Here is a 57,671-nt window from a genome sequence, read left to right on the forward strand (position 1 = left end):
TGATCGGGCTGAATGAGCAGGAATTTCCTGGCGGCAAACCCGATGATGTTTACAGCGTTCGCACATCGATGAACACCCCTCCGGCCGAAGAGGAAATCGAGGAGGAACGTCGGCTGTTTTATGTCGGTATCACTCGCACAAAACAGCAGCTAAATCTGGTGGTCCCTCTTGATGAAGGGCTTGCGCGGTGGCTCAAAAACCGCTGGGATAGCACCCCGAAGAAGTCACCGATAGCTACTCGCTTCGTCTATGAGGCTGGCTGGACTGCTTGTGCGGTTACCAGTGATGCGATCTATAACAGCACGGTAGAGAAACAGAAGGCTGACTTCAGCAAGTTTCACCAATGGTATCTAAGAGATCTTCAGCGGCTAAAAGTCTAGGGCTACCGATACTTTTCGATTTCAGACAGGTGCTCGTTATCCAGATCAATTGTGGCTTTTCTTTCAGAAGCGAGCTTCTTCGCTCGCTTTGCATACTGAAGCCCCTTGGCTGGCTGCTCTCCGCGTAGGATCTGTTCAGCCTGCTTGCTCGTGCTGTGCCCCAGAAAGCGTTCGTACTGCTCGTCAGATACCTCAGTGCCGATCAGTCGTTCGATCCAGCCGCTTTTCGGCGGGTAACTTACGCCCAGCGCAAGCAACTGCCTTTTCTGTACCCACTATTTCCGGCGCGGCCGGCTTCAATCAAGGCTTTGGTTAGAACTACAGCCATTTGGGGACTCTCATACACAAACCTGAACCATGCGGGTCTGATTGGCGGTCAAGATAGCAGCGCATCGAAATCAACACTGAACTCTGCTTCTAAGAACTCAATCGTGGCTGGTTGGCTATCGAGCGATGCTTCCCGTGTAGACTCCAGTGCGCACTCCAATCGACGCAGCAGAGTAAACGGCAAAATGATCTTGCCGAAGTCGGTATGCTTGAAATCCCCCCCCACAGGTCTTCCGCGTTCTTCCAAATGAAATCAGCTTGCGAAGCAGCCGAACCTACGAACTCTGCCATCTTGGCCTCCAACCAACTTTTGCACGAAACGGCACATCTTCCAAAAGAGGGTTGTCAACCAAGTTTTGCACAAAACGGACTTTGATCCATTTCTAACTAAAATCTACAATCCAACCTCAGATTGCAAATAGCCTATGTTTATTACAGATGGTATGGTTCGTGTTTTTGTTTATTCGATGGCAACTGTACTCTTTCTGCCGCTTGGCTTGTTGAAAAGCACGTGGTGGTTTTCACCATTGTTTGCGATAGCTGCTATTGATTACTTAATGTTTCTGCGTCGACAAGGCTAGTTGCTGAACCTCATACCTCAGAGCAATCTGTATGTTTTTTACACCACTGGTTAAAAGGTCAGGCTACGTTCCTGACGTTTTTTAAAAAACAGTTTTATGTTTGATGCGTTACTGGTCTGTCTGGTAACCCAGTGGTACATTACCATTATTAAGGCTGGCTGGCGGTGGTGCATCATGCTTAAACGACCCTCTCTGAGCGTACTTTCCGACAGTCCTGTGCACCGCACCACTTACCCGGCAGGCCTATGTCTTGGTTATTCTTCGTTGTACCTTTTTCTTCAGCTTTATCCCTGACATGTCTGTCTGAACAGTTCTAAGCAAACCGGAATGTTGTCATGGCCAAAGTACAAGGGCTCTTTGTTGGATACCGAAAATTCGCTGTTGATCGCGACTGGCTTCGTCAGCAGGAAGAACAACGTTATCGGGATCGCCAGCGACAATTTGATGAATGGTCCAGGAAATGGGTCACTGTAACCAGGCTCAAAGAGACTCGTTTATGGACTGACGGAGCCATCAGGCGATGGTTGGGTGAACCTCAGCAGCAGGGTAAATATAAAGTTTTCCCCGTTGAAGCGGTTTTGGCTGCTGAGAAGTTGAATGAGTTTCGGCTCTGGCTTAAACCCCGACTGGAAAAGAAACGTGCCCAGCACCACCACTTTTTAATTCCATTTCTGTAAAGTAGAAACAACGGCAGTTCCGGCCGCATTCAAGGCTTCGGCATCTGGTCAGAAATAAAGCGCCATTTTTCAGTATAAGGGAGGTTAGATAGTGGAAGGTATTGAGACACTGAGTTTGCAGCTTGATGAGAATGAAACTATGGCCCTTGCTCAATTAGTTAAACGTCTGAGCTGGAGCGATCTTCGTGGCTGTGCTGTGAGTGACGAAGAAGCCTGGGTAATGAAAAGCGCAATTGAAAAATTACAACAGGCGTTAAGGGAAGAAGGTTATGCGCCTCGATGAGGCTGGCTTCGTTCTTTATTCCGATAACAAATTTGCTTAAGGACTAACTATGAGCCAGCACTGGTATGAGGTGAAAAGCAATCAGGGAATTGTTCAGGTGATTGTTGGGAGAAGATATTAATGTAATGCGTTTCTGCATTACATCAAGCAGATTAGCTTTTTCTGGTCAAAATAGACGATGTGATTTTTCTTTAGCCGAAGTCCATCCGCTCCCCACGCAACCGGTAAAGGTTCGCAGGTTTAATAAAGATAGGTTTCGTATCTCCCTAAGGGTGGGATAGGTAAACTCATAATGGCATCTGTGTTTACTATGTAAGTATTCGGGTAAAATTCATCTAATACAGTAAAGTTTAGTTTCTTACAAAAGCTTAATAAATATGGGTTTTTCACGTCTTCTATTACAACATCGCACCAGGGATTCGATTCACAGCAAAGCTTCAGAAAAGACTTAAACCATCCCTTGTTTTGTATTTCTTCCGGAAGCCGTACCACATGTATGGTCAGACAATCTCCATGATAACGATTAGTACTTTGTCTAAGCCCTACAACAATCCCCTTTTCTTGAATCTGTACACCTGCCTGATGCTCTTTCATGTCGGGCGTATAGTGCCTTGCTCTGTTTAACCAGGCCACCAGCTGCTGAGCCGTACTTGGTGATTCTTCAGCTATCCATTTCAGGTACTTGATGCGGTCCATATGCGCCTCCCTGTACGATTTCCAATGAACAAAGGCTCTACAGTATTAAGCTGCTGTAGAGCTCATTCAACCAAGCTCAAACTGTGCGTATTAAAGGATGCCTAACCTTTTTGTTTCATCGATCCACGGTCTGAATTCTTCCAGTAGATTATCATATAACTTTTCATCGCTAATCGAACCGAAATCATCCATGGCAAAGAAGTGGGTGTTATCAACCCGGCGGTCAGTAAAGTCATCCAGATTTTTGAGGATACCGTAGCTTGAACCACCCAGGCCGACAAACTTCCAGAAGATGGGGTAGTTGGCAGAACGCCGGATTGCATCTTTAATCGCCCGGGTCTTGCTGATCCCGCCATCGGTAATAAATACAACATACACCGGGATTTTCGAGTCCTTAAAGTAGTCGACTATTTCTTCCATCACAGGAGGCTCGTTGTTTGTCCCTCCGAGGCCCGGCAGGTTCTCCCAGGCTGAACGCTTTCCAGCCCCGCGAATGGACTGAATATATGTGTCCAGGTTGTCCAGTGTGACGTTTGGATACTTCTTATGCTTCTCTCCAAATCCCCAGACATCCATTTCACCGTCGTCGTCGAACTGGGCGGCAAGAACGGCGATGCGGTCCAGCACAGACTGAACGTTACCCTTACTGAACTGGCCACTCATTGAGCCGGATGCGTCAAGTACAAATGCAACCGCTGCCTCAAGGGTGTCCAGTTTATTTTTAGTAAGACTGACCGAGGCTTTTTTAGCGAGGCTTACAAGGCGCGGAGATCTGGTTTCCAGTTTCTTTTCCAGACTGATACGAGCAGGCTTTGCTGGCTGCGGAGCTGGCTGTGCGACATCAACGCCATAGCTAATGGCCAGAGGCTCAAGACCACCGTTGAAACCCTGCCCGAGCGCACGAAGCTTCCAGGCGCCATTGTGCCGATATACTTCACCCAGGATAATTGCTTTCTCACTGCGGCCCTGAGTCTCAGCCTGGAACTCAGCGATTCCTTGAGCCTGCATGCTCAACGAACTGAGCCCACTGATGGTATCTTCACCATCAATGACAACTGTGATTGCAATTTTACTGATGTTCGCAGGAACACGATCCAGTGCTATCTCAATGCTGGACTGCTGAGAACCGGTAACGAGCTTTACTGCCCCTTCAGGAGAAGACAGATTATTGTAAAAGATAAAGTCAGAATCGCCGCTGACCTTTCCCTGAGCATTAAGCAGGAACAGGCAGGTATCGGGTTCGCCTTTAAAGCCGGATTTGGTAGGGTACTGAAGATTCAGCCTGATCGCAGATTGCTGAAGTGGTATGTTTTGTCCGGATTGTAGATTCACATTAACTCTCCTGATTTTTGATTATTTTAAAGCGCAGCGTTTATATAGGTTCCCCTGGCTTAGTTCAGGACGCTGGATTTCTGGTGAGGCGTATATATGGTGTGACACCATATTTCATCACGTTGAAGTTTCTATACCTGTTGAATTGGAATTTCCATTGGTCGGGTATTTTATCTTCCAGAACCCGTGCCTTCATAAGTCGCAAACGTAACATATATCAGAGGGGCATGCTGTTGATATAAGGCACGGAATACAGGCTTTAACCAGCAACCAGAGAAAAATCCGTTTCCTGCCTTTAAAAGGCTCACGTCAGAATTAACATCTCTCTGCTTTCTGAGATTCCCGAACCCTTTCTGCCCCCCCCCTCCTGATAGCGGATCGCAACCAAAAAAAACCCCGGCATTGCCGGGGTATGATTCAGCGTTATTTTAGATGTTAACGCCGTGCTGGGAGGCAAGAGCCGCCAGGCCACCGGCAAAGCCCTGACCGACAGCTTTAAACTTCCACTCAGCGCCATGACGATACAGTTCACCGAAGACCATAGCGGTTTCGGTTGAGGCATCTTCAGACAGATCGAAACGGGCAATTTCCGTGCCGTTGTCGTTGTTGTAAACGCGCATGAAGCTGTTGCTCACCATGCCGAAGTTTTGTTTACGCGCTTCTGCATCATAGATGGTAACGGCAAACACCAGTTTTTTGATATCTGCTGAGACTTTGGTCAGATCGATTTTGACCTGCTCATCGTCGCCGTCGCCTTCACCGGTACGGTTGTCGCCCTGGTGCTCTACCGCGCCATCAGGGCTGGTTTTGTTATTGAAGAAAATGAAATGCGCATCTGACAACACTTTACCGTCTTCGCCTACTGCGAACACGGAAGCGTCCAGGTCAAAACCCTGACCATCGGTTACACGGGCATCCCAGCCTAGGCCAACCATAGCAACATTCATGGTTGGTGCTTCTTTGGTCAGAGATACATTGCCGCCTTTTACGAGAGAAACTGCCATTTTTAGCTCCTGCAAACAGTTGAATGAGGGCTGCATTAACAGCCCCGGGTAGAAAAGTTACTTTTTGATCAGGACGCGTTAATGCCGTACTGAGCACATACAGATGCCAGACCACCAGCATAACCCTGACCTACTGCGCGGAATTTCCACTCACCATTGTGGCGATACAGCTCGCCGAACAGCATGGCAGTCTCAGTGGACGCATCTTCGGTCAGATCGTAGCGAGCAACTTCAGTCTGGTTATCGTCATTAACCAGACGAATAAACGCACCGGATACCTGACCAAAGCTCTGGCGACGAGCCTGAGCATCGTGGATGGTCACAACGAAGATGATCTTGTCAACTTCAGACGGGACGGCGTCCAGTTTAATTTTCAGCGATTCATCATCACCATCGCCCTCACCGGTGCGGTTATCGCCGGTGTGCGTTACGGAACCGTCGGATGACGTCAGGTTGTTATAGAAGATGAAATCTGAATCGCCGCGCACTTTGCCGTTTGAGGCCAGCAGGAATGCTGAAGCATCCAGGTCAAAGTCCTGACCGTCTGTTGAACGCGCATCCCAGCCAAGGCCCACCAGGACGTTTTTCATTGACGGAGCTGCTTTACTTAGGGAGACGTTCCCGCCTTTGGAAAGAGAAACACTCATAAAATAACCTCTTCGATTAGTAATTGTTCAGGTTAACACTTAAGGGGATTAACTCCCCTTTTCCTCAGATTCAGGTTTGCCCGGGAACATGACGCTTGCGAGAATGCCCAGCGCCAGTACACCCAGTACAACATACAGGCTGGTTGTTGCCGCGATGCTGTAACCATGATGCCAGATGTGATCGGTCGCATTCAGGCCGAGTTTTGCCGCGATGAAGAACAGCAGCACGATAACGGCCTTCTCCAGATGAACCAGGTACTGTTTCAGTGCCTCAAGGACAAAGTACAGAGTACGCAGGCCCAGGATAGCAAACATCATGGCACTATAGACGATAAGCGGTTCACGACTGACGGCAATGATTGCCGGTACCGAGTCAAACGCGAACATTACGTCCGAGAGTTCAACCACAGCCACACACAGGAACAGCGGGGTCGCATACAGCGCCGCTTTTTTACCACGGCCAATGGTGACATCGCTGTTTTCTGGTTTCGCCAGTTCAGCATCCACTTCCTTCTGGTTAAGCAGGAAGGCATGCCCTCTGAGCTTCGGCCAGATAGGGAAGAAGCGTTTAACCATGCGGTAAGCCAGATGCTGGGAGTAATCCTCAATTTCATCATCGTCATCACCGCTTTTAAGCATCATGACCGCTGTCCAGGCAACGATAATAGCGAAGACAACTTCAACATACGGCCCCAGACTCAGCAGGCTCGTACCGATGGCGACAAAGATGCCCCTGAAGACAATGGCACCAATGATCCCCCAGTAGAGAACACGGTGGCGATAACGATCCGGAACGGCGAACCAGGAGAAGATGGCCATCATGACGAACAGGTTATCGACCGACAGCACTTTCTCCAGCGCATAACCCGTGACAAACAGACTGGCAACCTCAGCACCGTGGTGGATATAGAGGAAACCGGCAAATGCCATCGCAACCACAACCCAGAATACGGACCAGAGCGCCGCACTCTTCAGCGAAATAGGCTTGTCATCACGGTGCATAAACAGGTCAATAAAGATGGCACCGACTGAAAGCGCAATAAAAACAATGACCGTTTCAGTCGGGAAGCCGATGTGTGTGGAAACCATATTTTACCCTTAGGGATGTGGATCAGAGGCCAAATTCAGCCGGGTCGAAGCCCAACGCGATAGCGATCTCGCGGGAGGCCAGTTTCTCGTCCTGATCGAAGTTACCGTCACTTTTCGCAACGGCAATACCAACACGTAAGGCCAGCTGAGCGGCCTCAGGCTGATCTTTCAGCGCCAGGATGTATTTCATGGTTTCGCCCTTGCCGATTTCAACATCGAAATCGAAGCTTGAAACCAGTTTATTGAAGAACTCAATCACCTCATTGGTATCGAAGACCTTCAGCTCTTCTGAAGAGCGCAGAAAGCCCATCATTTTCTGCTTTTCTTCCGAACTTACGCCGTCACTCGATACGGCAATACGGGCACATACAGCAACGGTGCCCTGCATGAATTTTTTGTTTTTGAAACGGCCAACCTGGCGGGTCAGTTCGTCACGGCCTGAGTTAATGGCACCTTTAACTTTGTCGAAAAAGCTCATACCTGTTTCCTTTGTTGCTGTGTTATTTAGAACCGGCGCTCCAGCGAAATCCCCAGCCAAATGCCCGGTCCATTTCGTCCTGGCCTTTGAAGTACTGGTTAATTCGCTCGACTTTAATTGCGCCGTTTTCGTTTACGAGTCTGGCAATGGCGCACAATGTGCGACGGTTTTCACCTTCGGTCAGGCGGGTCTCAATGGGCGGTTGATCCGGCACATGAATGGTGACCACACCATCAGTCTTGTCCCAGCTGGGAACACCTTCATAAATAAAGGCGTAAATCAGCACTTCGCGGATATGCTTCCATTCACGTCCATTGATATGCAGCCACTCGCCGTCTGATACATCACCCGTCCGGTCATCGCCCTTGAGCTGAACATACGGTTCATCGCGATAATCACCGAATGCATTACCGAGCGCCTGAATGACCGATTTATACCCGTCCTGAAGCTCAACAAAGGCCCCCAGATCCAGGTCGATTCCTTTGGAGCCGAACATGCCTGCAAAGCCTGATTTGCCGCTGCCCCGGTGCCAGTTCAGGTTGATCCGGATTTCACCGAAGTTATCCCGTTTGGTCAGGCTGATTGCAGGCTTCTCTTTTGTCAGCGATACCTTGCTCAGGCTGATTTTTGTCTCAACTGGCGGAGGGGTTACAACCGGAGGAGTCGGGGCTGCGGGAGCCGGTTCGTCGGCAATATTTACGCCGAAATGCTCTGCCAGCGGTTTAAGTCCACCGTTGAACCCCTGCGCAACGAAGCGGAATTTCCAGTCATTATTACGACGGTAAAATTCACCCAGAATTAAGGCTGCTTCCTGACGGCCGCTCAGTTCGACACTGCCGCTAACCAGGCCGGTAGCCCCTTGCTCCACGTCGATGGAAAGATTACGAAGACCGGACACCGTCTGCCCACCGTCACAGGTCACGGTGAACGCAATTTTCTGGACATCAGGTTTCAGCCGGTTGAGCGCGACAGTAAAGGTTGAGTACTGGCCTTCACTGACCAGGCTGACGGTACCATCATCGTTACGTGGCTGACCATAAAACACCATGTCCGCATCACCCTGCACCTTCCCGTCGGCATACAGGCGAAACGCCGAAGCATCCACCTGGCCGCCCGAGGTGATCCGGACCCGCAACTCCTGGGCTGGAACGGGGGCATTGCCCCCCGGCGTCAGGTTCATTAGCGAATAACCGCTGAAACGATATCGGAGTGCATATCGTCAATTGTGCGGCCGCGACAGGCATGGCCAAGGGCGGTAAAGTCCCAGTTGCCGTTATTACGGCGCAGCGAAGAAATAACGATCCCGGTATGTGAGCCCTGCTCAGTCAGCTTGTAGCGAGCCAGCTCTTTGCCGGTTTGATCGACAACGCGGCAGAACGCGTTTTCGACGTCATTGAACGACTGACCACGGAAGCTGTTTACCGTAAACGCCAGGTATTCAACGTTTGCAGGCAGTCGGGAGAGGTTGACATTAATCACCTCATCGTCACCGTCACCTTCACCGGTCAGGTTATCGCCACTGTGCACAACAGCGCCGCAGGTGGATTCCAGTTTGCGGAACCAGATGGTGTCAATTGTTTTACCGGTGCTGTCCATTAATACGCAGCCAGCATCGAGATCGATTGAGTCGTTGCCTCCAAACAATCCTCCAAGAAGACCTTTTTTCTTAACCGGATCCCAACCGAGACCGAAATGAAGCTGGCTTAATGCAGATGATTCTTTGCTGAGTGATACCGTCTGGTTCTTAACTAATGAAACCATGCTTTATTCCTTAAAATGGTAATGACCGAGACAATCAAAGGTATATTTAGTAACTGACGAAGAAAATCATATCATGATGAAGTTCTCTGACAAGGGAAATTTTGGTAGTTTTCTGTAAAAACACAAAAAGAAATCCTTTTCAGGGTGTTAATTTTCTAAGTTTAATTTAAATATCAATGTGTTATCAGGAATCCAAAAAACCTGACGCACTCCATAACCACAGGAGTTATAAATCATATTATGATTGACATGTAGCTTAGACACTCATAGACTCACTTCTCAATCATAAATTTGCATGGCGTTCCGGATAATTAAAAAAAATGAACAAGAAAATTTGGTTTATGGAAGGTTTATCCTCCCAGCGAGATATTATTCAGGGGGTAAAATCATTTGCAAAAAAAAATAATTTTGCCATTACCGTTTTTGCCTCCCACCGTAACGAAAGAAATGAAATCCTTTCCGTTGCCGACTATTCTTTGACTGAACCTGAAGATCCTCAAAAACGTCTTCAGTTTATCCAGGAAACCATTCAGTCCTACGGCATCCACCATATTCATACTGGCCGTAACAGCCAGTGGTTTGAAGAACACCGTTCAGCCATTGAATCGACCGGTGCCACCCTTACTACCGGTGCAACGGGCGTCGACTGGTTAACTCTGGCTGACGAAAAAGTTACTTTTGCTCAGTTTATGGAGCAAAAGGGTCTCCCGGTCGTACCATCCTGGCGGGTGAATACGCTGGCAGAATTAAAAACACACCTCGCGGCCCCGCCGTTCACTGACAGCCCGGTATGCGTGAAGCCGGTGACGGGTATCTATGGCATGGGATTCTGGCGCTTTGATGACAGTGCTTCGCCTATGGCCGTCTTTAATCATCCCGAACATCGTCTGGTCAGTCCGCAACAGTATATTGCAGCAGCATCAGCTGCTGAGTCGTTTAAACCCCTTGTTTTGATGCCGTACCTGCCAGGCCCGGAATTTTCCGTCGATATCCTCGCGGATAAGGGCGAAATACTCGCAGCCGTGGGACGCCGTAAGGAAGGGGTTATCCAGTATCTGGTAAACGAAGGAAGCGCCTGGGAACTGGCGTGTGACTGCGCCAGGGTTATGAAGGCCGACGGGCTGGTGAATGTTCAGACGCGAAACGATGTGAATGGCAACCCGGTGCTGCTTGAAACCAACATGCGTCCGTCAGGGGGGGTGGGTTATACCCTTCACAGCGGGGTGAACCTTCCTGGGTTATTTGCTGCCTTTAAGCTCGGTCTGATGTCTGAAGATATGGTGCGCCAGAGCGCTAAAAACACCTTTTCTCCGGTTGCGGTGAGATCCATTACGGATGTAATTGCATACCCGGAATCACTCTCTAACCTTCTGAATTAAGGCGTATTTATGTCTGATATCCTCGAAGATATGATTTATCGCCGTACCCTCTCATGCGGTACGATTCAGGTAACCCGCGACCAGGGTGAAGTTTCGCTCGATGACCTGTTTGACATCGCTGAAAGACGTAACCCGAAACGCGCCTTTCTGTTTGTCAGCAAAGTACTCGGCAGGCACATTCCCGTGCCACCCTCAGTCATGCGGCAGGCCTACAGACAGCTTGCCAGCCAGTTCCCCTCGACACTGACAGGACCCGTACTGTTTATCGGTATGGCTGAAACCGCCGTTGGGCTTGGGGCCGGTGTATTTGATGAAGTGCGCCACCAGCATCCTGAATCTGTCTATCTGACCTCTACCCGTCACCCGGTTGATGGCACGTTGCTTTGCGAGTTCAAGGAAGAACACAGCCACGCCACCGATCATCTGATCTATCTGCCAGATGATGAAGAGAAAAGACGTCGTGTTACCAACGCACGAACGCTGGTTTTGATTGATGACGAGGCAACCACCGGTAATACCTTTATTAACCTGCTTTCAGCCCTGCGTAATACCGGCAAGCTTCAACATATTGAACAGGTTATAGCCGTTACGCTTACCGACTGGAGTGGCAAAGCCTTGTCCGAGCGCAGCACCTTACCAGTCACTTCGGTTTCTCTTGTAAGCGGTAAGTGGGGATGGACCCCATTACCTGATGCACCTGTCCCGGACATGCCGAAAGTCAACGTAACTTCACGAGGAGAATGGGACATCCAGGGAAAACAGTCCTGGGGCCGACTGGGGATGCTCGCACCTGCGGCCGATCTCGGCCATGAGGTCTCCGTCCACAAGGGGGAACGTATTCTGGTTCTCGGGACCGGGGAATTCGTCTGGGAGCCGTTCCTGCTTGCTGAACGGCTCGAAGCTGCCGGAGCACAGGCATTTTATGGATCGACCACCCGCTCCCCTATCGCCGTTGGTTATGCCATTGAGTCCGCCATTTCCTTTACGGATAACTACGGGCTGGGCATCCCCAATTTTGTCTATAACGTCGCCCACCAGCAGTTTGACCGCATTCTTGTGTGTACTGAGACACCCGCAGAAAGTATTGACACGCAGCTTCTTAAAGCGCTGGCTGAGGTTGCGGCCGTCGTGGAGATTGTTACCTATGAATAAACCCGTTGTTCTGAGCGACCTTGACGACACGCTCTTTCAGACCCGTCGTAAAATGGTGGACGAGCTGGCCCTGGAGCCATTCCGTACCGGTGCCGTTGATCGCACCCTGAATCCACGAAGCTTTATGACGGAAGAACAGTCCATGTTGGTGGACTGGCTCCTGGAGCAGGCTGAACTCATACCCGTTACCGCACGGGGAACTGAAGAAATCAGCCGCGTACGGATCCCTTTCCACTCCTGGGCAATCACCACTCACGGGGCCGTCATTCTCACGCCAGAAGGCAAACCCGACGAGGAGTGGAAGGCCCATATGCTCGGCCAGCTGGCTCCCTATCAGGAAAAGCTGACATCGATGCAGCGTCTGATCACTGAAATGATGGACGCAAAAGGGATCAATGCCTGGGCAAGGCTGAACTTCGAATACGGTGAAACGGCGGTTTATATGGTGATGAAGCACCGCGACAGCACCCGCCTTGACGAGCTCAATGCCATTGCAGATGAGATAGAAACGGTGTTTCCGACCGAGGGCTTCTACATCCACCGCAACAGTAATAACGTGGCCTGGCTTCCCACCGCGGTTGAGAAAGGGCTGGCAGTCAGATGGCTTCTTGAAAAACTTCGGGCTGAACGCGGAGTCTTCCCCGTAATTGGTCTGGGCGACAGCCTGAGCGATCATCGTTTTATGAAACTGTGCAGCTGGTTTGGCATCCCGCGTCAGAGTCAGTTTGCAGATGCCATTTCACAGCGAATTTTTGGAGAAAATTAAAATGCAGCCACATGACACATTTACCGGCTCATACCAGCCCGGTGACGTGGAATTTCTGCTAAAGCCGGTAGTCATTGAGATGACGCCGGTTGAGCAAAAAGAAGAGCTGATTCAGTCAGGGAAGAAACATTATTCGGACATGCTCAGTCAGGAGCCAGCGCCAACACAATGGCATCTTGATTTGTTTCACCGGGCGCTGGATCGGGGCGCAGAGAGACTTGCAAAAGAAGTCACACAGCTCGCTATTGCTCTGGCCGAACGCTTCGGTGATGAGCCCATTGTACTGGCCAGTCTCGTCAGAGCTGGCGTGCCGCTCGGCGTTATGCTGCACCAGGCCCTGCGTGACATGGGGAAAACCTCATGGCATTACGGTATCAGCATTATCCGGGATCGTGGAATTGACGGTGCAGCCCTCGACGTCATTGAAGAGCGCCATGGTACCAGCGGTATTGTCTTTGTTGACGGATGGACAGGTAAAGGCGCAATTACCGGAGAGCTTGTACGCGCACTGAAAGATCGCCCGGGCTATCCTGAGCAGCCGCGACTGGTTGTCCTGGCCGATCCCTGTGGCTGCTCCTGGCTTGCAGCCAGTGATGATGACTGGCTCATTCCTTTTGGCATCATGGGTGCGCCGGTATCAGGCCTGATCTCCCGGTCAGTATGGTCCTCTGAAGGATTACATGGGTGCATGGTTTGCGAGCATCTCAGTGAATTCGAATGCAGCCGGATGCTTGTCGATACCGTCGCCCATTTCCGTAAGAAGTTAACCCCGTCATCCCTCGCTACCCTGAGCTGGAATATGGAGTCAGCCCGGGTCTTATGGCAGACAAGTCGCGACGTTATCGCGTTCCTGGCCGATGAATTTAAAGTGGACAGCGTCAATCGTATTAAACCCGGTATTGCTGAAGCAACCCGGGCTGTATTACGTCGGGTACCGGACCATGTATTTGTGCGTTCTATTGACGACCCGGACGTTGCCTTGCTTGTAGGGCTTGCTCGTGAAAAGGGAATAGTTGTTACAGAAATGGGGGGAACCCTCGGCCAGTATCGGGCTGTAACCATTATCAAGAAGGTACTCTGATGAAAAATCGTCTTTCTCCCTGGAATCTGGGAGCCACGCTATACATGCCTGCAACACGGGAAGATATTGCTGATGCCGTCCTGCACGGGAAAATCCCGGGTTTGCGCTCTCTGGTGATTTGCCTGGAGGATGCTGTCAGTGAAGCAGACATCCCCATCGCCCTCAAAAATCTGGAGCACCTGCTGCACGAGCTCAGTAACAGCATGCGTAGCCTGGGTAAAAATGACTGGCCTCTGGTGTTCATTCGCCCCCGGCATGCCGACATGGGCAGATGGTTAAAAGCGCATTATGATCTTTCCGCTGTCGATGGGTTTGTGTTGCCGAAATTTACCCTCAGTTCGTTAGCTGAATGGTGGGATATCATGGGCGGGACTCACCTGTGCATGATGCCAACGCTGGAAACAGAAGACGTCTTTGACGTGGTTCAGATGCGCGAGCTGGCCACTCGCCTGGTGGAACATCCCTGCCACGACCGCATTATTGCGCTTCGAATCGGCGGCAACGATCTTATGAACGTTGTGTCGCTTCGCCGCCCCCGGGACCTGACGCTGTATGACAGCCCGATGGGCTACGTCATCAAAATGCTCGTTTCAGTCTTCGGCCCGCGTGATTTTGCCCTGACCGCGCCCGTATGTGAGCATATTGACGATCATGCCGTTATGGCCAGAGAGCTGGCTCTTGATATGGCACATGGGCTTGTTGGGAAAACGGCCATTCACCCGGGTCAGATAGAGGTCATTCAAAACGCGCTGATGGTCACTCAGGGTGAGTATTCTGACGCTCTGCGGATCCTGAACTCTACCCAGGCCGTGTTTAAGTCGCAGGGAGCAATGTGTGAACCCGCCACACATCGCCGCTGGGCGGCTGGCATTCTGGACAGAGCTCGTTTTTATGGGTTACAGAACGAGCAAAGCGCTGATGGAATCAGATTACTTACCGTGACCCAGCATCATTAAGGAAATCATAATGGGGTTCAGGTTCAGAAAGTCGATCAACATTATTCCTGGCGTTCGCCTCAACCTGAGTAACGGTGCACCGAGCCTGAGTGTCGGGCCGAGAGGTGCTTCCGTTTCTTTTGGTAGCCGGGGGACCTATGCCAATCTGGGCTTGCCCGGTACCGGGCTGAGTTACCGTACCCGGCTTGACCGGGCCGCGCGTTCCGGAGGTGGAAACCGGACGGCAACCGACCCGGGGCTCAGACAGGCGCTTGAGCAGGAAGCCGCTGAACTCATGTCAGCGGTAACCGCAATCCGTAATATTCACGAGCTGACGCCGGATCCAAAAACAGGCATCAGCTGGGCAGAGCTGGAAGCAGTATACCTGCATAACAGAACGTCGCCTTTTCAGGTTCCGGCACCGGTGCGTCCAGAAAAGCCAGACTACCTTGCATTGCCGGAAAAGCCTGCCGAGAGCGAAGGCATTAGTTTTCTGGGTAAATGGTTTGAATCGGAATCAGCTAAAGCTGAGCGCCACGCCGAAAATCTTCGCCGGTGGCAGCAGGAGCTGATTGATGTGGAGCGTGAGAATACCCTTCGACAGCACCGGTACCAGCAACAACGGACGGCCTGGGCCGAACAGTATGCAAACTGGAAGTTTGAAGCAGAAGAACATGAAAAACGGCTCGCCACGGCTCAGGCAGATGCCCGGCAGCAGTTCCGGACAGACGCCGCGTTTTTCGAATCATACCTGGCGGGTGTGCTGGCAGAAACTGAATGGCCGCGTGAAACGATTGTTGCATTTGAAGTAAAGCCGGAGCTATCAGCAGTCCTGCTGGACGTTGATTTAGCTGAGATTGAAGATTTCCCTGATAAGATTTACGGCGTTAATGCCCGGGGCACGGAGCTGACGGAAAAAGCCATGACGCAAAAAGCCGTACGCGAAAACTATGCCCGCCACGTCCATGGCTGCTTGTTCCGCCTGGTCGGTATCGTTTTACATACGCTACCTTTCGACAACGTGATTGTGTCAGGCTTTACGCAACGGGTCAGTAAGCGGACCGGCTATCTGGAGGATGAGTATATCCTGTCCTGCAAATGCACTCGCAGCCAGATGTCGTCAGTAAATTTTGCAGGCATAGAACACATTGATCCGGTTGAAGCGTTAGGCGATCACCCGGTTATTCGAAAGATGAGCAGTACCTTCATTTTTCAGCCTATTGAACCACTAACCCTTTAAGCAGGCTAAATCTTACGATGCAATTAAATACCAGACAGGCCCGGATTTTTAAGCTTGCCAACTTACTGGGCACCGGCAAGCCCGTTTCCGCTGCCGACATTATAACCAGTCTGGAATGCTCAGAGCCGACATTAACCCGGGCCCTCAAAGAGCTACGCGAGTCATATTCTGCGGAGATCAAATACAGCAAGGCAGGTCATTCCTACCATCTCGTTAATCCGGGCCAGCTGGATAAAAAGACCCTTCGCCGGATGAATGAAGCGCTCGCACAGAATGCTGAACTGAAAACCGGTGAGTCTACAGGGAAGGTCGTACTCGATAAGGATAAAAAAACAGCCGTGTCCTTATCGCTACGCATGCGGATCTTAAGAAAAATTGACCGTCTGGCTGCGCTGAGTGGCTCGACCCGAAGTGAAGCGGTAGAGAAGCTGGCTCTGCACTCCGTTGACGAACTGATAAAAGAATACAGCGCTAAAAAGTCCTGACGCTAAATCTCAGACCGGGGTGAAAACCCCGGTTTTGTCATATTTTACCTCTGTATTGGCGTGACGTAGTTTTGATCTATTCTCCTCCCGCAATGCCAGCAGCGCCTTACTGACTACAAAACCTGGTGTCTTGACATCCTCTTGTGCTACACATCAATCTTTGGGCGTTTTACACTCCATTCATGCAGATCTGTGATGTATGATGAATTTCATACATAAGACAGTTTATTTGTCCGAGTTTTTTCAGAAATCTTATATTCCAGTCCGGTCTGAATTATTTTTCTGTTGATAAGAGGCCATTCACATGTCGGTAATTCTATGGTGGTTAACTTATTTCTTTAATGCCGCTTCTGAGTATTTAATCTCCACCCGACAGATGTCGTGCCGTTTTATCAAATCAACAAACCCTGGCCTCTTCCTGAAACTACTCTCCTCTTCCGATCTCTTAAGAAGGAATTACATTTGAGACGCTTACCCGTATATCTGCTACTCGACACGTCCGGCTCTATGCACGGAGAGCCTATCGAAGCGGTTAAAAATGGCGTTCAGACGCTGCTTACCACGCTGAAACAGGATCCGTATGCACTCGAAACGGCTCACGTGTCAGTGATCACCTTTGATTCTTCAGCCCGACAGGCAGTCCCCCTGACAGACCTCCTGAGTTTCCAGATGCCAGCACTAACAGCCAGCGGCACCACGTCTCTTGGCGAAGCGCTTTCCCTCACGGCCAGCTCCATTGCCAAAGAAGTACAGAAAACGACGGCTGACACTAAAGGTGACTGGCGTCCCCTTGTATTCCTGATGACGGATGGAAGTCCGAATGATGACTGGCGTAAAGGCCTGAATGACTTTAAAGCGGCCAGAACCGGCGTTGTTGTGGCATGTGCAGCCGGGCATGATGCCGATACCAGCGTCCTCAAAGAAATCACTGAAATCGTGGTTCAGCTCGATACAGCTGACAGTTCGACGATTAAAGCTTTCTTTAAATGGGTCAGTGCGAGCATTTCGGTAGGCAGTCAGAAAGTGGAGTCCAGCAAAAAAGAAGTGATCGGTCTTGAAGACCTGCCACCGCCGCCGCCAGAAGTAAATGTGGTCTTATAATTTTATTGATTAAGGGGATATCATGTCTGTCAGTCTGAGCAAAGGCCAGGGCGTAAGCCTGAAAAAAAATGAATACGATCTCTCGTCCGTTACTATCGGCCTCGGTTGGGATATTAATGAGGAAAAGAAAGGTTTTCTCGGCGGGATCTTTGGTAAAAAAGAAGAAGAATACGACCTTGATGTGATCGCTTTCCTGTGTAATTCAGCCGGAAAGGTGACCGATCTCGGCAATGTGGAAAATGGTAAACCAACGCTTGTGAATGGCGATATCATCTTTTTCAACAGCCTTCGCCATAAGTCAGGCAATATCTGGCTGACGGGCGATAACCGAACCGGAGCCGGTGACGGTGACGATGAGCAAATTATTGTGCGCCTGAATTCCCTTGACGCTCAGTACGAGAAAATTGTGTTCATCGTTCAGATCTACAATGGTGAAAAGCTCCAGCAGCACTTTGGTAAAGTTCAGAATGCCTTCATCCGGGCAGTAGATGCCCGTAATATTGAAATGGCACGATTCGATCTTTCTGGCGGACCCGCCTTCGCCAGCCAGCGCTCCATGGTCTTTGCCGAGCTGATACGCGAGGCTACAGGCTGGAAACTCAGGGCAATTGGTGAGCCTTCAGAATCAGATTCGTTTGTCTCGCACCTGAGGAATTACATGTGATGCGCCGCCTGCCTGTTTACCTTGTTATCGACACATCCGGCTCGATGCGCGGTGAGTCAATCCATTCCGTTAACGTTGGAATTCAGGCGATGCTTAGCGCTCTTCGCCAGGATCCCTACGCCCTCGAAAGCGTTCATATCTCCATTATCACCTATGACAATGAGGCGCGTGAGTTCATTCCTCTCACGCCGCTGGAAGACTTCCAGTTTTCTGACATCGTTGTGCCAAGCGCAGGCGGGACGTTCACCGGTGCTGCCCTTGAATGTCTGATGCAGTGTGTTGAACGGGATGTACGTCGCTCAGATGGTGATACCAAAGGAGACTGGCGTCCTCTGGTATTCCTGATGACTGATGGAACCCCTTCTGATGCCCTGGCGTACGGTGAAGCGGTAAAAGCGATTCGCGGCCGGGGATTCGGATCCATCATTGCCTGCGCCGTTGGTCCTAAAGCAGGCCATGAGCACTTAAAACAGCTCACCGATAAGGTTGTGTCTCTGGAGACGCTAGATTCAACCGCGTTTGCAGGTTTCTTTAAATGGGTATCGGCCAGCGTGTCTTCCGGCAGCACAAGCGCGGGGATTAATAACGGAACTGATACCCTTCCCCCTCCTCCACCAGAAATCCAGCTGGTGCTCTGACAGACAGAAAGGTGCTGTTTCCGGGCAGCACCTTTCTGTACAGCAACGTTTTCTGCTGGCCGTACCAGCCGTACGAGGAAAATTATGAGACGCCTTCCCGTGTTTTTTGTCCTGGACTGTTCAGAGTCCATGATTGGTGAAAACCTGAAAAAAATGACTGATGGTCTGCAAATGATCGTCGGAGATTTAAGAAAGGATCCACACGCACTTGAAACAGCCTGGGTCTCGGTAATCGCATTTGCCGGTGTAGCCCGTACGATTGTACCTCTTCACGAAATTGCCTCGTTCTACCCTCCCCGCCTTCCCGTTGGCGGCGGTACGAGCCTTGGAGCTGCATTGCGTGAGCTGACCGTGCAAATTGATACCCAGGTCAGAAAAACCACTCATGAGGCTAAAGGCGACTGGAAACCCGTCGTGTATCTCCTTACCGACGGACGTCCGACTGACGACACAACCGCAGAAGTGAAGCGCTGGAAGGATCACTACGCGAGTAAAGTGAATCTCATTGCCGTTGGCCTGGGGCCGTCAGCGGACCTGAATATCCTGCGGCAACTGACAGAGAATGTCATGCTGTTCACCGAATCTCAGGAAGGGGACTTTACCCGCTTCATCAAATGGATCACGGCCTCGGTTACGGCGCACAGCCGCAGCGTCGGGGACGACAAACAACCTGAGCTCAGCCAGACTGAATACATAGTCCGGCTGGCCAAGGACGAGCCAGTAAAAGCGTACGACGAAAACTGCGTTACGCTTACCGGCCGTTGCAGCAAGACCCGTCGTCCGTACCTGATGAAGTATGAACGGCCACCAGCAAGGGTTTCCGGGCTCGATTTCAGTCTGAACCTGAACAGCTTTAATATTGCCGGATGCTATCCCATCGATGAGGACTATTTTGCGTGGTCAGATGCCACCGCTACCGGTTTGCAGGTAAATACCAGCGAACTGCATGGCGTACCGGGTTGCCCCCACTGCGGTAATGCCAGTGCGTTTGCCCTGTGCTCATGCGGAAAGTTGCTGTGTATTGACGGCCCGGATGACGTGATCTGCCCGTGGTGTGAAACAGGCCTGTCATTCAGCAATGATGGCGGAAACACTAACTTCGACGTAAACAGAGGGAGAGGTTGATGTCGCAAAATGCTTTACTTGAAGAGAAGATTATCCGCTTAGTTCTGTCTGAGCTGGGCCACCCTGTTGAAGGTGAGCGGCTTTTACTTCTATCGCAGGACCCATCCCTTACCGAAGAAATTATGCGGCTTAAAGAGCGGATTGAGAGCCTTGCACAGGGTTTATCTGCGCGGGTTAGCGAAGGTGATAACGACGCAGAGATTGCCGCCTCGTCAGCATCCAGTCTTTCCGATCAGCAACAAACGGTCGTAAGTGTTGCTGATAACCCGGGCATTGACGCTACCGATACATCAGCACTGCAACCCCTGCCAGAAAATGAGCCTCATCCTCCGTTCTGGAAGCTGATGCCTTATTACGAATTTGATAAACCAGCACAGAGGGAAGACGAAAACCTGTCTTCCCTGGTATTAAAACCCGGGCAGATACCGACAGGCCAGCAGCGGGCCAGCTTAGCTGTGCCACCTGCCGTTCCCCCGAGAGCTAAAATAACGATCCCCAACGCCCGCGCAGGCGAACGTTTCTCTTCGCCGGTTGCTATCGTTCTGGGTGAGGGCCAGCAGGCTACTGTCAGGGACGTTGTCTTTCCCCGGAACATTGGCCTGTCTTTTGACAAAGAACAGGAGTTGCTGACAGGTACTCCCACCGAAAGCGGCGATATAGAGCTTTCAGTAATCTGGTCATGCACGTCGCACGACGAATGTGAAACAAAACAGCTATTTATAATCAATCCCGATCCGAGAAGCCTGTGGAAGGTGGTAGAGCCACCAGCAGACGCTCCCTACCCTAAGTCCCATCTGGACGCTGCTGGCCTGGTCAGGGGTGATATACGTATTGCTGCCGCCAGTCGCCGGGGACGCTCTCATGAGCATGCCGGAAGCTTCAGAGATGACGACTTCTACATCAACCACTGCCAGGAAACAGGATGGTCTGTCATGCTGGTCGCAGACGGAGCCGGTAGTGCGGTAAATTCCCGGGAAGGCTCCCGGATTGCAGTCAAAACGGCTGGCGATTACCTTTTAAATCAGCTCAGTGGTGTGAAAGGCGTCCATTTAAAGCAGCACATCACGGCGTGGGAAGGGAGCGATCAGCAGGCAACAATAAACGCCATGCTTCATCATTTTAAACAGGCAGCTACGCTCGCGGTCAACAGTATCCAGAACGAAGCCATTTGTGCAGAACAACCTGTGAAATCCTATTCAACAACCCTTCTGGCAACTGTAGCGCTACGAACTGATAACGAGCTGTTTGCGACTGCATTCTGGCTTGGTGATGGTGCGATAGGTGCATACAGCCCTTCCGGTAAAGTCAGGATACTGGGAAATCCCGATAGCGGAGAATACGCAGGACAAACCCGTTTCCTTGACCAGAGCATTATCGCAGACCCCTCGTTTAGCGGCCGCATCAGCGTGGGTAAATGGAATGATGTATCTCACTTGATCCTCATGACAGACGGCGTCTCAGACCCTCTGTTTGAGACGGATAATGGGCTTCGCAGTGACGAAAAATGGACCCGTCTCGTTGATGAGCTCAACCCTGTCCTTACAGACGCCAGTATTGCGCCTGAGAGGTTAGGCGACTGGCTTAACTTTTTCTCCACAGGGAACCATGATGACCGCACTATTGCGGTGTTGTGGTAAGGGATACGCTTTTTCGGTGATCAATATGGCAAATATCGTTACGTGCAAAACAAAGGACGGCGAAACAGTCCAGTATGTTGACGAGGTAATTGGTTCGGGCTCGATGAAGGATGTTTACTTTTCGCCTGATAAATCATACGTCGTCGCTTTTTATCATAAACCGCAGAACGAGCAGGCCCGGGATCGGATTGATATGATCACCGGACGCTACAGGCAAAACATTTTTGGCCAGTCCGGAGGTGAATACTGGAAGGACCTGTTTTGCTGGCCGACCCATGTTGTTGAGCATGGGCATAAAATCGGCATCGTGGTTCCAACCTACAAAAGCTACTTTTTCTTTAAATACGGCTCTAAAAACGATGATTTTCTTGGCATAAAAGGTCGTGAAAAGGAAGGCAAATGGTTTGCCAGCGCCAGCAACCAGAACAAATTTCTCGACCCACGTGAACGAGGCAATACGCTTACCTATCTCAAGGTCTGTCTGCTGCTGACAAGAGCCGTCAGAAGGATGCATGCGGCAGGTCTCTGTCACAGCGATCTAAGCTATAAAAACGTGCTTATCGATCCAGAAATGGGACATGCCTGCATCATTGACGTAGACGGCCTGGTTGTCCCTGGAAAGTATCCTCCCGACGTGGTGGGCACCCCGGATTTTATCGCTCCGGAAGTGGTGAAAACCAGTCATCTTTCCAAAGAGGATCCGAACCGCGTATTGCCAAGCATTACTACTGACCGTCATGCGCTGTCGGTGCTTATCTACATGTATCTGTTCTTCCGTCATCCGCTACGTGGCGGAAAAATACATGACATGTCGGATGAAGTACGTGATGAGACCTTATCTATGGGTGAGAAGGCACTCTTCATTGAACATCCGACAGACAAAAGCAATGCAGTCAAAGTCAGTCAGCTATCGTCCTTTTCACTGCCCTGGGCTGACCCGGAGAAAATTCCTTACACCATCATGGGCCCTTATCTGACACCTTTGTTTGAGCGCGCCTTTATAGATGGCTTACACGATGCCACTAAACGCCCGACCGCCGATGAGTGGGAAAGCGCCCTGGTTAAAACAGTCGATCTGATACAGCCCTGCCAGAACAAGGCGTGTGAACAGAAATGGTACGTTTTCTCGGGTAAGACAAAGCCGGTTTGTCCCTACTGCGGTACGCCATACAAGGGTAAATTACCGGTTCTAAATTTATATTCTTCCCGAAAGGAAGGCAGTTATCGTCCTGACGACCACCGGTTGATGGTGTGGAGCGGGCAGTCAATCTATGCGTGGCATGTGAATCGCCTCATTGCGCCAAATGAGCGTACAACCGATTTGCAAAGGAAACGAGTTGGGTATTTTGTTTTCCATAACGATCAGTGGTGGTTAGTAAATGAAGGCATAAATGGGCTTATGTCATTACCGGATAAACGACAGATTGCCATTGGGGAAAAAATTGAACTGACGAATAACGCTCAGTTTGTTCTGTCAAAGGAGGAAGGCGGCAGGCTGGTCGTCGTTCAGTTAGTAGAAAACTAACGGACGCCCATAACGACTAAAACGTTCTGGCAGCATACTGAACCTGTTTAATGAATCACTATATTAAGCTGTGTCAAATTTAAGCTGCCAGAAAAACTGACTGTCTGTGCCGGATATGCGGTACACCTCCTGCGGCAAGGGTTTAATGCGCAAAGCCCAATTTATTTATAAGAGTGAATAGTTTTGTGGCTCTACCCTGCCGCTCTCCTTTCCTGTGTCATGGTTTTTAACATCTGAAATACTGACATTGTTAAGCCGGTGATTGTATAAGGCGATGCGGACAATCTCATGAAGATATTCAAGTTCGTTTTGTGTCAAGGACTGGCCTTCCTGGGTTTTTGAAATCATTTCCTGCCAGCAGATCAGTCTTTCGTAACTGACATGTTCGCTGTTTTCCAGGCAGTGCAACCTGAAATAGCGAAGGAACAAAGGAAATTCATCGGTCTGAGCGATGTCATAAGCCCGAACCGTTAACCGACACAGACATACAATCGTATCCTGCTGTAACCTGACTAACGCGTTATGACTGCCCGGAAGGATATCAGGCAATTTCATCTTACAGTCAGCAAGGCGCTGAAGAAGAGGCCCTTCCTCTGAAGGCTCCCGTCCCCGATACTCCTGAAGAGGTTCAGATTCAAGTTCATGCATTAATGGATGATATAGCCATTCCCGGGAACTGGTCTCATCAATGATCAGGCTTTCAATGCACTCACTGTATGTTGTTTTACGTCGCCCGAGCTGCACCTGACTGATTTCATATTCAATATCTGGAAGATCGATACGCAATGCGGCAACTCTTTCGGAAGGATGAAGGTGGTCAAAGGTTAACTTCGCAGAAATGCTACGATCCCTGTCCAGAAAGACGGCCACACATAAATCATTAACCTTTACGAACAGATCAGCTGTGCCTCCGAACATACTGCCGCTTCCAATAACCTCATTCAGTGAAACCGGCCCACCATCGTCGCCAGCGAGAAGATTTGGGAAACCAAGAACCTGGTGCTCGTTGATGACTTCAATAATTTTTCCCCGGATGGCTTCCATCAGACCATCACAGTCACCGGCTACAGCAGTACTGTGTGAGAAATGCCAAAGCTTGACCTCCCCCTGCTTTGCTAACAGATCAGTTTTGCAAGCGGGGCAGATGCAGTTACAGTCGATACCCCGGCTGACCTCTGTAATATCTAAAAAGAGTCCTGATTCTCTCTGGAGTCCAAATGGAATACCAAATGTGTAACTCTTACGCATGGCTGCACCCCGTTTTTGATAATTATTCAAACTATATCCGAAATAACGGAGGAGGATTTCTGTAAAACGAATTAAAAGAAATGATTTTTTAGTTTTCCAGATTAATGTTTGACAAGAATCAAATGAGAGCCTTACAAATATGGAGAGAGAAGTTTAGGTAAAGTAACTTTTATCACAACTTCTAAAATTAAGGAGAATATCGGATGTATTTAGCAGTGGGCTTGGCTTATGATTAAAGTCTTTCTCCGAACTTAATAAGAAAGTTAAAAAGACAGGCTATTACAGTGCCTTTAGCCCCGAAAGGGGCATAAACTATTTTCAAATCCAGACACAGTCTTTTTGTTGTGCCAATATCAATAATTACTCGCGAACAAAGGTCCACACACTCGCAGGAACTTTGTCATATAACTTTTTCATTGTCAGTTCAGCTTTACGATGATCATAAGCACCAGAAATTTCAAGAGAGGCGACACCCGAGTTTTTTTCACATAACCTTTCAAATACTTTTTCGAGCGTTTCGAACGAACTACACTTACGGAATTTCATTAAATAAGACTGCTTTGTGTCAGACATAATCAACCTTCTTTAGACAGGCCTCAACTGGCCAGGGATAATCTTAATATCATTTTTCACTTAAGCCTAACGATTTCACAACCTTTTTCGTTGTTTCCACCCTGTTCATAACCAGGTACATGAGTGCTAAAATGACTGTAAATAAAACCAGTGTATCCCGGTGAGCAGGATGAAGAATCAATCAGTGATCAGACAGTTTTCGGAAAGCGAATTGCATCAGCAGCTGGAAACGTTCGGCAACCATGATAAACAGCTTTCACGCTTGATCCGTTACTTTTCCCATCTGAGATACAACACAGCTAAAACCTATCTGCACTGGCTACGAGTATGGAACGAATGGTATCAGGCGAATGCCCGGTTGCATACAGACTGGCCAGTAAGTTCGCTCCCCGTGTCTGAGGAAGCTCTGCTGGCGTTTATGGGGCATCTTGAAGGCAAATTGTCACGAAGCAGCATAAACAGCTGTCTTCAGGCCTTAAACAGTATCCATAAAAAAGGGCTTAACCTGCCCGGGATTATTACGTCTGAAGCATGGTACATGCTGGAAGCCTTAAAACAATCGGAAGCCCGGAAGCGAAAGACGACTAAACAGGCAACTCCCTTTCTTATTGGCGATCTCAAGGCTCTGATAAAGTTACGCAGTACTACAAACTCAGTTCGTAAGCTTCGTGACCTGTGCCTGATCTGGACAGGCTTTGAAACACTGCTCCGTTCATCCGAAATTCGCCGTATACGTCTGAAAGATCTGTCTCTGGATAGTATGACCGGTGAATTTAACCTGACGGTATACCGTACAAAAACGAACATCAGTACACTTCTTACCTACCGGCTGACACGTCAGTTAACTAACTGCCTCTTGAGATTGATGAACCTTGTGAAAATGGATCAGCACAGTCATCCGGATGAATACCTTTTCCAGGCCGTAAATTTCCATGATACAGGCTATATGCCACCCGGCTGGAAGCTTCGGAGTAAAGGGAATGAGCTATCTGAGCTTCTTAAACGGCATAACCTGCCCTACCGTGCTAAACAAAGTCTTCTGAACGATGAAGATGAGGAAGACACTGTGGACGATGCCGGTATGCTCAGCAAAAATTCCCTTTTACGGGCATTTAAAGAAATGTGGAATGAGCTTTATCCAAATGAGACTAAAACCCGTTACTGGACAGGGCACAGCGTTCGTGTAGGCGGTGCGATACAGCTGGATATTGAAGGTTACTCGCTACCACAGATTATGGAAATGGGGAACTGGTCGAATGAAGAAATGGTTATGCGCTACATTCGCAATATTGAAGCTGGTAAAAAAGCCATGATCAAGCTTATGCGAAATGCCTTTGATGAATAGCGCCCTCACGGGCGCATAACTTTATTTTTTCTTGAACGGGTTAAGTCTGGTGAGATTAGAGAGTGCCCCTCCCGGAGGCAAAATTCCCGTCCTTTTATATTTGTACACGCCATTTAATTTCATTGTCTGGATTCCAAGATTAATAAGCGTGACAAGTTTAAGGGTATACAGGAGTGTAAATTGGGGAGCAACCTGAATAAAAACTAATAACAAGCCTGCACACATTACACGTAGCCATGCCGCGTACTCCATGCTCAGCGGACGCTTGAAATAGAATCTTTCGAGCAAATCAACTGTCTTATTACTGATCCACGCCGCCGCCACTGAGAGTAACAACACGATGCACACCATAATGCCCAGTTCCATTTTCACTCCCTTCTCTTTTAGTCTGTTTAAGTTGAGGCTTAGCCACAGTAGTTTTGTTTTTTGCTTTTTTCTTAGGTTTGGTATGGTGAAACAGAAAACAATCCACCATTACCCAACCATTTTTATATCGAGCCACCAGCATCTTCTGGCTGGGGTAATGAGCATGAAACAGCATTTTCACGTCCATGGTGCCCATCAACGACTGTTTGCGCTTTAGCTCATCCTCAGCCATCTGAAATTCTTGTAAGAATTCTGAAGACAGACGCTGACGCAGAATTCTTATGGCACTGGAGTTTTCATCATTCTTTGCCAGGTGCCCGAAGCGTACAAGTGCCTTGTGGGTTATCTGGATGGGTCCCAGATGAGAGCTGAGCTGTTCGTACTGCCAGAAGTAGGTCAAATCCACCTTAACCCAGCTGATGCTGTCCAGCAGAGCCTCGTTCATGATGGTTCCGGACATAGGTACCATTGTCAGCCTGGCCAGACGCATATGTATGTAGTCCGTAAGCAACCTCAGCGACTCAGGAACGTTTTTATTGAGTAGGAGATGCTGAAGCACCGGGGTTGCGGTCTGCCAACACAGATTGCGCCCGTCAGGCAGGAAAGCAAACTTTTGATCGTCAGGCGCAGAGTTCGAAGCGTTTTCCTTACGAAGCAAAAAATAATGGCCGCACAGCAGCTCTGCTCTTACCTGGTCCTCGTCAGGGTCATGTCGGGCTTTACTTAGATCAACGGTTAGCACAACGCGGTTAATCGCATCAGCGTGATATTTTTTTACCCAGACGCAGACACGATAGAGACGCTCATCGATTTTCTGGCTGGCTGTGGAAATCCATTGCATTGTTGTTCCTTAATTTTCGGGGCTGACAATGAAAATGCCCAGCTCAGCCCCCGGCACGAGTTCTGTATATTTCAGGCTCAGCTTCCGTTGGTTGGACGGACCCTGGCTGTTTTCAGGAGCCCAGTCAGAGAGCGTTTTTAATTGAGGTATGTTGCCTGCTGCGAAAATGGGCAAGGATGCTTTTACTACTGAATAATCAGTCTCAGCATATTTATTCCCGTTTCGTTCCTGCCCTTCAGGCCTAAATGCAAAAATGTGAGCAATCGGAACAGGGAAAGAGTTAGTTCGACAAAGGCGATAAGATTCGCCCTGCTTCAGTGGGTGAAATTCAAGACGGTGTAAAGCCTTATCGATATTAGACACGACATTCAAATTGGTAGTTGCTACATTTTTTACTTCTGAGGCTCTCCTGCGCTCCAACAAACTCACAAGTTGCTCTGCTGTTTTAACTTCCTGGTTTCGGTTTAGCCGCCATGAAAAAGTAACTTTTTTAAGCTGGGACTTGATGAAAAGGATATTTCTTGTTGAGTGCATAGCGACAAGGCCCGGGAGCTTCTTGTGCACTTTATCAAAACGGACATTCTTTTTATTATCGATACGCCTCATTGCCGCAGCAAAATCATTTTTTGCTTCGTTTATAGAAGTGATCAAGCTTTCGAGAAGATCTGCTCTTTCGGGGACAATGATTAGACCCGGGTATTTAGTGGTTACTTTGGTGGAATCATGACTTAATGACTCTATGTCATCCACACAGATGTCAGTAAGTGCCTGAATAATTTCCTCAACCGAAGCATCGTCTTTAATACTAACCCTGATGGGTTTAACCTGCTTCAAGCGCTCTTCTGTTCTAGATACGGTGGAGACAGTCATCAGGTTTGCCATCATCGGGGGGGTGTTCGAAAGAAAACACTTGAGCGAGTCGATGCGTTCCAGAATCTGGTCACGAAAATAGGGCAAATCGTCATAACTCATACGTTTCTCCAGGCTCATGTTATTTCCAATCAATTTTGCTGCCCAGGCTGACCTTGCAGAACATAAATGTCATGTAAACCTCTAAAGAAGTCATTTTGAAACAGCTTTCACAGCATGCGATTTATGTTCGATAGGGCTCATGAACAAAGGATGATAATGGAGACGCCATGGATAGTGGATAGTCTTACCCACCTGGGTGATCCGATTGAGGCGAAAACGACCATTTATACAGTCAACTGACCAAAGCCCGGGAGAAACTAACCTCTTCCAGCGGTAAAAAGAGAAACCTGCAACACAGAGGTCATGCTCCAGGAAATGTTGAGTTTCGACGACGCGAACTTTTATCAAAAACCCCAGCATTGGCGAAAACCAGATCAACAACCATGTTGGCGGCAGGATGACTTTGTTCAGGAGATGATCTGTCATAAGCAAGGCAGATAACATCAGAAAACTGATAGTCAACCACAGGGCCATCCAACCGGCCCATACGCGGCTCTGACAGGGTTTCCATTCGAGAAGAAAAAGTTTTTTATGCATTCTGCCCCGCCTAATTTTAATGTATTGCCGAAGTATGCTGCATCATGATGGTGGTGCGGGGAAAGATTTCAAACTTCCACAATTCTGAAGCCGTGTTCCAACCATGAAAGATCCCGTCTCCACAGCGAGTGTTAAAAGCAAGAATTTCATCCCTGACCTGGTAAGCGAGCACTTCTGGCATATCAATAAACTCAGGTAAGGAAAGAAGAATTCCATGGATAACTTCTCCGGTTAACTTACTCATAACCTCTTCCTCAGACAGGGCAGCGTCCGGGAACAAACACAACGGAAGTGAAAAACAACATAGGTCAAGACCAATAGCAGCCCTTCCTGCGTCGTAGCCTTCTTCATTAACGACAAAACGAAAGAATTTTTCTGTCTCACCCCGTAATGATGACGGTCCTTCAGACGGAACTTCAATACCACTGAAGACTTTATCGGTCCAGTTGGTAAAAGGACTGGTGAAAACCCAACAAATTAAGGATAACGCCAGCTCTTCCTTAAACATACGTTCAGTGCCGGTAGTTCTGGAAAGTTGCTTTTGAGTACTCATGTTTTACCTGTTGCATGAAATTATTGATGTTATATAAACACAACCGGCATTTTATCTAATAGGTTTGAAAACACTAAAAATCGCAAATGCTGGTACCTTTCTGTTTTAAGAGATTTTCAAGGTAAAGTGAGGCTAGATCAATTGGCTGGTTCTCTTCAAGACAGGCTCGCACAAGATCTTCAATAGAGACCGAATCAACCCCCCTTCCCTGTAAAATTTCTTTAGCAGATGCCAGCGTTTTATGAACGCTTCGACTTAGTTGTAATCTGACTTGTGTGCGGGTATCAAAAAGACAATCTTCTGTGACACTTTGTGAAACGGTTCTACTCATTGAAAAATCACTCCATTTCTGGGATCGAATGAAAATTAACAGCTATAGATGTATCAGGTTTCCCATTTTCTACGATACTCAACCACGTACGCGCTGAGATTTGTTGTTCACAGACGAGTATGTAACCTGTTCCCTGTTGATGATGTAGCTCAAGAGCTTTTAGGATAGGCTCTGAATGAGGTCCGAGAGCATCACGCGTGTGAATAAGCGTTTGCTCTGGCAATACGTTGCTAAGCATAGACAGCAGAACATTACGCTCATCCTCATTATCCGACAAAACAAGAATTATACGAAAACCCGTTTTTATACGAAATCTGATTTCTGAAACTAACTTTCTTAATCTTAATTTATATATGACCAGGCGGAATCGAGTCATCAGTAAAGAGACCACTGTGAAGATAACGATTACTGCGCCATATTTTGACCTGTAGAACCACCAGTTAAGGCCTCCAGCAACTATCAGGATTAACATTAAAATTAAACTCCCATAGAAAAAAAGTGCTGGGTAGCGAGTTGTCTTTCCTTCAATTAGTGCTGAGGCAAATATCAAAATGGATATTCCGTAAATTACCCAGTCAAAAATACTTTCTCCAATCATTCTTTAGTGAACATCCTTAAAAGTGGAAATGTAGGTTTATGGGTTTATGCATTTTCCTGATGGCCTTGACAACCAAGGATTTCACAGAAATTGTCACAGTGTGAAGCTGTAACAAAGCGCTCTCCACGTTCGAATCGCTCAACCAAATCCTTTCTTACTTCACTTCCAGGTTTCTGGAAGATGTACTCAAGCTGGAGATCCTCGGCCGTTGAAAGTAGTCGTTCTATGCTGAAATCAACATGGTAAAAGCAAAACTGATTATCAACCGGGGGAAAGTTGCTTTTGGTACTGTTCTCGTTTTTGGATTTTAGTTCATTCATGAGCTCTCCTTGGTTGAGAACAGTATACAAATCTCTTTAGGGATTTTTTTTCGTTAATAGCACTTTTTTGAGTTTAAAGAGTATGTTCATACCAGAGCATTAGAGGCTACGAAAAGGATAATGGAATTAGAAAGATAGATTTTAAGTGGTGATGTAAGGTGGGATAGGTAGAAGAGGAGTAGACGCTTGTAAGCGAGGCAAAAAAAAGGCACGGAAACCGTGCCATAAGAGTATGTGAGAAAAAATCAAAATCAGGGAAAGAATCAAGCAGCTTGTGAAACTGAATCTCCAACTGCAAGATTTAAATTTCTTAGGTTATCGAAAACTTCAGATACTAAGTCATTACGGTCGTGGATTTTAATCCGCCCACCGGTTAACTCTGAAACATAAACGGTATGGCAGAGGTCAGTAACCACTTCGCCGTATTCATCAACGACTTCCAAAGATGCAATCATCGGAATATAAGAAGCCGCAGCATAGCTCTCATAAATACTTATTATGGAGTCATTGTTGCGTCGAGAAATTACCCTACCAGAAGGTAAAGCCTCATCTTCCATATAGCAATCAGATAGGTCCTCACAGAAGTCATTTTCTTTAAGTGAAATATTAAGGGTCAATTCACTGTTGATAGAGCGTGAATAAGAATATTCACTCAGTTTATAGCAAGCCAAACTTATATCACTAAAAGTTTCATAAGCTTTATAGAGGCTCGATGTTATAGACTCAGATACAAATGTTATTAGTCCAATAAAATGAGTATCCCAGAACTGTTGCAAAGCAAAACGGGCAATCATAACCTGACCATCAACCTGCATCAGTCTGTTATATTCATCCCGGTCATAACCTTTCGACTGAGAAACATCATTAGACATGCTAAGAACTTCACTACAAACATCATCATATTCAAAACGGCTAGTTGCAAAGTGTTTTCCTGAAATCTCAAGGTACTGACCAGAGACTGCGTCAAACACCTCAAAAAAGTAACAGAGTCGAGATTTTAAAGATTCTCTGTTTAAAGCTTCTATTTCATTCTCAGAGATACTATCGACATATAAATCAACAGCATTCTTGAGTTCAATAGCTTTGATATTACAGGTAAAAGAAAGCTCGTCACTTTGACAATGGCAAACACTTAATACTATATCCGCCTCATCAAAATCTATGCCAAGATAGCTCAGAACTGCTCGGACATAGTTTTTATCATCAGATGAATGTGTCATATACACTACCTCAAATTTGAGAGGAAGTGCCCCAGAAGGGAAGCGACTTCCCCACTGGGTTAGATAAAAGTTTGGTTAAGCTAAAAGAAGATGCCAGCGACAGATTTTACATTGTCATAGACAAGTGTCTTCAGCCAACCAAAGTTACTTTTTTGGACTGAAGCAAAAGGATCATTGAGACGCGTTACGAAAATCGTCAAAAGCTTCAGTTATTAGTAATGTGCGATCAGTTACTCTGTATCGGTCATTACTTTCGAGAGATACGTAAGTTGAATGCGAAGAATCACAGACAACACGCCCTCTTTTATTGATCAATCTTACTTCCATCATCACCGGCACATTGATAATTGAAGCAACATCGGTATAGAGGGATATGAGGGCATCATTGTCACAATATAACGCCCCGTTCCCATCAAATGTATCGTTAAACTTAATATATATATCTGGCATATTTGCCGGATAATCATCAGTATTGAAATCAATGCATAACTATAAGTCATCATTAATACGGCGATTAATCTTATGCTGCCCAACACGTACAAAGCCATGTTCAACAGCTTTGATAATCCTTAAAGTTTCATTAAGACAATCTGTAATTCTTTTCTCGACAAATGAGATAAAGTCACCAAAGTCGGAATGAAAAAACTGTTTAAGTGCAAATTTCGCAACTAACACTTTCCCATCCACCTTCATTTTATCGAGATAAAGATTTCTTATAGCATCAGTAGAAGAATTAGCTTTAGATAACTCTTCACAGTCATTAATAATCATTGAAACAATATCAATAACTTTAACTGGGCTTAAAGTATTACTATATCCGCGAATATCAAACGTAAAAAATCCGAAATTCTTAAATACTCCAAGAAAATAAATTATTTTTTGTTTCAAAAGAATAGAATCGGAGTAAGATGCGTTGTGCTTTATTAGTTCAGATATGTAGAGATCCAACATACAATTTAAATTATCGATATCTACATCGTAATCAAAGGTTACTTTGTCGAACGAAGTATCAGATAATTGAACGGTTATATCGTCAGCGGGAACATTAAGGCCTAAATTTTGATAAAGAAAGGCACTAACAAATTCCACGTGGTCAGATTCTTTAAACATTTACACTACCTCATGACTAAAAAGGAAGTGCTTCCCACCGGGAAGCAAGTTCCCGGATGGGTTAGATTAATTATAAAAGAGTTCTTCAGAAGGTACATGCATTTCTGGTTTGAACTGTTTTAAGGAGTTGTTTATAGCTTTTCGATATAACCCTGAAGAGTGTGGCTTAAACATTTGATATTCCGTAACGAGCAGAGGAGACGTAAAGCATCCTAAGTTCACTAGTGAAATATTTGATGTTTCTTCACAAACATCTAATTCAGCGTATATCCGCCTCTTCATTACCCTGCCTGCTAAATAGCGACGAACATGATTTATAAACTTGTCCGCATCTGATATAGAATTAACTATATAATCAGATGTGACTATCTGATTAGATACAGTTTCAGGTATAGCTTCGGCTATTATTTTTACGTTCATTTCATAATCAACACTATGGAAGCAAGCAAGAATTTGTGGCTTCGCGCTTTCTAAAATCTTTTCAAGAACAGAAAAAATCAGAGAGAACTCGTTTAAAATTCGCTTTTGTATAAGTCCATGTAGATGTTTTATGAAAGGAGAACCGTGTTCAACAAGGCCTAGTATAAGATCCTTAGAGGCCAAATCTGAGCGGTAATAAACGTATTCTAGATTATCCCGGTTAAATCCTTTGATAAGCAAATCAGGCTGCTCTGAGACCAGTCGTAAATGAGTTGAAGCTATAGAAACTTCAAAACGAAAGTTCGCGAGATTTACAGGGCCTGCTTTTAATGTAGCCGCTTCGGAAAAATAAATGAAAAGAGGATGCAAATCATCGTTACCACAGTAAAGATGGTCTGCGCCCTTAAGATATTTCACCAAATGAGGTAGAAAAGATATTACTGGAATATCAGCCACAAATCGAATATGCCGAAATGGTTTTGAATCCAAATATATATTTTCCACTACAGCGCCAACAAAACCCATTTTAACAAGAATAGATTCAACTAACTTTTGTATCGCATTCATTTAAATACCCTCTTAATAGAGGGATTTCTCCCAAAGGGAGAAATCCCTATGGGAGAAAATAATTTTAATTAATAATTGTAGCGAAGCGCATGTTCTTTTTCACTAAGATGGTTTTCATATTCCGACTTACCAGAACTTAAACACTCTTTGAAAAAGACCTTTGAAAAATTCTTCAAGTCACTTCGGTTGTTAATTTCTTTGTCAGACATCAACTTAGCTGAGTGTGAGGTATCCACAGGCCCCAACCACCATTCATATTTAATATAAACACAATTGGTTTTTGTATGTCCATTTAGAAATCGTTTTGCATTTCTAAGTATTTTTCTACAACCGTTAAGGTCTGAAAGTAAGATATCTGGAGCAATGAGCTCTTCCAGAATATGACCAGGTAAGCCTTTCCTAAAAAGCTCAACATCGTAACTACAATACCAGTCACGATAATTAAAAGCTTTAATAAGTCTTTCAGGTGTATCCAAAGATATCTTATTCAGGATTTTTAATGCAAAGCATACAGCATCTTTTAACAACTCGTGCACCTCAACATTGATAAATGAGAAAAACGAGCTTAATTCTTTCTCTAAGGAATTATACAACTTACCGTAAATATCCTGAGAAAAAAGATACTGCAATCTTTCTTTATTATAAGTGCAATTCGAAATTGAATAGACTTCTCCTCTTTCGATTTTGCACCCTTCCCTTAAAACTATAGGAAACCTCAAATGGTTAACAATGAAAGAATGATTCTTTCTTTGCTTCAAAGCATCTAATTGAAATTTCGTAATTTCCTCCAGATTTGCATCTTCAAAACCTGGAAAGGGAATATCACAGAAACAAGAACTATATGCTTTTGCTGATTCATACATAAACTCCAGTGAAACATCAGCATCAAAAGACATACCAGAGAACATGCCCTGCCCATTGTCTAAAAATGTAATGTTTTTAACCTGTATTTTTTTATGTTGAACAACCAAAAAGGCATTAATGATTTTTTCGATAATTTTCATGTGATCCTCTCTCAATAAAAAAGGGATCACTCCCATATGGGGTGTGATCCCCACATGGGTATAATTTAATTAAAAATCTGTAAGACCTAAATCTTTATTTCTACCACAAACTGTAGAAGATATAAGACGTTTTACTCGCTTTCGAGCACTTCGGCCTGACGTATCTTTCAAGTACATCGGTAATGACAATGATGAGATTTGATTACTTCGCTTATGATGGCAGACTATATAGCCCTGCCTCCACCCCGAACGCACAAACTCACGGATGCGGTTAATATATGCCGAAGCTTGAGATTTTGTACTTATCGATTCAGAACACTTTAAGTTCTGTTCGATAGAGTAAAGCTCAGCCGCCATTAATTTCACCTCATACAGGTCATCCCCATAACTTATAGTTTTCAACAGCTCTTCCTTTTCCCGAATGAAAAATACTTGCTGCATTCCAAGGATCAGGTCATAGGCCTCTCGAAAGAGGTCGATAAGCTTATTACGAACATAAATCATAAACTCCTCAAAGTGCTGAAGCCAGAAATAAGCCGCATTACTTATTTGTGAATTGTGAGAACAAACAAGCCCTTTAGCAAGCTCGACCTCTTCCTCCCGAAAAGTAAAGTTACTTTTCTTAAACCGACTTTGTTCAAAAATGCTTTGATGCATTTCTATCCATACAGAAACAAAACCGAGGGATTCAAATTCTTCGTTTAACAAATGTAAACTTTCGAAGATTTTCTGAATTTCGATCCCGATGTCATATGACAGTGGACATTCTTTTATAGAATAAACATAACCGGGTAGGAAGTGAGATAAATGCTCAGTTCGCAAATATAAACTGAATTTAAGTTCTGTCAGTGGTTGTTTCAAAGATAATTTAGATGATTCGCTTATATTTACTGGTTCAACACCATTTCTAATCAAAATAGCTTTTACCAGGTCCGTAGCTAACTTCATACAGCCTCCAGTCGTTATTGAGGCCTCCCTGATGCAGGTTGGCCATCAGGGAAAATATGTAAATCAATTAGCAACCAATCAGACCGTTGCCATTACATTGTCAATGTATCTGACAAGGGATGGGCGGTCGTCCTGTAAGGCAAAACGGCGAAGGTCATCAAGATTATACGCAGGAAGATAATCAGCGTAACCTCGAATACGAAGGTCCTCAACCACAACTTTTATATACTCAAATCGTCCAAGATTTCCTTTTAATGGGGGTTTTCCTGGACTAGACAGCATATCGTCTGCTTGCTCCCATGTGATTTCTTTAGCTTCACCACTATGTAGATCAAGATGGACATATATGAATGACTTATAATCTCCACGGCAACGAAGATAATATTTCGGATAGAAATATTTGTCACAACGCAACAAACACGTTCCTGAAGGACGAACTACGTACAACAGGTTTCTGTCATTTTCTAATATGCCATGTTTCAAAATCGTTATATCTATCTCATTATCATGCAGCAAATAGCATGACGATGGTTCATTGACGATGCGCGATTTTATAACAGCAGCAAATTTATTAAAAACTTCGTTAGTTTGAAAATTCATTAAAATGCTCTCCGATGTAAAACGACGAGCATCACCATAACGGTAATACTCCCGTTATGGGTTTTAATAGTTTATGGAATAACCATGTCATACAACCGACCATAGCCAGTAGTACCGCACATTTATTTAACTGAGCAAGCATCTCAGCCGTGAAAAGACCTTAAAGGCAGGTAATTATCACGAAGGAAAGCGGTTATCTTATCAATACAATTTAAAAAATAATATTGATAAGATAACCCCCCCCGCAAAATGCGGGGGAGTTATCGTTGTTACAGCTGATTAAGACATTCAGGAGCCCAGTGAATCGGGAATCCATCCTGCCCTGTTAACTGGAGAACATCGTTCCAGTCGATACCCTTTTTCCCATCAGGAATATCTTGTGCTGGTTCGAAGACTTCAATTGTCAGCTTTGATGCGGGATATCGTTTAGCCAAAAACTCAACCATGCGGCTTTGAAGTCGCTGAGCAGCTTCGATACCGGCACGAGTGCCTTGTGAGTTAGCAATATCCTTATCCGCCCAGATATAAAAGTTTATATATTTTACATCCGGCGGAGGCAGTAAAAAATCAGGAACAGTAACGTTTTCAAGGCACCATGCGGAGCTGGCTGCCCAGCATGGTGTTGAAGTCGCTTCTACAACAGAAAGCGCATTCTCGATCCCTTCAGCCACTCCCAGTGTCCAGGTCGAACTACCTGAATCATAGTGAGGGTCAAACAACTGAATTGAGCCACCTGTCATATCGGCAGGAGGCTTCATCATCAGCTTTGGATTTTCTACAGGTGCCTTATCACCGTTTTTGTCTACGTATGTTCTATGGATAGTCAGAGGCCGACCTCGGGTGTCACGATAGATTGCAATCATTCCCGGATAGATAATCGATTTCTGCTTATCTTTATCCCAATAGTAGATCCGGTTATTAAAGCCTAAATCCTTTGGTAAGTGACTCAGTAAGCGGGAGATCCCACGATTACGGAGGTACAAAGCAACAGGAGTATTAGGCTTTATTTCACCGGTATAGTGATACATCACATCAAGTTTTCGCATTCGCTTTGCCACTTCCTCTCGGTCAAGAGTTTCTGTGGCACGAACTGCTGATTTATAGCGTCGTTCATTTTCAATGTCGGCGTCAGTTAACGGAGCATGCAGATCCATCCCGAAAAAATCTGAGAGAATCTTTTTGCAAGTCTGCGTTTTACTTAATTCATAATATTTCGCCAGAACATCAATTCCGTCGCAAAACTCATTTACCGGAAAGTCATTATGGATCGCACATCCGGTATAAAGGTCTTTTTGCCGGAAACGAAACTTCGATTTCCCTGCGCCAGTAAACGGGCAAGGAACCTGGCTCGGGGCTTTTGCACAAGCGTCTTTGAAAGCAGGTATTCTTTCGAATATATACTTCCAGCCAGACACTTCAGCAATTCGAGCATGAACGAGTTTAATAAAGTGTTCAGATACTTCCTGTGGTTTACGACGAAGAGCCGGGGATGCATAAGTCATGATGATCTCTCTTATCTGGCATTGTGAGTTTCTCAATGCCTTCTGCGGTGCAGAAGACAGGGAGAAACCCACAACGCAGAATTTAAGAAAGAGGGCCCGGGGGCCCTCAACATTTATGCTTCAGTCGTGAAGCCATTATTCTCAAGACGCTGTATGTAGTTATCTACAAGTAACGCAGCCTGCTGGCTATTACCCTCCGCTATAGTGACTTCGCGGAAGATTCTTTCCTGAGGGCTATCATTGCTTATAACTTCACCAACACGTCCGAAAATACGGACTTTATGCATCGCACCGACTTTTTCATGTTCTACACGGTAAGTTTTTATCTGAGTCATATTTTGCTCCTTATTCCTTCATGGAGCAAAAAGACCCACCGGGGCCTTTTTGCCCCGATTGGGTAGAGTTTATTAAGAAAGTATTTGATGAACTAGCTTACTGACTTCAATAGACAATAAAGAAGTATCATCAACTGTTACGAAAGTGTCCGTTTCAAAACCAATTATTTCATCAGTCTTAATACCAACACCAACGATTTCTATTCCATTACATTTAGCCTTTTCCATAACTTCGACGATAGTAAATTCCGATTTATTCGGATAACCATCAGTTATAAGAAAAATTATTTTCCTATCGAATTGGCTGTCAAGTAACAGATCAACAGCTGCCATTAAAGCAGATCCCGTAGGGGTATAATAACCCTTACATCCAAGAGTGAATTTCGATAGAGATTCCTCAACGCTTTGATCAAACGTTTTGATAATCTCAAATTCACTTTCCTTGAAGGGAAAAACTATATTGGAGACATGCATTTTTGACAAACTTTCAGCGGCCATCGATAAAGCAAGATCTGACTTAATGGCATGAATATATCTTTCATCATTAGCCATTGACGCTGAAATATCACGAACTAATACGAGGCCAACATGCCCTCTATTTTTAGATTCGCTTTGAGCTCTGAAGACATCACGAACTCCCATTTGTGACAGAATTAATCGATTTCCATCGAAGGTAATTCCACGCTCATGAGTTTTGTTTCGGCCACGCATTTTAACCTGCTGTAAAACAGACAAGTCGCTACCGATTGAATGACTCAGAGACAAAGCCTCATTGTAAACATTCAAATCGATAAGGAGATCAGGGATATCCCATTCAGAAGCACCGAATTCGGCTTTCACGTCATCGGATACTTTTGATGCAATACCTTCAATCTCTTTAGCCAAAGCATCGTGATAATCTTCGCTATCCTCATCACTGCTAAGAAAGGCATCCAACAAATCTGCCAGTATCTCCCATTGAGCCGATGAAAAGTTACTTTCATCTTCAACGTTAGTCGAACTGGCTTCATCTGATTCACTCTCGGAAGGGTTAATCGCATCAGTATCGTCTTCAATAATGTTATCACCCGTGGGATTGCCACCGGTGGGTTCATTATTTCCCTCGTTATCTTCAGCAAGTTCTGAAGGCTCAGAACATCCCTCTTGAGCAAGATCAGCGTTATCGGAAGTATCTGCCTGACCTTCACTATCGTCCTCAGAATCATCCTCACGACTATCAGTCGACGTAAGCGATTTATCTTCTGATTCGGTATCGGTATCGGTCTCGGATTCATCATATGCCTCCTGCTCCTCCTGCTCTGTCTGCTGCTGTTGTTCCTTTGCCTCATCCCGCAGTCTCTCTAAAAGAGCCAGGGTCTTACGAGCAAGGGATTCACAGCCCTGAGTATTTTCACAACCAAGAGCATCATGAAAAATTTCCTCAACATCAGAAATTACTGGAGAAAGTATCTTTTGGGCATAGTCAAAAAACGGATCGAGGGTTTCTTTGTGACCTACCTGCTGAAGGACTTTTACTCGCAATGAGTTAAGCAGATACCACTCAATAAATAGGACAGGATTTTCCGGACGAGAAGATATATCAGGAGTCATCCTTCCGGCTTTAACCATCAGTGCGTAAGTGGCTGCAAGCCGCCGCTTTGCATCCGGATAATCGTTACCAACCTTCTCTTCCATCTGTACATCATCGAACAGATTTATAAGCCCGGTAAGACGTTTTGCCCTGCTATAAGCTTTACGTTTCTCAGCGAGGCTCTCAAACTCTGCATTCATTCCGTCATCGAAGCGTGTAAACCCTTCAGATGACATGAGAACACTATTAAAGGCGTCACTGTAAACCTCACTGACGGTATAGCGACCATGACCAGCTTCATGACAGGTAAAACCTTCAATCAGACTGACAAAGTCATCATCGCTATAATCGCCGTTTGGTAAAACACAAACTTTATTGACAGGATCAAAATACGGTCCTTTGGTATTGTCGTCTATTACAACTCTTACATCGCCTAAGCCGCTAATGACTTTTGCTATATTCTGTAAACGCTTAATATGGCGCGGCGATGATTTAAGATCTAATTTCATAGAATACCTCTTTATAAAAAAGGGGTACTCACCCAGATGGTGAAGTACCCATCTGGGGTTTTTAATAAAGCAAACAGTTACCAGCCTTTGAGCTCGATATCAAAACCATTTTCAGCATTGTCTTCCTGTTGCGAAACTGATTTCTCAGGTTCAGCTACAGAATCAGTGTTTGAAAACGTGCTGTTTTTTATATCGTTCTCTACGACAGGTTCAACCTGAAACACATTTGTTGAATCTAAAATAGCTTCAATACCTGTGTTCTGTAGCGCGTTCGGTTCTGTTTGTGAGCTTTGATTAAATGATCTGGTAATAGATTCCAACCAGTCAGTAACCTTTTGCTCTCCTGAAATAATACGCTTTAACATTGAAGCATCACTCATGAAATAAAACCACTGCTGTAACACCGCAACGTCGCGAGGTTCAGAAATGGCACCTTTAGGTAAATTATTCATTATGTGTTTTATAGCTTCTGCAAGTACTGCCGCCTCTTTATGTATAAACATGAAGCTAATGATCTTATTTTGCATTTGCTTCAGTCGGTCAATAGTACTTGAGCGCAAATTATTATTTTTACTAATTTTTTCATAAACCCTCATTGCTTCTTCTGCCAGATCTGTTATCAATTGTTCCTGATAGTAGTCCTGGGTTTCATCACCTTCAACGCTAATAGGCGTAAAAGGAATAAAGTGAGCAATATTAAATCTAAAGGATTTTATGAAATCATCTTTAGTTAATTTCAACTGATCAATCAAAGAAGACATTCTTGGGCTTCTATTTTTTTCAGCCTCAATATGCATCTCATAATTGTCTACAACGTTTTGAATACCTGCCTGAAACTCTCGTTCAATCTCTTGGGCCCCTTCCAGAAACTCTTCCATACTGGAAACTGGTAAAATCCACATATTGCTATAGCGGATGCACAAGCGTGAGCAAAGGGTTGATATTCTGCTGGTAATCGTACTTTTGAAGCTAAGGGCTTTTATGTCAATCCAACGTACTTCGCTTTTAGATACGCTTTTTTGATCCGTAATATCATCTCCATCATAAGACAAATCGATTTTATCGGTTCGACGCGATCCTTGACAGCCACTTATTTCAATTTTTGTTATAACTGCACCTTCCAGTAAATCTGGATATGATTTTGCAAAATTCTCAGAGATTTGTTTTGCAGATACTTTGTTAAGCATTGAAGTATTTAAAGTCATGGGTTTCTCCAAAAAAAAGGGGAAACCCTCCCCAACGGGAAAGATTTCCCGATAGGGTTGATATTAAAGCTTCTCTGGTGCAATTAAAAGAATACCGGGAAACTCAGCGGCAACATCATCATTGCCCATTGCTCCCTGATACATATAACCTTTTAATTCCATTTCTTTAATTAGACCTTCCATATTTATTTTACCATCATGATAAAACAATAAAGAATAGTCGTTATTCAGTTGCATAAGTCCAGTAAAATTAGTTCCGTTTTTTGCTATAGCAATGGTAGCAGCACCATCCGTACTTAAAAACGCACTAAATTCAAGATGGGATAACTCTGAGATACAAATATCAGAGGTTTCATAACAAATCCCATCTAACTCGACTTTTTTGCTGTGAAATACTCCAGCGATTTATCCTTGTCTTCGCCAAGAGAAAGATCTATAGCTTGAAGAACAAGATCGACCACATGTAAAGGTAAAGCAGAAGCAAAAGCTATTTTGAAAGTGTCAAGAAGACTAAAGGTTTTTAACGTCATCGACGTGCCAACCCAAGCTACTAATTGACGAATATCCATCACACTGTCTTCTGTACCAGAGTCATTTACTGCAATCGCTACTCTTACGAACTTCTCAATGACCTGAAAAGGCAAAGAGCTATATCGTTTAGTAAGCACATTGGTTAAAGCAACTTTGTCGGGCTTCTCCATTTCAACTATCAAGAACCGCTTTATAAAAGCTGCATCTTGACGTTGAGAAGAAACGAACCGGCGAGCGCCTCCACTCATGTTTGTGTTTGCAGTACCAATAAATCGCGTGTAGCCATTAGCAGTTATAACCTCACCACCATTAGCACTGAGTGACCAGGGCTTACGTTCAATGGGCATGTGAAGTTTTGCTGCCGTATCAGGATCGATTTTGTCCACTTCATCCAGAAGAATGAGGTGACCATTACGAAATCCCGTTACCAAATCGCTGTGTACAAAACCTGTATTACCACCATTAAGACTGCGCTCACCTTCAAGCTCATCAACTCGAATATTGCTGTTGATCTGCTTAATTGTCAGCGGCCAATTCATCATGTGGCTAATGTACATTACCATTTCAGTCTTGCCAGAACCGGACTCACCTTTAAGACACACACTTAAATCTATATCCGGACTGATAAGCAGTTTAACCACTTGTTCAAGTATTCGGGGATTTGGTATGTAGTCTTTGTTCAGCGGAGCTCGATACGAGGTTTTAGTTTTGAAAACAGGCACAGCCATCTTTGGATCCATTTCTGGAATACCAAAAAGGTCCTTTGCTAGAACTAAAAGATACTCACCTTTATCCACATAATGTTTTAACTTTATAACATCCGGGGAAAGAAGAGCTTCTAATTTTTCATAAGCATCAGAAGATGTTTCATTTAACTTCATAGCGGCATTAGACATTTTTAACTCCGGTAAAATGCAAACACCGCCCTCTGGCAGATGTTTGCCAGTGGCATTTTATTTGAGATTCATTTGGCAAATAGTTGCCATCAGTTTCCTGATTTGAGGCACATTATAACCAAGATGATTTCCCACTATTTCAAAAGCTTCAGACATGATCCATTCAAAATGATTTTCGAATATTGGATTTATTTCTAACTTGCCAAAAGCGTTTCGTTTAGTTAACAGATCACATGAAACAAGCTCGTCAAACAACTCTAATGTGGATTTAAAAGCTTTTATGTAAACATCCATAATTTCCCTGTCAGTCCATTTAACAGCCAGTTTTTTTTCTGACATTAAATAATCCTGATCAAAGAAGATGTCCCAGCCCATATCGTCATTGCAATCATGCAAAATGATTTCATCATCATTCCTGCATTCAGCTAATTTCGTGTTTTCACTAATCGAACGATGCGAATGATAATAGAGCCATGATTTTAATTCCGCTCTAAATTCACATGCATCAAGTCCATGAGATAAACAAGTGTATTCAAATGATTTTGACATATACCACCGTGTTTCAGCTTCTAAAAGTGGATTCACTGTGATATTACCATTGTCATCTTTGAAGAATAACTTTCTCCTCAACACTAGTTCTTTAATGATTTCCAAAGACTCTTCCATAGCGGATAGAAAAACAACATACACATCCTCAGGGGTCCATTCTATTACCAGACCACCCAAATCTGGGTTATATTCTTCAACCGAATATAGATAATCTGTTTCTGCTGCAAAATTAATTGTATGCAAAATCTGATTTTTAAGTAATTTGGATTTTTCATAAAGGTGATTTTCACGCCTTTCAGAATCATAATTTATCTCAGAAATGTTACTTTCATCTGATTTAAAGTTTAATCCGGACGTGTATGCATCATTTAAATGCTCTTTGGGTGAATCAACTATTTGCGTTATTTCATCTTCATCTATATCGAATATAGAAAAAAAACTAAGTTGATTACTACTTATTGCAGTAGCCCTAAATTTTTGTTTCATGGGGACTCCAAAAGGAGAAATCCCATGAAGGGATTTCTCCCCTTTAGGGTGGGTTTAATGTCAGATCTGATTAAAGCTACTTTGTCCAAAACCTTTTAGAGGTTTAGGTATGTGAGCCAACTTACTTGTTGCTACCACTCTCATGTAGTCAAGAGGATGTTCTCTCCCTTCAATCATAATAGTATCGACAACAATATAACCGGAGACCATCAACTCATCACCCTGATTTATACCAGTGAAACAGGTTGAATACATTTCAGGCGACACCTTGATTTGAACTGAAAATTCTCTCTCAGTGATTTCACCATCAACTTCTGTCTTCATCCTATTTTTGAGCTTTATTAACAAACCTATACTCTGGTCAGTCATTTTTTTCTCCACAGCACTGATAACTATCCCGGACACTTTTACTTCATTGATATATTCAAGATATGACATTTTCCGCTCCTCGATTTGTTCAAAGAGAAGCCCCGTTAGGGTTCCCCCTTAACAGGATTAAATAAATTTATTAGTTACATACATGAACGTGCAGACTACCAAACAGGCAATTCCGGCAATATGTAACCAATTTCTTGTTGGTTTAGTTGGTGCAATCGCTAAAGAGTTCTCCAACTTCTCTGTTACAAGACGTCGATTCTCTGCTTTAGCCGCATCATCTAAATATTGAGTTTCACGCTTAGCGAGAGTCTCAATTTTCGATTTTATTGCATGGTCCCATCCTTTAGTTTCAAAAACGCTTAACTCACTAAAGGTGTGCGTCATGAGATCTTCTGGGAAACCCAGTTTTTTCATTAACGGACGAATGGTATCATACATTTTTTCTACATTTTCGTAGTGGGCCTTTACTGCGACATCAAAACGCTTACGTAAAGTTAATTTTTCACGTTTGCAAATGATGTCCGAAACCCAATTTATTAACTGCTCATTTTTGAGTTCACTGGCTTTTTCAAGTGAGTAATCCAGATTATCCACGTCAAGAAATGAATTTAATCCGTATTTTTCAAACTCCTCAACAAGATATTTATCCAGTTCAGTTAAGCTTTTAAAAAGTGGTACATCTGGGGAAGCTTTAAGAAGCTTATAAGCTCCTTCGAAATCAATTTTCTTGACCACGAGCTCCACAACATCCACATGATAATAGCTTGAATAAGCAGAAAGCTTTTCGGCCAACAAAGACACAGGCTTAAGAGACTTAAGTTCAATGATATTTGGGCCGTCCTCATTCAAAATAACAATCAGTTCATTATCACGTTCTGTATATTTCATCAGAACTTCTAAGAGCTGTTTGTTTAGCGCCTTATCCATCTCTGGAATAATTTCACTAAAGGTTTGATGAAGGGCTTTACTGCGAGCTTTATTTTTAGACATTTGGGGTCACCTATATATAGTAAGAAGGAAGAAACAAATTTTTGTTTCAACACGAAGGCAAAGCCTGTCATTCATCTCCCGTAAGCTATGAACCGCCTGATTTATACTATCTGGCATTAGAAGTACGCAACAAAAATAGCCCCAGGAGGAGCTAAATTAGTTACGGTTTGGTAAATTCAGATTGCCTTTTGCAGGCATGGGAAGTGCACCAGCGACAAAGGTGACATTTTGCCGGTGGTGTCTTACAGCTTGTTTAAGCTGGCCGCTTTTCACGGCTAAATCAACGCTTAACGCGAAAGTAACTTTAAGCAAAGTTACTCAAATTTGGGAGCTGATATTTAAGCTCATTGTTTTTATACTATAGCTTTAAGCATAAGTAAATGCCCATATCGAATTATTCTGTATAAAGTGGAGAAATTCGAATATTAGCTGCTTCTTTTATCTTTTCTTCACTGCATTCTCTTAAAAAGAAAGAAGGATCACCATACCACATTACAAAAAGTTGCTTTTCTGCACGCGTAAATCCAACATAAAGCAAACGTCTTTCTTCTTCTATTGCCTCCTCCCCAACTGATCTTTTACTTGGTATCTGATCCGCATTACAACTCATTATTATTACTTTATTCCACTCAAGACCCTTTGAACCATGCAAGGTTGATAGGACTACTTTCTCTGGGCTGTATTCCTCGTCCTTCTTCCTAGGGCCTAATGACATTGCAGCAGCACGATTTATCATATTCATCCAACCAGTCTTTTCTGCCCACTGTTTACAAGTGTCTAAAGCAATTTTTGTTAAGGTTGCTGTACCTTTATTACTCCTCATCTTGATTGACGACGATTCCATCCATTTCGTAAGGTTGGCGAAACGTTTTGCTATCTCAACTTTATCAGAACTTTCCTGGGTAAAGCGCACGAAGTTTGAATGTAATGTTTTTGTTTCGAGAGAACTGTCCTCCGGGATGGCAAGGTCGCCAAAAGTAACTTTTCTTCCTCTCATACTCAATGCCACTTCATCCAAAACTGATTCCTGTTCTCCAAACAATGCCAATACTCTCTTCATTAAGCGAGGATCATTTGATTGTCGGAAAAAGGCCATAAGGCTTAACACATCGCTTGTTTCTTTTTCATCCCAGAATGATTTACCTCCGTAACGAATTACTGGCTGTTCGATCAAACTTTCTAGCTCATCCAAGTGAGCATTATTGCGGCTTAGAATTGCCCATCCATGTGGATCCTGATTTATAAGGCTTAAAATACCCTGTATCTGTTCCTCCATATCTACATATGAACGAAAAGTGACCTTTCCCCCTCCCTTTTTTGCCGAGCGTAACTCTTTGGCATAACGGTAAACATTCTTTCCTATCAGTGCTCCGGCCACCTCTAAAATTTCAGGTTCACACCTAAAGCATGTGTTTAAGTAAAATATGTTAGGTCTGAAGTGTTTTTCAAACTGTTGAAATATTTTGACTCCTCCTGAGGATCTGAAGGAGTAGATGGCCTGATCATCGTCTCCAACTATACTCGTATAGACTCCAGCTCTTGTATGCAATGCTATCCATGAGAATTGTATAGAGTCAGTATCCTGAACTTCGTCTACTATCAAATGTGTCAAATCTAACGTGCGCATTTTTCCCGAATGCATTTGACCGACAACAAATTTTGAAAGAGCATTGAGGTCCGCCACATGGTCTTTCTGGCATAACGCCTGATAGGTATTAAACAAATGGATCTGTTGTCTGTTATGCCGAACTGAAATCACATCCGTATCCATTTCTCTGCCGATAGCATCAATAACGAATTCAGCTTCAGCAAACTTCATCGTTACACCGGATTCTTTCAAAGCCCGGTGAATGACAGATCTCTGTGCTGGCCCTATCAACATCTTTCCCGGCCAGCGAATCATGTCCAGTTGCTTCTTAACGAGTCCGTGAAAAGTATCCACCAGCACCCGGTCAAGATCCTTCTTGCTCAATCGCTTTTGTAACTTTGCTGCAAGTGCGTTTGTTGCAGCGCGAGTAAAGGTCACCATCCCGATTCTTGCATATGGATACTTTTTGAGAATCGATATAACCGCTTCTATCATGGTGAACGATTTGCCTGATCCAGGCGCTGCTATCACCATATTGTTTGCGCTAGCATTCTCGATAACAGGTCTTTGCTCTTCTGTTGGCTTACCCATTTCAACCTCATTACTTCGTTTTAATAATTATACATTTTTATAAAAGCGCTTTTCTTGTGTACTGCTGGTTCTACTGGAAATCACTTTTTTTCCTTTTTTATGCAATCAGGTTGTTTGTGAAACGCGTGACTATGGAATAATGGTTCCATCTCCAAAAGACATTACAAAAAGGGCTTTAAATGAAACTTTTACGTTTAGTATCTCTGGTCTCTTCTGTCGTCATTGGTTTTTCCCTATCGGGTTGTGCCGGTGACACCGGCACTACGCCAGGCACCGCTCTGAATGCGTACAGTCACGGCCAGTACTGGCATGCTAATGCAAATGATTCTGTCGCCAAGAATGCCTATTCGTTTGCTGGTTTCGACGTTAATTTTAAGGAGCAAGAGGTTACTCCTGGAGGGGATGCCGACAACTTTCTTTCTAAGTATCTCATCAATAGTTCGATGGGCTACGTAACAGGCGGTCTAAAAGGTTTTGGGATCATGAGCCTCAGCTCTTTGTACAGTTCTTCTGACGCCGAATACATCCAGGTCAATCAATACCTAGTGTTCGTCCCCAATCCAAAAAAATTGCCTTACAATGATGAAAGTTTGGTACGTGAGGGAGCTAAGTATGTTTTTGAGCATACAAAAGCAACTCAGGCCTCATTTGGATACAACCCTGAAAAACAGAAAGCAGCTCTGGCCACATGTAAAATTGATATGGCAGTCGTCAATAAATGGAGTACCTGTGATCTGCCCTCTAAGCCTGATGCTGATGTTTTCCCTACAGATTCAATGTACAGCTTTCAGGCGATTCGCCCCGCAACAGGAACCGAAATTCCTGAGCTAAACCTTCCCGCTGGTGATTACGCTGTAATTCGTTATGTGTTCATCCCATTTAAAGGAAACGAAACAAGCGCTGATTTTTCGGGTATCATTTTCCGTTCTGATAGCCCAAATACAACAACTCCAGGGGGTGTTGCAGCCTCCATCAACGGAAAAGATTATTACCTCTTTACCGGTGAATACGGTAAAAAAGGCTTCCCAGAAAAAACATTGAAAGCCAAGTAATTAAAAAAGGGGCCTAACGGCCCCTTCTTCAATATTTCGGCAACTGCTTGCCCGTAACCGGATCCAGCGTAGTTGAACCTACCTCACATATGGCCGGTCGAGGTAAATAGCTACAATCTACATTTTCCTCTTTTATAGCCTGAGCATTTTCTTGTCTGGCCTTTATCATATTTTCTTCACCGCCCATTGCTTCCTTGGTACGTTCTGATGGAAGTTGATAGTTCTCATTCTGGAATGGTAAGTTTTCCACAATTGATTCTTCGGAGAATTTTGAATATTGATCAGGAACTTCTCCTACCTGAACTGCATCATTAATCCACTCCGTCAGATCAATTTTATCGAAATCCAGTTGCTGTATTTGCTTTATTGATAGCCCCACGCAATTAGAGGCGACAGGGTCTATTCCTAATTGCGGATAAGCTTGTTGCATAATAACGCGTGACAACATGGAATTATAACAGCACATGTCTGTTGCTTTTTTAACGCATTTCTTTGTGAAACCAACATTCAGATATTTGACGCATCGTTCCGTATCTAATGTAAAACAGGATTTTTGATTCTTATGAATAGAAGCTTCCATCTCTTTCTGGTCGCATGCTACCAACATTTCTAAAAGCATTTTAGTGACCTGATAGGCTGTATAAATCCAACCGATCACGTTTAATGCAAGCATAAAGTTTTGAACCGCAGCCGAGAAGACAACCTCTCCTCCGGTAGTAGCAACGTTCTTAAAGACAAAGTCACGAACTGTATCTGGTAGCAATTCGTAGGCTTTCTTCATTGCCATCTGCTTAAGCTGACCTATACCGAAGCTGGACATTGTTTCCTGTGCCAACTGGCCAGCACCTCCTGCCCCTCCAGAAGTTGCGGAAGACCCAACTGCCCTGCTTAGATTACCAGCGACGTTTTCATATACGCTCGTTAAGGAGCTCGTGACGTTGTTCCACATTTGCCCTACTGTTTTACCAGCTGATGCAGTCCACTCTCCGACCGCATTAGACATAGAAGCCCATGTACCTGTATCACCGCCGGTCCATTTTATTAGCTGAGCATTAACTCTGGTCCAGTTTGTGTTTCTGATCATAGATCCGGCAAGCATGATACCTTCAAGTGCTCCTGCGGTTCCCTGTGGTGCTTCGCAGCAGTCCGTCTTTGCCAGGCCATTTACAAAGCCTACTGAACGACCACACCATTCAGGTTTTCCTTCAAAGACGGAACATGAATTGGCATCGTTAGGGTCTTCGCATTTGGCTTCGCCCTGCATGTACTGAACCATGTTTGAATAAGCCGCAACTTTTCCAAAATCGTTGTTCTCTTCCTTTGGCCCAGTTTCGCATGTTCCACCTGAACATGGGATCATGCCAACACAGGCATTTGTAGAAGATTCAACCTCCCGAACTACATCCTTCCCTCTGTCACAGGTGTATTTCTGTTCATACATGTAGCAACTGTTAGTGCCCTCATCGAACCAACCCTCTGCACATGTTTGTTTATCGAGTACACATGCTGCATCATTTTTATAAGCACTACATGCATCAGGCATACTCTTTATTTCTTCATAGTTGTAACAGAGGTCCTTTCCATTAGCGTCTTTCATAATTTTTCCACTAGCGTCATAAGAGCAAATTTTGTCTTTGGCCAATGGATCACAAAAGTAGCCTTCAAGGTTTGTCTTCCAGGTAAGAAATCCTTTATCACCTTCATACAGAGGCTTTGCCAATGAAAGCACGCTTTCCGGAAGCCGTTTTGTGCCAACATCCATATCTTTAAACCGATCGAAACGGCAGAATGTATTCGGAGCTTGTACAGCATCGTAACAACCAGCTGGTTCCTGGACGTGCTTATCTTCGAGCTTCATATTTTCAAAAGTCAGCTCAACCTCAAAATACCCTTCACCCTTCCCACCAACCCATACTCTGGATGCCATTGTCACTTCTCGATCAGGCTCCTCATACACCGATTTTCTGACCTTATCAGTCACATCGTAAACCTTGTCGAGTTTCCACGATTTTTTTAACTCCCAAGATCCCTTAGGAGCCGGATAGTCACTTTCTCGATATGCACCATCTATGTGAGCAAAAATCTGCGTGCCATCAAGTGTTACCCGCATGTGGTCATCCCACTCCGCGTTAACAATCTTTGCTGAGGCCAATTTTGCATCCGGATGGAATTTTAATGTCAGTTCGTTATCATATACCCCGTCACTCCAGTAGTTGTCATCACGGCGACCAAACCATATACGCACACAATTATCGCCGCACATCGACATGTCTCCGTTTCCGCCTGAAATGTAAACAGGGACTGAAAAATCACGGGTTATCGTGCAGCTGCTGAAGTTATCTTGCTTAGGCGAGTTACAGTAGAACTCTTTGTAATCAGGATAGTGTGTGGTTACTGTTTTTTTAGAGGTCTCAACATTACAGTTCTGAAGCCAGTTTCCAGTACCAGCAACAGCATTTGTTATCTCATTTCTCCCCGCAGTAAACATGGGATCGTTAGGCTTTATAGATGATGCCGGGTTGTCCTTGTTAGCATTTACGAGGGTGCGGTAGGCAACGCCATCATAACTTTGAGCATCAAATAACTGGCTTTTCCGATTCTTTATATCGTTTACAAAGCCATCCTCATCCCCATAACGATCTGCGGCATTGAACTTAATATCGCTGTGCTTTTGCTCTGAGCTGAAAATCTCTCCGGTATTTGTTTTGGTTCCAGGAGTAGTATTGGGATTACTGCTTATACCAATGTTGCCATTAGCATCCCGAGAGAGCAGCTTTGCCCCTTCCTTGGTATAGTTTGAATTGATTGTCCCTCCAGACATACTCGGCAGTTGTACGGCGCTACCAATGGACTTTCCATCGGATGCGGCATTTTTCATGACACTTTCATTTGAGTTCCCTGCCCCATACTTTCCGAGATTAAGATTAGCGGATTCGGCTTTACCCACGTATTTCTCGGTGATCTTCCCACTGACATTCTCGCCTGAATCCGCATTCTTGTACTTCTCAACAATGTCCTGAGCACTGGTTGTCGCATTGCGATTTGCGTTAGGATTAGCAAGATTAAAGTTACTTTCGAGCTGGTCAAATATAGCGTCTGCCGCATAAATACGAGGAGTCATTACCATATTTATGAGAGAGATATAAAAAGCCCAACTCATAGTATTGGCAATCATTGATGCAATAATAGTTGAAGCTATCGTTTTTCTAAGTTTCATTATTTTTACCCTTAGAAATCAAGCGCCTGGTATATATCTGACGCAACAGTCATTGTAACGCCACAACATATAGACATAATTATCATTGCCTATTTTTTTGCGCCCACCTTTAAGGGTTGACCAGTCATGTACCGAATCACCAAGACGATGACAGCAATCCGGCCCTTTCGCCTCAGGAGTTGGGAAAAGCATTGAAAGCCGATACTGGGAACGAGGTGTAAAGTATTCCCACGTTTTCTCACACATTGCGTCTGCTCCCATCGTTCGCATCAGCATTCCCTGGCGATGTAGTTTAGTCAGAAGACGCTGGGTTATCAGTGAACTCGTCCTTACAGCGTCATCATTTGCGTAAATGTGGCCGGTTAATGGATAAAGGTTGCCATCGCATCCGGCACAAAAGTATGCAGCGAGATTATCCTTTCCTGCTGTTACTGCTACACAGTCAGCAGCGCACACCATTGAGGCAATTGGGTTTGCAAAAACTACTGCCTCTGGATTCAGGACGAGTGTAAGCAGATCACTTTCCCACATAGGGTCCACTTCGCTTATATAGGTCAGGCTGGCATCTATATAGGGTTCAGCAGTGCACTCGCCAATAATCAGTAATTTGAGCATTGTCATGATTGGGAACTCCCAAAGATGAACATCGTAAAATCCGGCTTCAGTTGCTGTCATTGGCTGATTTGTGTTGCTTTTACCAATATCAAACTGCGATTTTTGAAGCATCGTGCCTTCAAGAAAGGGGCTGCACCAGGGGCTCTTTACAACTTCAACAATCTTCACCGGCTGAAAGAAGCTCAATTGCCAACCTATTTCCGGTACGCCGTTCTGATCTGTGCAGTAGCAACCCGGACGTGAAGGAGCAGCGCCTTCTGGAGCTGCCCCTATGCCCATTATCCTCATGGGAAAAATGCAGCTCCAACAGATATTCTTAATCAAGCCCTGCCACACTCCAGCTGACTGACACATAGCCCCAGGGACTCCAGCATCTGCTGCCATAGCCATACCCGGTATAGAAAGCGAAAGCATAACTGCTACAATGAACTCTAAAAGTAACTTTTTGAATTTTTTCACCATCATGCTCACTTGGATGTAATAAATGTTGCAACACTTTCGATATAGTCGACGGCTTTGGTAAAATAACTTCTCATCTGGTCCGGATAATTTAGCGTCAGCCATGTTGCAAAGAGAGCGCCTATAATAAATCCGAGTTTCATCTTATTTTTCCTCTGAAAGATTTGGGGCTCCGATACCACGGACTTCTGCCTCGCTAAACAGGGTGATCCGGAATTTATCTTGGTCAGTAGTTATAAGCGCAGGTGTGTTTTTAATCTGAAAGCGTGAGATGATCTGTTCGTTAACTTTAAACACCTTACCGTTAAATTTTTCACGTAAATCATTTAGGTGATCCCATCCATTATCTTTTTGGATACGGGTAAACATTGGCATTACTTTTCCACTACCCAGACGTTGTCGATACTGCTGCTCAGCCCATACCAGCTGGCCCGGATTGAGTGGATCGAAAATTATCATCGTCAGGTTTTGAGGAAATCTCGAAAGTGGATTAATCAACTCACCGGCGGAAGCTATTACACGGCCCTGCTTATCTTTTACGTCCTGAGTGACCCTCACTGTAGGGTCAATTAAAAATTCTTTGTGTTCCTGGGCAGGAGGGAGGTCGACCATCCATTGATTTTTCCATGTGTCAGAAACGGCCCTTTTTTTTGCACCTTCCCAGTCATATTTTTGTGCACGTTCTTCCAGTTCTTTAATGATGCTCTTTTCTTCAACGGGATAAGTGGTACCAGCAACCGGGAAAATATCCTGATCGGGTTTTTTAGCAAGTTCTCGCTGAAAAAACTCAACGTTGAAGGAGCCTACCATTTTTGCAAAACGAGCTTGCTCCCTAGAAATAATTGTCGGTACTTGAGTTACTTGATACTGACTGAAGCTATCAGGATCAATTGTAATCAAAGGAGATTCAAATTTTCCTTTGACAATCATTTGGTTTATTGCTGCCTGTGTCTCTGGTAGCCGAGTAGTTCCTTTCTTTAGACCATTGAAAACTACACGAGCTTTATGCTCTGAGGCCGTACGTAGAAGGTCTTCCAGTACATAATCCGGCAAGCTAAATGAAGCAAAGATCGTTATTCCATTTTCAGTTGATAGTGCTTCTTCACGTGTGCTATCCATTTTTCTTTCGAAGTCAGCAGCTGTGATGCCCGAGGAACCAAACAATTTTTCGATATTTTTAGATTGTCCTCGCATGACTTCCGGCTTATTTTCCACAGCTTTCAGAGCCGCTTCATTAAGGCTGGCGTTTTCTTGAATTTCATCACGTCTTCTAATTATATCGTTGACAGCTTCAGAGTTATTACTTTGGGCCCTGATAGCCTGGGTATGGTCTATAACTGCTTGAACACTATCCGCATTCATACCGGGGACGTAACCACGGTTTATTTGCTTGCTCAGGTCCTGGTTTTTTTGGAGTGCTTCAGCTTGCGCTATGTACTTCTGCACATCTGGTGATTTTAGCGTAGCATCAAGGCTAAGAGCCCCATCTGGCTGCTGTGCACCTTTAGCCTGTGCCCCAAGCCCTTTTGCTTGCTGAGCGATTAGGTCAGCATCATGTTGATACTCAGTGCTTGCATTTGTATTACTTAAAACTGCACATAACGCAAGTCCAGGAAGTATTGGTAAATATTTTTTATTTACATTAAAAGATCGCATATGTTTTCCCAATTACTGAATTCAGCTTTACTGTTCCCCAAAAACGGGAATCCCATGAGTGATCGGTTTGCCCAATTAGGAAAACTTCGCCTTCAGGAATTATCAATTCTTTTTCAATCAAAATGGACGGAATATTGTATTTCTTCGAAATACGACGTGCATTAGCTTCAAAAAATTTGTCCCCGTTATAAACCCCATCCATTGTTACTTTAAGTTTGTCACCGCCCACACCGGCAACAATTTTTATGACTCGTTCATTTTCTGGGATAAAACGTACCGATTTCGGCATGTTAAATGCTATGAGTTCACCAGTTTTAATACTTTTATCCGAATGATCAATCATATAAAAATCAGCAGGCAGGCACCCATTCAATAAACCGTATCCAAATGTATAACGGGTGAAAAAGACACACATAACGAGAATCAGCAATAAAATATTAAGGGGGACATACCAATCCAGTATAAGCAGCCCTCTCTTTTTAGGTATGTAGTCGCTCATATTTTTCTCACTGGCACTGAAGAATATTTTTACTAGGCAGATGCACCTCTATCCAAGTAACTATTATCCATGTTTTTCAACGCTCGGAAGTCTGCAAACTAACCTAATATTCACCTATAAGAATGTTAATTCCTCAGCATGTATACGCAGCTTTGTTAGCGGCCATGAAAGATGCCTTTGGAGCAAAGTTACTTTCCGACATTAATTTTTCAAAGGTCCAATTATTGGGTATAAAAAAGCCGGGACATAATGTCCCGGCTTTATATTTAAAAATTAACTACTCACTGCTTGGTATTGATACAGTGTTTTCAGACTTACTTGCCTCTTCAGCCGGTCCGAAAACTGTCACGTGCTGTGTTGCAAAGTCTCCACTATCATCATAAGCAATTACTTTTATGTCCTGCTTACCACGGTTAAGGTTTTTAGAAAGTGTAGCCGTACTACCGAAAACGTTCCTTAATTCGCCGTTGATGAACCATTCATATCTAACCATTTTTCCATCAGTATCATCACATTTATTGGTAAAGCTCCAGCTTAGGTTGGTTTCCGTGTAGCTCAATGTACAATTAGGCACTGCGTTTTTAACGACATCAAACTCAACAGATGCTGAACCTCTCTGTCCAAGTTTACTAACAACATCAATTGTAATCTCGTATTTCTTTTCTTTTAAACCCGAGATCAGTTGAGCCCAATAATTTTTGCCGCTGGGTATTACTTCACCGTTCACCTTGTATGTGACCGTATCTATCGAGTCCGCCGAATGAGATAGCTTGATGTTTGACCTTAAGGTTACATCGAGTGGAGCTCTCATATATTTGTTAGAGAACTTGGGTGTCATCTCAACGTTCATTGGCGTTTGTTCATCGACAACAAAGGTATTTTCGATACGCTGTTCATTGTTTCGGTTATCTTTGAAAACAACCATCAATGTATATTTGCCAGGATTTTCAATTGTAAATTCTTTGGTGTCACCTTCATCTTTAGTGATTACCAGATTCTCTTTGTCGTAGATCCATTCACGGGAATAAGTAACACCAGGATAGTCTCCATCCTTAATACCGCTCAACGCAACGCGTAGGGTGGTCGGTGCCATGTCGTATTTAAGTTTGGAGCTTATTTTCATCTCGGGAAATTTATAAACCCACGATTTGACAGAAACTCTACGGGTAGAAACCGTATTCTCCTTATTGTCCGCTAACCATGCACTGTATTCAAAAGCAGCATATCCCTGTTTATCCAACATTTGCTCAGTAAGGGTAACAGACAGTGAAGAGCCCTTAAATGTCTGGCCATCCGGTGTTTTCCATTCTTCAACTACGTTATTACCATTCTGGTACTTACTGTTAGGGTTCGTGAACTTACCTTCCAAAGTAACTTTTTGACCAACCTCTACCTTTGAAACCCCCGTTACCGAGACAGAAAGGCGCTTGGGTTTTGCGGCTGCCAACCGAGCAGACGTTTCCTTCCATGAAGACTCCTCTGCCAGTTCATCGGAATCAAGGTAACGCATCCGGGCATAAATCGTAGACGGTAGGGTATCAGCTGAAGCCACAGTGTAAGTTGTATCTCCCTGCACCCAGTTGACTTTATCCTCTGACCAGAGAACCTCAGCGGTGCCTGCTGGTATAGGTTCATCGTTATCAAGCAGGGTTACAGGTATATCTGAGCCCTGAAGAATGTCTGTAACATCTATACTGAGCTTAGGCTGCTTGTAGGTAACTACCGTTAAGGCATCTGTGTAGGAAATCTTGGATGTGAATTTATTAGTCATTTTTGCCCTATAAAGCCACTTTCCTACTTCTGTCTTTTTGATACTTACACTTCTCTTTCCGGTCATGTCGGAAAGCATGGTCCAGGTTTGACCATTATCAGAGGACTGCTGCCATTCGGTGGGGGCGAGTGCATCAGAGTTAGCCGTACTGGCAGATTTGAAGCTTACCAGAGTACTAAGTGGGATCCTTCCGATAATAAGGCTTTTCGACAGGTTACCCTCCAGTTCCTCACCTTTATAGATTCGAATGCCTACAGCACTGGTCTCACGTTTCATTTCAAAATCAGAGAATGGCGATCTGACCTTAGCCACACCAACCAGACGCATATTACCCAGATCCATATTTTCAATTTTAATCTTGGTTTCGACAATGCCCGCATCATTGACCGGCAATGCTTCAGTCAGCGCAGTTCTTTCGTATGTAGTTTTATAACGGCCTGTTTCTGGATCTTTGCCGTATACACTTTTTTGAGAGTATATCGTGACGTCCCATTCTCCCATTGTTTTACGGTCAAATGCACTTTTACGTGTGGAGTTGTTATAACGCCCCACTGTTACCTTTAAGGGCACTTCAAGAGATGTGGCTGTTTTTTTGTCATCCACTTCCATCGATGCTCGAATATTGAAATCAGGCACCGTATATACGTTGAGGGTGTCTGTAGTTCTTAATTCTGGATCCTTTGAGTATTCTACAGCTATGTCAAAGACGTTCTTTGTCCACAATGGTGCAGCAGCA

Annotated in this window: 58 protein-coding genes and 1 pseudogene (1 of these 59 only partly in view); 18 read left to right on the forward strand and 41 right to left on the reverse strand. The window is 44.9% G+C overall.

Features of this window, described 5'->3' with window-relative positions; genetic code table 11:
- Positions 1-380 (forward strand): 3'-5' exonuclease (locus tag ACOTWU_RS22225; RefSeq protein ID WP_275146578.1); only part of this gene is annotated, 380 nt, incomplete at its 5' end.
- 2 nt (positions 381-382) lie between these two features.
- Here ACOTWU_RS22225 and ACOTWU_RS22230 read toward each other — a convergent pair.
- Both ACOTWU_RS22230 and ACOTWU_RS22235 read right to left on the reverse strand, forming a co-directional pair.
- Complete coding sequence (locus tag ACOTWU_RS22230) at positions 383-637, reverse strand: hypothetical protein (RefSeq protein WP_000880375.1); 255 nt, start codon at positions 635-637, stop codon at positions 383-385.
- A gap of 140 nt (positions 638-777) precedes the next feature.
- Positions 778-998 (reverse strand): annotated as a pseudogene (locus ACOTWU_RS22235) (type I restriction-modification system subunit M N-terminal domain-containing protein); the annotation flags it as partial.
- Positions 999-1,623: 625 nt separating this feature from the next.
- Here ACOTWU_RS22235 and ACOTWU_RS22240 point away from each other — a divergent pair.
- Together ACOTWU_RS22240 and ACOTWU_RS22245 are read left to right on the forward strand one after the other, a co-directional pair.
- Complete coding sequence (locus tag ACOTWU_RS22240) at positions 1,624-1,965, forward strand: hypothetical protein (protein ID WP_001151572.1); 342 nt, start codon at positions 1,624-1,626, stop codon at positions 1,963-1,965.
- 91 nt (positions 1,966-2,056) lie between these two features.
- Positions 2,057-2,248, forward strand: a complete 192-nt coding sequence (locus ACOTWU_RS22245) for a DUF7706 family protein (RefSeq protein ID WP_000398479.1) — start codon at positions 2,057-2,059, stop codon at positions 2,246-2,248.
- Positions 2,249-2,488: 240 nt separating this feature from the next.
- On the opposite strand, the gene ACOTWU_RS22250 is transcribed toward ACOTWU_RS22245, so the two are convergent.
- From ACOTWU_RS22250 to ACOTWU_RS22285, 8 genes are all read right to left on the reverse strand, one after another.
- Positions 2,489-2,944, reverse strand: a complete 456-nt coding sequence (locus tag ACOTWU_RS22250; RefSeq protein ID WP_000374058.1) for a hypothetical protein — start codon at positions 2,942-2,944, stop codon at positions 2,489-2,491.
- A 90-nt stretch (positions 2,945-3,034) separates the two neighbouring features.
- Complete coding sequence (locus tag ACOTWU_RS22255; protein ID WP_001053340.1) at positions 3,035-4,276, reverse strand: vWA domain-containing protein; 1,242 nt, start codon at positions 4,274-4,276, stop codon at positions 3,035-3,037.
- Between the two features lie 428 nt (positions 4,277-4,704).
- Entirely contained in the window at positions 4,705-5,280 is a 576-nt protein-coding gene (locus ACOTWU_RS22260) for a TerD family protein (RefSeq protein WP_000301247.1), read from the reverse strand.
- A gap of 68 nt (positions 5,281-5,348) precedes the next feature.
- Positions 5,349-5,927 (reverse strand): tellurium resistance membrane protein TerD, encoded by a 579-nt coding sequence (gene terD, locus ACOTWU_RS22265; protein ID WP_000116680.1) that lies wholly within the window; start codon positions 5,925-5,927, stop codon positions 5,349-5,351.
- Between the two features lie 48 nt (positions 5,928-5,975).
- Positions 5,976-7,016: a tellurium resistance membrane protein TerC gene (gene terC, locus ACOTWU_RS22270; RefSeq protein ID WP_000255079.1), complete on the reverse strand. Its 1,041-nt coding sequence runs from the start codon at positions 7,014-7,016 to the stop codon at positions 5,976-5,978.
- Positions 7,017-7,038: 22 nt separating this feature from the next.
- A complete protein-coding gene (locus tag ACOTWU_RS22275) occupies positions 7,039-7,494 on the reverse strand; it encodes a tellurite resistance TerB family protein (RefSeq protein ID WP_000007449.1) in 456 nt (151 codons plus the stop codon).
- Between the two features lie 22 nt (positions 7,495-7,516).
- Positions 7,517-8,674 (reverse strand): TerD family protein, encoded by a 1,158-nt coding sequence (locus tag ACOTWU_RS22280; protein ID WP_001054786.1) that lies wholly within the window; start codon positions 8,672-8,674, stop codon positions 7,517-7,519.
- Positions 8,674-9,255 carry a tellurium resistance-associated protein TerZ gene (locus tag ACOTWU_RS22285; protein ID WP_000254137.1) on the reverse strand — a complete coding sequence of 194 codons (582 nt, stop codon included), beginning with the start codon at positions 9,253-9,255 and terminating at the stop codon, positions 8,674-8,676. Before ACOTWU_RS22285 ends, ACOTWU_RS22280 begins: the two co-directional genes overlap by 1 nt.
- A 320-nt stretch (positions 9,256-9,575) precedes the next feature.
- On the opposite strand from ACOTWU_RS22285, the gene ACOTWU_RS22290 reads away from it, so the two are divergent.
- The 13 genes from ACOTWU_RS22290 (at position 9,576) to ACOTWU_RS22350 (ending at position 22,983) form a co-directional block, all read left to right on the forward strand.
- Positions 9,576-10,634 (forward strand): ATP-grasp domain-containing protein, encoded by a 1,059-nt coding sequence (locus ACOTWU_RS22290; RefSeq protein ID WP_012695441.1) that lies wholly within the window; start codon positions 9,576-9,578, stop codon positions 10,632-10,634.
- A 9-nt stretch (positions 10,635-10,643) separates the two neighbouring features.
- Positions 10,644-11,786, forward strand: a complete 1,143-nt coding sequence (locus ACOTWU_RS22295) for a phosphoribosyltransferase domain-containing protein (protein WP_001280115.1) — start codon at positions 10,644-10,646, stop codon at positions 11,784-11,786.
- Complete coding sequence (locus tag ACOTWU_RS22300) at positions 11,779-12,552, forward strand: hypothetical protein (RefSeq protein ID WP_001040058.1); 774 nt, start codon at positions 11,779-11,781, stop codon at positions 12,550-12,552. Before ACOTWU_RS22295 ends, ACOTWU_RS22300 begins: the two co-directional genes overlap by 8 nt.
- A 1-nt stretch (position 12,553) precedes the next feature.
- Positions 12,554-13,633, forward strand: a complete 1,080-nt coding sequence (locus ACOTWU_RS22305; RefSeq protein ID WP_001585166.1) for a cysteine protease StiP family protein — start codon at positions 12,554-12,556, stop codon at positions 13,631-13,633.
- Complete coding sequence (locus ACOTWU_RS22310) at positions 13,633-14,589, forward strand: HpcH/HpaI aldolase/citrate lyase family protein (RefSeq protein ID WP_031942304.1); 957 nt, start codon at positions 13,633-13,635, stop codon at positions 14,587-14,589. The genes ACOTWU_RS22305 and ACOTWU_RS22310 overlap by 1 nt, the downstream gene beginning before the upstream one ends.
- 10 nt (positions 14,590-14,599) lie before the next feature.
- The gene (locus ACOTWU_RS22315) at positions 14,600-15,808 is read left to right on the forward strand and encodes a DUF4236 domain-containing protein (RefSeq protein WP_011152964.1); all 1,209 of its coding nucleotides are present in this window, start codon (positions 14,600-14,602) and stop codon (positions 15,806-15,808) included.
- A gap of 17 nt (positions 15,809-15,825) precedes the next feature.
- Positions 15,826-16,293 carry a tellurium resistance protein TerW gene (terW, locus tag ACOTWU_RS22320; RefSeq protein ID WP_001176767.1) on the forward strand — a complete coding sequence of 156 codons (468 nt, stop codon included), beginning with the start codon at positions 15,826-15,828 and terminating at the stop codon, positions 16,291-16,293.
- Between the two features lie 462 nt (positions 16,294-16,755).
- On the forward strand, positions 16,756-17,394 hold the full coding sequence (locus tag ACOTWU_RS22325; RefSeq protein WP_001253657.1) for a vWA domain-containing protein: 639 nt from the start codon (positions 16,756-16,758) through the stop codon (positions 17,392-17,394).
- Positions 17,395-17,416: 22 nt separating this feature from the next.
- Positions 17,417-18,058 carry a TerD family protein gene (locus tag ACOTWU_RS22330; protein WP_000116681.1) on the forward strand — a complete coding sequence of 214 codons (642 nt, stop codon included), beginning with the start codon at positions 17,417-17,419 and terminating at the stop codon, positions 18,056-18,058.
- Entirely contained in the window at positions 18,058-18,696 is a 639-nt protein-coding gene (locus ACOTWU_RS22335; RefSeq protein ID WP_001253658.1) for a vWA domain-containing protein, read from the forward strand. The genes ACOTWU_RS22330 and ACOTWU_RS22335 overlap by 1 nt, the downstream gene beginning before the upstream one ends.
- A gap of 84 nt (positions 18,697-18,780) precedes the next feature.
- The gene (locus tag ACOTWU_RS22340; RefSeq protein WP_001253656.1) at positions 18,781-19,821 is read left to right on the forward strand and encodes a TerY-C metal binding domain-containing protein; all 1,041 of its coding nucleotides are present in this window, start codon (positions 18,781-18,783) and stop codon (positions 19,819-19,821) included.
- A complete protein-coding gene (locus ACOTWU_RS22345) occupies positions 19,821-21,458 on the forward strand; it encodes a PP2C family serine/threonine-protein phosphatase (RefSeq protein WP_000081060.1) in 1,638 nt (545 codons plus the stop codon). Before ACOTWU_RS22340 ends, ACOTWU_RS22345 begins: the two co-directional genes overlap by 1 nt.
- Before the next feature lie 25 nt (positions 21,459-21,483).
- Positions 21,484-22,983 (forward strand): helix-hairpin-helix domain-containing protein, encoded by a 1,500-nt coding sequence (locus tag ACOTWU_RS22350; RefSeq protein WP_001284318.1) that lies wholly within the window; start codon positions 21,484-21,486, stop codon positions 22,981-22,983.
- A gap of 165 nt (positions 22,984-23,148) precedes the next feature.
- Here ACOTWU_RS22350 and ACOTWU_RS22355 read toward each other — a convergent pair whose 3' ends face one another.
- Together ACOTWU_RS22355 and ACOTWU_RS22360 are read right to left on the reverse strand one after the other, a co-directional pair.
- Positions 23,149-24,231, reverse strand: a complete 1,083-nt coding sequence (locus ACOTWU_RS22355) for a hypothetical protein (RefSeq protein ID WP_001232447.1) — start codon at positions 24,229-24,231, stop codon at positions 23,149-23,151.
- 360 nt (positions 24,232-24,591) lie between these two features.
- A complete protein-coding gene (locus ACOTWU_RS22360; protein ID WP_001285422.1) occupies positions 24,592-24,804 on the reverse strand; it encodes an Hha/YmoA family nucleoid-associated regulatory protein in 213 nt (70 codons plus the stop codon).
- A 169-nt stretch (positions 24,805-24,973) separates the two neighbouring features.
- On the opposite strand from ACOTWU_RS22360, the gene ACOTWU_RS22365 reads away from it, so the two are divergent.
- Entirely contained in the window at positions 24,974-26,149 is a 1,176-nt protein-coding gene (locus ACOTWU_RS22365) for a tyrosine-type recombinase/integrase (RefSeq protein ID WP_000795949.1), read from the forward strand.
- A 21-nt stretch (positions 26,150-26,170) separates the two neighbouring features.
- On the opposite strand, the gene ACOTWU_RS22370 is transcribed toward ACOTWU_RS22365, so the two are convergent.
- The 24 genes from ACOTWU_RS22370 to trhI all read right to left on the reverse strand — a co-directional run bounded on the left by ACOTWU_RS22370 (position 26,171) and on the right by trhI (position 47,666).
- Entirely contained in the window at positions 26,171-26,515 is a 345-nt protein-coding gene (locus ACOTWU_RS22370) for a hypothetical protein (protein WP_001805195.1), read from the reverse strand.
- Positions 26,451-27,356 (reverse strand): hypothetical protein, encoded by a 906-nt coding sequence (locus ACOTWU_RS22375; protein ID WP_001198595.1) that lies wholly within the window; start codon positions 27,354-27,356, stop codon positions 26,451-26,453. The genes ACOTWU_RS22370 and ACOTWU_RS22375 overlap by 65 nt, the downstream gene beginning before the upstream one ends.
- Before the next feature lie 9 nt (positions 27,357-27,365).
- The gene (locus ACOTWU_RS22380) at positions 27,366-28,328 is read right to left on the reverse strand and encodes a DNA replication terminus site-binding protein (protein ID WP_000119428.1); all 963 of its coding nucleotides are present in this window, start codon (positions 28,326-28,328) and stop codon (positions 27,366-27,368) included.
- Positions 28,329-28,418: 90 nt separating this feature from the next.
- Positions 28,419-28,865, reverse strand: coding sequence for a hypothetical protein (locus tag ACOTWU_RS22385; protein ID WP_000549069.1), 447 nt, complete (start codon positions 28,863-28,865; stop codon positions 28,419-28,421).
- A gap of 16 nt (positions 28,866-28,881) precedes the next feature.
- Entirely contained in the window at positions 28,882-29,418 is a 537-nt protein-coding gene (locus ACOTWU_RS22390) for a hypothetical protein (protein WP_000107167.1), read from the reverse strand.
- Between the two features lie 73 nt (positions 29,419-29,491).
- On the reverse strand, positions 29,492-29,749 hold the full coding sequence (locus ACOTWU_RS22395) for a hypothetical protein (protein WP_001371933.1): 258 nt from the start codon (positions 29,747-29,749) through the stop codon (positions 29,492-29,494).
- Between the two features lie 7 nt (positions 29,750-29,756).
- Positions 29,757-30,347 (reverse strand): hypothetical protein, encoded by a 591-nt coding sequence (locus ACOTWU_RS22400; protein ID WP_000578891.1) that lies wholly within the window; start codon positions 30,345-30,347, stop codon positions 29,757-29,759.
- A gap of 44 nt (positions 30,348-30,391) precedes the next feature.
- Positions 30,392-30,667 (reverse strand): hypothetical protein, encoded by a 276-nt coding sequence (locus ACOTWU_RS22405; RefSeq protein ID WP_001004201.1) that lies wholly within the window; start codon positions 30,665-30,667, stop codon positions 30,392-30,394.
- Positions 30,668-30,930: 263 nt separating this feature from the next.
- The gene (locus ACOTWU_RS22410; protein ID WP_085013659.1) at positions 30,931-31,887 is read right to left on the reverse strand and encodes a hypothetical protein; all 957 of its coding nucleotides are present in this window, start codon (positions 31,885-31,887) and stop codon (positions 30,931-30,933) included.
- A gap of 489 nt (positions 31,888-32,376) precedes the next feature.
- Positions 32,377-32,997, reverse strand: coding sequence for a hypothetical protein (locus tag ACOTWU_RS22415; protein WP_031942301.1), 621 nt, complete (start codon positions 32,995-32,997; stop codon positions 32,377-32,379).
- Between the two features lie 66 nt (positions 32,998-33,063).
- Positions 33,064-33,984, reverse strand: a complete 921-nt coding sequence (locus ACOTWU_RS22420) for a hypothetical protein (protein WP_000991697.1) — start codon at positions 33,982-33,984, stop codon at positions 33,064-33,066.
- A gap of 68 nt (positions 33,985-34,052) precedes the next feature.
- The gene (locus tag ACOTWU_RS22425; protein WP_000691119.1) at positions 34,053-34,988 is read right to left on the reverse strand and encodes a hypothetical protein; all 936 of its coding nucleotides are present in this window, start codon (positions 34,986-34,988) and stop codon (positions 34,053-34,055) included.
- Positions 34,989-35,057: 69 nt separating this feature from the next.
- Entirely contained in the window at positions 35,058-35,936 is an 879-nt protein-coding gene (locus ACOTWU_RS22430) for a hypothetical protein (protein ID WP_000762003.1), read from the reverse strand.
- A 78-nt stretch (positions 35,937-36,014) separates the two neighbouring features.
- Positions 36,015-36,536, reverse strand: coding sequence for a hypothetical protein (locus ACOTWU_RS22435; RefSeq protein WP_001011130.1), 522 nt, complete (start codon positions 36,534-36,536; stop codon positions 36,015-36,017).
- 269 nt (positions 36,537-36,805) lie between these two features.
- Positions 36,806-38,038 carry a DUF7146 domain-containing protein gene (locus tag ACOTWU_RS22440; protein ID WP_000220379.1) on the reverse strand — a complete coding sequence of 411 codons (1,233 nt, stop codon included), beginning with the start codon at positions 38,036-38,038 and terminating at the stop codon, positions 36,806-36,808.
- A gap of 113 nt (positions 38,039-38,151) precedes the next feature.
- Complete coding sequence (locus ACOTWU_RS22445) at positions 38,152-38,373, reverse strand: hypothetical protein (protein WP_000192120.1); 222 nt, start codon at positions 38,371-38,373, stop codon at positions 38,152-38,154.
- A gap of 72 nt (positions 38,374-38,445) precedes the next feature.
- Positions 38,446-40,452, reverse strand: coding sequence for a VWA domain-containing protein (locus ACOTWU_RS22450; protein ID WP_000762700.1), 2,007 nt, complete (start codon positions 40,450-40,452; stop codon positions 38,446-38,448).
- Between the two features lie 77 nt (positions 40,453-40,529).
- Complete coding sequence (locus tag ACOTWU_RS22455) at positions 40,530-41,657, reverse strand: DUF3150 domain-containing protein (protein ID WP_000174396.1); 1,128 nt, start codon at positions 41,655-41,657, stop codon at positions 40,530-40,532.
- A gap of 63 nt (positions 41,658-41,720) precedes the next feature.
- On the reverse strand, positions 41,721-41,894 hold the full coding sequence (locus ACOTWU_RS22460; RefSeq protein WP_001176645.1) for a hypothetical protein: 174 nt from the start codon (positions 41,892-41,894) through the stop codon (positions 41,721-41,723).
- 131 nt (positions 41,895-42,025) lie between these two features.
- A complete protein-coding gene (locus ACOTWU_RS22465; RefSeq protein ID WP_000063335.1) occupies positions 42,026-43,084 on the reverse strand; it encodes an ATP-binding protein in 1,059 nt (352 codons plus the stop codon).
- Positions 43,085-43,141: 57 nt separating this feature from the next.
- Complete coding sequence (locus ACOTWU_RS22470) at positions 43,142-44,119, reverse strand: hypothetical protein (protein WP_000810361.1); 978 nt, start codon at positions 44,117-44,119, stop codon at positions 43,142-43,144.
- 60 nt (positions 44,120-44,179) lie between these two features.
- Complete coding sequence (locus ACOTWU_RS22475; RefSeq protein WP_000120822.1) at positions 44,180-44,557, reverse strand: hypothetical protein; 378 nt, start codon at positions 44,555-44,557, stop codon at positions 44,180-44,182.
- A 57-nt stretch (positions 44,558-44,614) separates the two neighbouring features.
- The gene (locus tag ACOTWU_RS22480) at positions 44,615-45,487 is read right to left on the reverse strand and encodes a hypothetical protein (protein WP_000041927.1); all 873 of its coding nucleotides are present in this window, start codon (positions 45,485-45,487) and stop codon (positions 44,615-44,617) included.
- A gap of 394 nt (positions 45,488-45,881) precedes the next feature.
- Complete coding sequence (gene trhI / locus ACOTWU_RS22485) at positions 45,882-47,666, reverse strand: IncHI-type conjugal transfer helicase TrhI (RefSeq protein WP_000517885.1); 1,785 nt, start codon at positions 47,664-47,666, stop codon at positions 45,882-45,884.
- A gap of 179 nt (positions 47,667-47,845) precedes the next feature.
- Here trhI and ACOTWU_RS22490 point away from each other — a divergent pair, with 179 nt between their 5' ends.
- Complete coding sequence (locus ACOTWU_RS22490; RefSeq protein ID WP_000771834.1) at positions 47,846-48,718, forward strand: hypothetical protein; 873 nt, start codon at positions 47,846-47,848, stop codon at positions 48,716-48,718.
- 28 nt (positions 48,719-48,746) lie between these two features.
- Here the strand turns inward: ACOTWU_RS22490 and trhN are convergent, their stop codons facing one another.
- The 5 genes from trhN to rsp all read right to left on the reverse strand — a co-directional run.
- A complete protein-coding gene (trhN, locus tag ACOTWU_RS22495) occupies positions 48,747-51,935 on the reverse strand; it encodes an IncHI-type conjugal transfer protein TrhN (RefSeq protein ID WP_000776701.1) in 3,189 nt (1,062 codons plus the stop codon).
- An 18-nt stretch (positions 51,936-51,953) separates the two neighbouring features.
- Entirely contained in the window at positions 51,954-53,009 is a 1,056-nt protein-coding gene (gene trhU, locus ACOTWU_RS22500; protein WP_181231580.1) for an IncHI-type conjugal transfer protein TrhU, read from the reverse strand.
- Between the two features lie 144 nt (positions 53,010-53,153).
- On the reverse strand, positions 53,154-54,665 hold the full coding sequence (locus ACOTWU_RS22505; protein WP_001256132.1) for a TrbC family F-type conjugative pilus assembly protein: 1,512 nt from the start codon (positions 54,663-54,665) through the stop codon (positions 53,154-53,156).
- Positions 54,652-55,164 carry an IncHI-type conjugal transfer protein TrhF gene (gene trhF / locus ACOTWU_RS22510; protein ID WP_001286760.1) on the reverse strand — a complete coding sequence of 171 codons (513 nt, stop codon included), beginning with the start codon at positions 55,162-55,164 and terminating at the stop codon, positions 54,652-54,654. Before trhF ends, ACOTWU_RS22505 begins: the two co-directional genes overlap by 14 nt.
- 277 nt (positions 55,165-55,441) lie before the next feature.
- Positions 55,442-57,671, reverse strand: the 3' portion of a protein-coding gene (gene rsp, locus ACOTWU_RS22515) for an IncHI-type conjugal transfer protein RSP (RefSeq protein ID WP_062676728.1). It continues 2,075 nt past the right edge of the window; 2,230 of the gene's 4,305 nt are visible here — the last part of the coding sequence; its start codon lies off the right edge, out of view — the gene reads right to left on this strand; its stop codon occupies positions 55,442-55,444.

It is taken from the genome of Enterobacter cloacae complex sp. GYL001 (assembly GCF_049237125.1).
Taxonomy (GTDB): domain Bacteria; phylum Pseudomonadota; class Gammaproteobacteria; order Enterobacterales; family Enterobacteriaceae; genus Enterobacter; species Enterobacter hormaechei_C.

Bases quoted from the DNA above. Each gene is read 5' to 3' on its own strand.
- terW (WP_001176767.1), top strand. From the start codon at position 15,826: ATGCAATTAAATACCAGACAGGCCCGGATTTTTAAGCTTGCCAACTTA.
- ACOTWU_RS22275 (WP_000007449.1), bottom strand. From the start codon at position 7,494: ATGAGCTTTTTCGACAAAGTTAAAGGTGCCATTAACTCAGGCCGTGAC.
- ACOTWU_RS22405 (WP_001004201.1), bottom strand. From the start codon at position 30,667: ATGAATGAACTAAAATCCAAAAACGAGAACAGTACCAAAAGCAACTTT.
- ACOTWU_RS22355 (WP_001232447.1), bottom strand. From the start codon at position 24,231: ATGCGTAAGAGTTACACATTTGGTATTCCATTTGGACTCCAGAGAGAA.
- ACOTWU_RS22445 (WP_000192120.1), bottom strand. From the start codon at position 38,373: ATGACTCAGATAAAAACTTACCGTGTAGAACATGAAAAAGTCGGTGCG.
- ACOTWU_RS22490 (WP_000771834.1), top strand. From the start codon at position 47,846: ATGAAACTTTTACGTTTAGTATCTCTGGTCTCTTCTGTCGTCATTGGT.
- ACOTWU_RS22305 (WP_001585166.1), top strand. From the start codon at position 12,554: ATGCAGCCACATGACACATTTACCGGCTCATACCAGCCCGGTGACGTG.
- ACOTWU_RS22365 (WP_000795949.1), top strand. From the start codon at position 24,974: ATGAAGAATCAATCAGTGATCAGACAGTTTTCGGAAAGCGAATTGCAT.
- ACOTWU_RS22475 (WP_000120822.1), bottom strand. From the start codon at position 44,557: ATGTCATATCTTGAATATATCAATGAAGTAAAAGTGTCCGGGATAGTT.
- ACOTWU_RS22370 (WP_001805195.1), bottom strand. From the start codon at position 26,515: ATGGAACTGGGCATTATGGTGTGCATCGTGTTGTTACTCTCAGTGGCG.
- ACOTWU_RS22330 (WP_000116681.1), top strand. From the start codon at position 17,417: ATGTCTGTCAGTCTGAGCAAAGGCCAGGGCGTAAGCCTGAAAAAAAAT.
- ACOTWU_RS22410 (WP_085013659.1), bottom strand. From the start codon at position 31,887: ATGACACATTCATCTGATGATAAAAACTATGTCCGAGCAGTTCTGAGC.
- ACOTWU_RS22425 (WP_000691119.1), bottom strand. From the start codon at position 34,988: ATGAAAATTATCGAAAAAATCATTAATGCCTTTTTGGTTGTTCAACAT.
- ACOTWU_RS22310 (WP_031942304.1), top strand. From the start codon at position 13,633: ATGAAAAATCGTCTTTCTCCCTGGAATCTGGGAGCCACGCTATACATG.
- ACOTWU_RS22450 (WP_000762700.1), bottom strand. From the start codon at position 40,452: ATGAAATTAGATCTTAAATCATCGCCGCGCCATATTAAGCGTTTACAG.
- terD (WP_000116680.1), bottom strand. From the start codon at position 5,927: ATGAGTGTTTCTCTTTCCAAAGGCGGGAACGTCTCCCTAAGTAAAGCA.
- ACOTWU_RS22435 (WP_001011130.1), bottom strand. From the start codon at position 36,536: ATGAATTTTCAAACTAACGAAGTTTTTAATAAATTTGCTGCTGTTATA.
- ACOTWU_RS22290 (WP_012695441.1), top strand. From the start codon at position 9,576: ATGAACAAGAAAATTTGGTTTATGGAAGGTTTATCCTCCCAGCGAGAT.
- ACOTWU_RS22335 (WP_001253658.1), top strand. From the start codon at position 18,058: ATGCGCCGCCTGCCTGTTTACCTTGTTATCGACACATCCGGCTCGATG.
- ACOTWU_RS22240 (WP_001151572.1), top strand. From the start codon at position 1,624: ATGGCCAAAGTACAAGGGCTCTTTGTTGGATACCGAAAATTCGCTGTT.
- ACOTWU_RS22300 (WP_001040058.1), top strand. From the start codon at position 11,779: ATGAATAAACCCGTTGTTCTGAGCGACCTTGACGACACGCTCTTTCAG.
- ACOTWU_RS22295 (WP_001280115.1), top strand. From the start codon at position 10,644: ATGTCTGATATCCTCGAAGATATGATTTATCGCCGTACCCTCTCATGC.
- ACOTWU_RS22345 (WP_000081060.1), top strand. From the start codon at position 19,821: ATGTCGCAAAATGCTTTACTTGAAGAGAAGATTATCCGCTTAGTTCTG.
- ACOTWU_RS22360 (WP_001285422.1), bottom strand. From the start codon at position 24,804: ATGTCTGACACAAAGCAGTCTTATTTAATGAAATTCCGTAAGTGTAGT.
- ACOTWU_RS22315 (WP_011152964.1), top strand. From the start codon at position 14,600: ATGGGGTTCAGGTTCAGAAAGTCGATCAACATTATTCCTGGCGTTCGC.
- ACOTWU_RS22420 (WP_000991697.1), bottom strand. From the start codon at position 33,984: ATGAATGCGATACAAAAGTTAGTTGAATCTATTCTTGTTAAAATGGGT.
- ACOTWU_RS22470 (WP_000810361.1), bottom strand. From the start codon at position 44,119: ATGAAACAAAAATTTAGGGCTACTGCAATAAGTAGTAATCAACTTAGT.
- ACOTWU_RS22465 (WP_000063335.1), bottom strand. From the start codon at position 43,084: ATGTCTAATGCCGCTATGAAGTTAAATGAAACATCTTCTGATGCTTAT.
- ACOTWU_RS22260 (WP_000301247.1), bottom strand. From the start codon at position 5,280: ATGGCAGTTTCTCTCGTAAAAGGCGGCAATGTATCTCTGACCAAAGAA.
- ACOTWU_RS22395 (WP_001371933.1), bottom strand. From the start codon at position 29,749: ATGAGTAGAACCGTTTCACAAAGTGTCACAGAAGATTGTCTTTTTGAT.
- ACOTWU_RS22480 (WP_000041927.1), bottom strand. From the start codon at position 45,487: ATGTCTAAAAATAAAGCTCGCAGTAAAGCCCTTCATCAAACCTTTAGT.
- ACOTWU_RS22430 (WP_000762003.1), bottom strand. From the start codon at position 35,936: ATGAAGTTAGCTACGGACCTGGTAAAAGCTATTTTGATTAGAAATGGT.
- trhF (WP_001286760.1), bottom strand. From the start codon at position 55,164: ATGAGCGACTACATACCTAAAAAGAGAGGGCTGCTTATACTGGATTGG.
- ACOTWU_RS22340 (WP_001253656.1), top strand. From the start codon at position 18,781: ATGAGACGCCTTCCCGTGTTTTTTGTCCTGGACTGTTCAGAGTCCATG.
- ACOTWU_RS22285 (WP_000254137.1), bottom strand. From the start codon at position 9,255: ATGGTTTCATTAGTTAAGAACCAGACGGTATCACTCAGCAAAGAATCA.
- trhI (WP_000517885.1), bottom strand. From the start codon at position 47,666: ATGGGTAAGCCAACAGAAGAGCAAAGACCTGTTATCGAGAATGCTAGC.
- ACOTWU_RS22400 (WP_000578891.1), bottom strand. From the start codon at position 30,347: ATGATTGGAGAAAGTATTTTTGACTGGGTAATTTACGGAATATCCATT.
- ACOTWU_RS22440 (WP_000220379.1), bottom strand. From the start codon at position 38,038: ATGACTTATGCATCCCCGGCTCTTCGTCGTAAACCACAGGAAGTATCT.
- ACOTWU_RS22375 (WP_001198595.1), bottom strand. From the start codon at position 27,356: ATGCAATGGATTTCCACAGCCAGCCAGAAAATCGATGAGCGTCTCTAT.
- ACOTWU_RS22380 (WP_000119428.1), bottom strand. From the start codon at position 28,328: ATGAGTTATGACGATTTGCCCTATTTTCGTGACCAGATTCTGGAACGC.
- ACOTWU_RS22460 (WP_001176645.1), bottom strand. From the start codon at position 41,894: ATGCAACTGAATAACGACTATTCTTTATTGTTTTATCATGATGGTAAA.
- ACOTWU_RS22505 (WP_001256132.1), bottom strand. From the start codon at position 54,665: ATGCGATCTTTTAATGTAAATAAAAAATATTTACCAATACTTCCTGGA.
- ACOTWU_RS22385 (WP_000549069.1), bottom strand. From the start codon at position 28,865: ATGCATAAAAAACTTTTTCTTCTCGAATGGAAACCCTGTCAGAGCCGC.
- ACOTWU_RS22455 (WP_000174396.1), bottom strand. From the start codon at position 41,657: ATGACTTTAAATACTTCAATGCTTAACAAAGTATCTGCAAAACAAATC.
- ACOTWU_RS22280 (WP_001054786.1), bottom strand. From the start codon at position 8,674: ATGAACCTGACGCCGGGGGGCAATGCCCCCGTTCCAGCCCAGGAGTTG.
- ACOTWU_RS22250 (WP_000374058.1), bottom strand. From the start codon at position 2,944: ATGGACCGCATCAAGTACCTGAAATGGATAGCTGAAGAATCACCAAGT.
- trhN (WP_000776701.1), bottom strand. From the start codon at position 51,935: ATGAAACTTAGAAAAACGATAGCTTCAACTATTATTGCATCAATGATT.
- ACOTWU_RS22350 (WP_001284318.1), top strand. From the start codon at position 21,484: ATGGCAAATATCGTTACGTGCAAAACAAAGGACGGCGAAACAGTCCAG.
- ACOTWU_RS22415 (WP_031942301.1), bottom strand. From the start codon at position 32,997: ATGTTTAAAGAATCTGACCACGTGGAATTTGTTAGTGCCTTTCTTTAT.
- ACOTWU_RS22390 (WP_000107167.1), bottom strand. From the start codon at position 29,418: ATGAGTACTCAAAAGCAACTTTCCAGAACTACCGGCACTGAACGTATG.
- terC (WP_000255079.1), bottom strand. From the start codon at position 7,016: ATGGTTTCCACACACATCGGCTTCCCGACTGAAACGGTCATTGTTTTT.